Raw genomic sequence first — 54086 nt, 5'->3', positions numbered from 1 at the left:
GACCTGCAGACGGGCGGCCTTCTTCTCGAGGTAGGTCGAGTAGTTGCCCTCGTACGGGTAGAGCCGGCCGCGATCGACCTCGGCGATCCACTGGGCGACGTGGTCGAGGAAGTACCGGTCGTGCGTGATCGCGATGACGGCGCCCGGGTACTTCTGCAGGTGCTGCTCGAGCCAGAGCACGCTCTCGGCGTCGAGGTGGTTGGTGGGCTCGTCGAGCAGGAGCAGGTCGGGCTTCTCGAGCAGGAGCTTGCAGAGCGCGACGCGGCGCTTCTCGCCTCCGGAGAGGTGCGTGATCTTCTCGTCGCCCGGCGGGCAGCGCAGGGCGTCCATCGCCTGCTCGAGCTGCGAGTCCAGATCCCACCCGTTGGCGGCGTCGATGTCCTCCTGCAGGGCGCCCATCTCGGCCAGCAGCGCGTCGAAGTCGGCGTCGGGGTCGGCCATCGCCGCGGAGATCTCGTTGAAGCGCGTGATCTTGTCGTGCAGCTCGCGCACGCCGTCCTGGACGTTCTCCAGCACGGTCTTCGACTCGTCGAGCTCGGGCTCCTGCATGAGGATGCCCACCGAGTAGCCGGGGCTCAGGCGCGCCTCGCCGTTGGAGGGCTGGTCGAGGCCGGCCATGATCTTCAGGATCGTCGACTTGCCCGCGCCGTTGGGGCCGACCATGCCGATCTTGGCGCCGGGGAAGAACGACATCGTGACGTCATCGAGGATGAGCTTGTCGCCGACCGCCTTGCGGGCGCGGACCATGGAGTAGATGAATTCGGCCATGCCCTCAGTCTAGAGAGGCCGTCGCCCCCACCAGGCACGCGCCGGAGGCCAGCACCGGGGCCGTCGTCGTCATGAAGCCGTCGCCGTCGAACTGCCCGAGCACGCACGACTCGCCCGAGCGGACGGAGAACAGCAGCGAGTCGACCGGCAGACCGATCGAGGTGCGGTCCGCGGTGATCTGCAGCGCCTCGAGCGGGATGCCGGCCGCGGTGAGCGCGTCGACCACGCTGCGGCCCGCGGGGATCCCGCCCGCCGAGACCAGAGGCGCGAGCGAGCGCTCGACGAGGGGACGGTTCGCCTCCGCGTCACCCGCGGGGTCGAACGTCGGCTCGGGCGACGCGGTCGGCGCGGGCTCGGTCGGCGCGGGGGGCGTGCTCGCGGGCGGCGAGGTCGGTGCGCCGGAGGGGCCGGGCGACGGAGCGCAGCCGGCGAGAAGAGCCGCGATCGCGGCCGCGGCGGCGATGACGGCGGATGCCCGCCTCGCGCTCGACCGCATCCCGACCGCCCCTTCCGGCGGCCAGGGAGGCCGACCGCGACGAGTCTACGGGCGCTCGGCTCCCGGGGGCTCGGTCGGGCGATCCGGCGTCGCGTTCGGAATCCGAACACAGCGCGCCCGGCATGTTTGCGCCCGGCGCGGAGGCGGAGCACTATCAATGCAAGGACAGCGGTTGGGAGTCGGGGGACTCCCGGGGGGCCGCCTACCGCAACCGGTTCTTTCGCCCGTTCGGGTCGGGTGAGAGCGCCGAGAGACACTGCGGCCGTCCCCGGCTCATTCGGGTTGAGCTGGGGCGGCCGCTTCTCATTTCCGCAACTGGTGCAGGATTGGCCCTGTGCCCCCTGCGGTGAGTTCCCGACGAATCGGAGACGTGGTGACGCTGCGGCAGATTCTCGGCGGCCCGTGGTCGACCCACTGGATGCTCTGGCTCGCGTTCTTCCCCGGCACGGCCGCGATCGTGCTGATCAGAGAGTCCGCGACCGACTACCCGCAGTGGTGGTGGCCGCTCCTCGCGGCCGTCCTGGAGCACCTCCTCACGGGCGTGATCCTCGTGGGCGGCGGGTATCTCGCGAGGCGCCGGCACCCGACCCTCCCGCTGACCGTGGTCGCCGCCCTCTGGCTGCTCACCTGCGTCGTCCGCGCGACCGTCGGCAGCGCCCTCGCAGAGGTCGTCGCCGGCGTTCCGGGAGACTTCCTCTTCCGCGCCGTGTCCTGGATCATCATGACGGGCGCCTGGGGGCCCTCGATCGTGTACGGAATGGCCCAGATCGATCGGCGGCGCGTCCTGATCGGCGAGCTCGAGGCCGCGCAGGGGGCGCTCGCGGAGGCGAACGCCCGCGCGGAGGAATCGGGCGAGGAGATCCGGGCCCGGCTCGCGCGGACCGTCCGGCGCTCGGTCGCGCCGGTGCTCGACGACCTCCTCGCGCGGCTCGTCGCCGTGCGGCAGGATCTCGACCGCGCCGCCTTCGTGGAGATCAGCATGCGCCTGTCCGCCCTGCACGACGAGACGGCCAACCTCGTCGACTCGGCGAGCCCCGCACCGCGCGCCACCGACGCCCCGACCCGCCGGGCATCGCTCAGGGAGGCGTTCGACGTCCCCCTCGCCCGACCGTGGCTCACCGCCGGCGTCGTCGCGCTGCAGACCCTCGCGGTGGCGCTTCCCGATGGCACGCGGATCTTCGGGGCGCCGGCCGCGCGGGAGATCGTCCTGGCCGTCGCGCTGGGCGCTCTCGCCCTCGGAGTCACCCTCCGCTTCTGCCAGGCGCCGCTGGTCCGGCGTCAAGCGCGCGCGTCGACCGTGACGTTCGCGGCGGTCGGGGCCGCGATCCTCGTCTCCGCCTGGGCGATGCTCGACAGCGGCGTGGACGACATCACCTGGCACGGAGTGACGACCCTGCCGCTCATCGTCTTCGGGATCATCACGTCGTCCACGACCGTGATCGCCTCCCTCGTCCTCGCTCGCGCCAACGCGGAGGAGGAGCGGGCTCTCGACGACCTCCGCGACTCGCTCCTCCATTCGGAGGAGCAGCGCGAGGCGGATCTCGAGCGCGAGCGACACCGGCTGAGCGAGCTCATGCACGGACCCGTCCAGGGCCGCATCGCCGCGTGCGTGATGGCGCTGACGTTCTTCTCCGACGGCGACGCGGCGCCGGGCTCCCTCGCGACCATCACCGAGCAGGTGCTCGACCATCTCGCCGCGGCATCCCGCGATCTGTCCCTGCTGGCCGAGGGTGTCCCCCCGAATGGAGGGACCTAGGCGAGAGGGCCCCGCCATACACTGAGGGCATGGCCCCCCTGGGTGGTTCCCCCGCCACAGTCCTGGTCGCCGACGATGACCCGTTGGTGCGGACGGTGCTGCGAATGGCGCTCGCGGGCATGGGGGCGAGCGTGGTCGAGGCCCGGACGACCGGCGAGGTCGTCCGCTTCGACCCCGATCGGGCCGTCGACCTGGTCATCCTCGATCTGAATATGCCGGGCGGCCCCGTCGACGAGAGCCTCGACGCCCTCGCCGCGCGCCCCCACCGGCCGCGCGTCCTGCTTCTGAGCGGCGAGGATGCCCCCGCCGGGCTCGACCGCGTCGACGGATTCGCGCGGAAACCCATCGAGCTCGCCGACTTCACCCGCATCGTCCAGTCGCTGCTCGCCGAGCACCCCGATCCGCCGGCGCGACATGACGGCTGAGAACCTGGACCCGCGCGTCGGCGAGCTCGCGCGCGCGCTCGAGACGCTCGCCGAGGGGTTTCCCGACCCGATCCTCCTCGTCGCCGCGGACGGCACGATCGCCGGGGCGACCGCGGCCCTCGCCGTGCGCAGCCCGCTCACCCGCGAGCACGTCGTCGGCACCCACTTCACCGCCTGGGCGGCCGAGGCGGACCGCGAGCTCATCGCCGAGCGCTTCGCCGAGGCGCTCGCCGGCCGGACCGTCCGCTTCCGGACAGCGGGACGCGCCGGGGACGGCAGCGCCCGCGCGGAGGTGACGTACAGCCCCGTCCGGGCCGGCCACAGGGTCGTCGCCGTGCTGCAGTACGCCTTCTCGATCGACGAGCAGGAGGAGCGAGAGCGCACGCAGCGCGAGGCGGACGAGCTTCTCCGCATCGCCGGCGGCCTCGCCTCCTTCGGCGGCTGGTCCCTGCGTCGCGACACGGCGATGCTGGGGCTCACCGCCCAGTCGCAGCGCATCCTCGGCTTCGAGGGCCACCCGACCGTCTCGCTCGCCGATGCGATCGAGACATTCGCTCCGGAGAGCGCGGAGGCGATCTCGCTCGCCGTGACCCGATGCTTCGATGACGGCACCCTGCTCGATCTCGAGCTTCCGATCTCGACGCCGGACGGCCGCGCGCGGATCATCCGCGTCCTCGGAGAACCGGCGGAGCCCGAGGGCCGCCCGCCCTTCTCCTCGCTCCACGGGGCGATCTGGGACATCACGGAGACGACCGCGGCCCGCGAGCGCGAAGCCCTCCTGCAGCAGCGTCTGGACCTGACCCTCAACTCGCTCGGCGACGGTCTGATGTTCCTCGACGAGGCCTGGCGCATCTCGTTCGTCAACGACGAGGCCCTGCATCTGATCGGGAAGCAGTTCGCGGAGCTCGAGGGCCGCAGCCTCTGGGAGGCCTTCCCCGAGCTCGAGGACACCGAGCTCGAGGTGGCCTACCAGCGCGCGGTGCGCGAGCAGCTGCGGACGACGGTGCGCACCGCGGGCGATGCGGATCAGTGGTTCGACGTCACCGCCTACCCGACCGCGACCGGAGTCGCCCTGTACATCCGCGACGTCACGGAGGACGAGCGCACCCGTCGCCAGATGGCGCAGGCCCAGCGGCGCATCGCCGATCAGGCGGAGCTCATCGACGCGTCGCGCGACGCCATCGTGGTTCGCGGGATCGACGGGGTCGTGCACTACTGGAACCGCGCCGCGGCCGAGCTCTACGGCGTCTCCGCCGACCAGGCGATCGGCCGGTCGATCCGCGGTCTCGTGCGCGTGGAGGATGCGATCGCCGATGAGGCGCTCGCCGCCACCCTCCGGGACGGGTACTGGGCGGAGGAGATCCCCTGCACGACGCTCGACGGCCGCGCCCTCGTCATCGACTGCCGCTGGCAGCTCCTCCCGGGCGACGACGGGGTCCCCGACCGCATCTTCACCGTCAGCAGCGACGTGACGCAGTGGCGTCGCGAGGAGAATCTGCGGACGCGAGCGAAGCGGATGGAGAGTCTGGGAACCTTCGCCGGCGGGATCGCCCACGACCTCAACAACGTCCTCACGCCCATCCTCATGTCGATCCAGCTCCTGGAGAACTCGGAGACCGATGACGGGCGGCGCGAGCTGCTCTCGACGATGGAGTCGGCCGCCAAGCGCGGGGCGGACATGATCCGGCAGGTGCTCGCCTTCGCGCGCGGGGTCGAGGGCCGTCGGGAGCGGGTCTCGATCTCCTCGCTCATGGAGGAGCTCGATCGCTTCGCGCACGACGCGCTGCCCCGCGGAATCCGCTTCAGCATCGAGATCGACGACGACGTGCCCGACACCTTCGGCGACGAGACGCAGCTCATCCAGGTGCTCATGAACCTCGTGACGAACGCGCGCGACGCGATGCCCGACGGCGGCGAGCTCCGCGTCACCGCGACGCGCCTGGTTCTCGAGGACGGCTTCTCGTCCGAGGCGTTCCGCATGACGCCGGGGCAGCACGTCGTCATCGACGTCGTCGATACCGGGCACGGGATGCCCGCGGAGGTCGCCGAGAAGATCTTCGAGCCGTTCTACACGACGAAGTCGGTCGGCAAGGGCACCGGTCTCGGCCTCGCCAGCTCCCTCGCGATCGTGCGCAGCCACGGCGGCACCATGCAGGTCTACAGCGAGCCGGATCGGGGAACGCGCTTCTCGGTCATCCTGCCCGTGATCACGGGCGAGCCGACGCTCGAGCGCGACAGCGCCCTGCCCGCTCGGACCCTCCCGCGCGGGCGCGGCGAGTTCGTCCTCATTGTCGACGACGATCCGACCATCCGGCTGATCACCTCGCGGACCCTCGAGAGCTACGGGTATCGCACGCGCACGGCGGAGAACGGGCGCGTCGCGATCGACCTGCTGGAGGCGCCGGGCGCCCGAGTGGATCTCGTGCTGACCGACATGATGATGCCGGTCATGGACGGCGCCGCGACGACGGCGTACCTCGAGGAGCATCACCCGCGGATCCCGGTGATCGCCGCGAGCGGGCTGACCTCGGCCGGCGGCGCCGCGCGCAGCGCGGGTATGGGCGTGGCAGCGTTCCTGCCCAAGCCCTACACGACGAGCCTGCTTCTGACGACGCTCCGCGATGTGCTTGACGACGCCGCCGGACGGAGCGACGATGACCGGGATCGAGCCTTCCCCGAGATCGACGAGGTGCCGACGTGACCACCGAGAGCAAGTCGCTGCGCGTCGTCGTGGCCGATGACGACGCCTTCACGGTGTCCCTCGTCTCCGGCGGTCTCGGCGCTCGGGGCTTCGACGTGACGACCGCGTCCTCCGCCGCCGAGGCGCTCGCGGCCGTCGGAGAGACCGACCCGCACGCGCTCATCACCGACCTGAACTTCGGGTCGTCGGAGTCGGGCGCCGACCTGCTGAGCGCGGTCGCCGCCGACTACCCGTGGATCGGGCTCGTCGTGCTGACCTCGCACCGCTCGCCCGAGCTCGCGGTGCCGAATCCCGACCGCATCCCCTCCGGGGTCATCTACCTCGTCAAGTCGCGGCTCGGCGCGATCGACGACCTCATCGATGCCGTCCACCGGTCGATCAGCGGGCAGCTCGACGACGGGGTGCCGGTCGGCGACGACGACGTGCCGGTGGTCACGGCCGCGCAGGCCGATGTGCTCCGGCTCCTCGCGGAGGGCGCCTCGACGCGCGCTCTCGCCGAGCACCGCGGTACGACGGTGCGGGCGGTCGAGACGATGCTCGCGCGCCTGTTCACGGCTCTCGGCCTCGACACGAGCGAGAACGCCAACCCGCGCGTCGCCGCGGTCACCCTCTGGCAGCGCGGCGGCATCCGCGTCCGCTGAGCGGCCGCGCGACCCGCGGGGCGCCGGAGCGCTCCGTCGGGCCGCGGGGTGCCGCGGGGCGGTTCCCTCGTCAGAAGGGCGCGTCCGCCGGTTCGCGCGGCTCGAGCGACGAGGCGTCGTCGGGCACCTCGACGGGCTCGGGCTGCTCCGGCGGAGCATCCGTCGCCGCGTCGTCGCGGCCGCGACCGACGATCACGCTCCGCGTGAAGCTCGAGCGGCCCCACGTGAGGTCGTGGCCCACGGCCTCGGCGTCGATCTCGATCGTGGTGCCGTTCCTCTCGCCGCTCGTCCAGTCGCGGATGCGCACCCGGCCCGAGACGATGACGCGCTCGCCCTTGTGCACCGAGCTCGCGACGTGGGCGCCGAGCTGGCGGAAGCTCGTGATGGTGTACCAGTTCGTGTCGCCGTCCACCCACGCGTTCTGGGCGCGATCGAACCGGCGCTGATTGCTCGCGAGCCGGAACGAGGTGATCGCGAGACCCTCGCTCGTGACGATGTGGCGCGGGGTCGTGGCGACGAGCCCCGTGAGGGTGATGGTGTCGGTCATGGCGTCCTCCTGACGTCTTCGATGTCGGGTGGGCGCCGGCGGTTCGTGCCGGAGAGCGCCGGCGCCCGCAGCGAGAATGCCTGCCGGAGCGCGGGGTCGAGCGCCGACGGACTCGCCCCGTGGAGACCGTCGAGCCCGTGACCGGCTGGGGACGAGCGGTCAGCTCGACTGCCACCCCGCCTCGTGCAGCCGGGCGAAGGCCGCCAGCAGCAGGTCGAGCGTGAAGGAGAACTCGAACTGCTCGTCGCACCCGGCCGGGTGGCGCCGCTGCTGCTCGGCCGCGACGCCTGCGATGTGCGGGAAGGCTCGGGCGAGCGCCGCGAGCCGCTCGGGATCGGGGACCGGATCGGCCCCCTCGCCCGGCGCGGCAGGGGTCGAGAAGGCCTCGGGGCTGAACCCCCAGATGCGATGCCCGAGGGCGTGCATCGCGTGGTGCGCGAGGTCGTACGAGAGCCCACCCGAGACGAGGTCGCCGACGAGCGCATCCATGTGGGCGAGCACGACGGGACTGGGAGCGGTCGCCGACTCGATCGCGGGTCGGAGCCACGGGTGAGCGAGGTGCGCGGCGCGCGCGCCGAGGACGCGCGTGCGGACAGCCGACGACCAGGGCTCGCCGGATGCGGGCCGCGGGTAGCCGGCGACGACGCTGTCGATCATCCCGGCGACGAGATCGCGCTTGTCGGCGACGTGCTTGTAGAGCGCCATGGGAACGACCCCGAGCTCGTCGGCGAGGCGGCGCATGCTGACCGCGTCGAGGCCGTCGCGGTCGGCGAGCGCGACGGCGGCCCCGACCACTCGGGAGCGGTCGAGTCGTTCACGCCCCGGGGTGCTCCCCCGTCGTCCGCGCGACGTTCCGTCCATGGCATCCTCCTTGACCGGTGTACAGCGTACGCCTATGCTCGGGAGACGACAGGTGTACGCCGTACACCTCAGACCCGGAAGGCCCCCATGACCCCCGACCGCCGCCTCGCCCTGTGGGCCGGAGTCCTCTACCTGGCGACCTTCGCCACCTCTTTCCCCGCCCTCGCGCTCAAGACGCCGATCCTCGCGGGCGAGCCGCAGCTCGCGCAGGCCGCGGTCGGCACCGCGCTCGAGATCGCGCTCGCGTTCACGTGCATCGGCACCGCCGTGGCCCTGCACCCGATCGCGCGGCGCGTCAGCGAGCCGCTGGCGATCGGCTTCGTCGCCTCGCGCACGGTCGAGGCCGGCATGATCCTGTCGGGCGCGATCGCGCTCCTGGCCCTCATCGAGCTCGGCCCCGACTCGGAGGGCGCATCGGTGCTCATCGAGCTGCACGACGCCGCGTTCCTGCTCGGCCCTGCCTTCATGGCCTCGATCAACGCGGCGCTGCTCGGCACGGTCATGCTGCGCGGCCGCCTCGTGCCGCGCGTGATCCCGCTCATCGGTCTCATCGGAGCTCCGCTGCTGCTCGCGAGCTCCTTCGGCGTCGTGCTCGGCGCGTGGGATCAGCTCTCCGTCGTCGGAGCCCTCACGGCACTGCCGATCGCGGCCTGGGAGCTCTCGCTCGGTCTCTGGCTGACGATCAGGGGCGTGCGGATGCCCGCGCCCGCAACCGCAGACCCCGGCGTCGGCGACGCCCTCCCCGCGACCGCGGGAGGCGCTCGCGTCTGACGCGGTCGCCCGACCGCTCCCGCGGCCCTCCGCTCGACCCCGGGCGGAGGGCCCTGGCATGCTGGCTCGACAGGAGAAGTCATGACGAAGCCCGCCGCAGAGTGGCGACCGATCGTCGCCGCGCTCGCCGATGACGATGCGCGACCGATCGTCGGTGCGCTTCTCGCCGGCGGCGACGCGGCCGAGCAGCTCGCCGCGCTGTCGCCAACGAAGCGCGCACGGGTCGTCCGGGTGCTCACGGCCTCCGGACTCGCGCGTGAGCACGAGGGCCGCCTCGAGGCGCGCACCGAGGTCTTCCGGGAGCTGCTGCGCGCCGCTCCGGTCGACCGCCCGACGGGCATCGCGCGCTTCGTGCGCGACGGGCGCATCGAGCACGGGCCGTCCGGGGCGAGCGATCGCGCCGAGGTGATGGCGTGGGCGGCCGATCGGGCCGTCGGGGTCGCCGAGCTCGCTGACGAGGCGACGGTGACCGAGCGGCTCGCGGCGATCTTCGAGGACCCCGCCGCCCTGCGGCGCTACCTCGTCGACGCCGATCTGATCGAGTGGCGCCGCGACGGATCCCAGTACGCTCGCCCGGCGTGACCCGGCACCGCCGGTCGACCGGGCGGAGCGCTCGATCGACTAGTGCTCGCGGAAGTCGGGCCGCTCCGCGCCGGGCCCGAGCGTCGCGTGCAGCGCCCGCTTCGCGGCCTCCAGCGTGGGGTACGGCCCTCGAGCCTCGCTCTCCATCCGCACCCGGACGAGGAAGGCCTCCCCCTCGCGGTGGATCGACCCGACCGTGCCGGCGGGGCCGGCGGCGACCCAGGTCTGCGTTCCGGTGGTCATGCTCATCGTCGAGCTCCTTCCGAGCGGCGCGCTCGCGCCGTGCGCCGCCGACGCTACGCCTCCCCTGACCCCGTGTCGAGCCCTCTCGGGCGAGCGCTCAGGAGGCTCGGACGTACGGCGCGTAGGAGGAGCGGATCTTGTTGACCTTCGGCAGCGCGACGGCGAGGCAGTAGCCCTGGCCGGGGTTCTTGGCGAAGAAGTCCTGGTGGTAGTCCTCGGCGTCGTACCACTCGCCCAGCGGCGTGATCTCGGTGACGAGGCCGCCCTCCCAGTAGCCGTCGGCGCGGTCGCGCGCGGCCTCGAAGAGCGCCTTCTCCTCCTCGTCGGCGTAGTACATCGCCGAGCGGTACTGCGTGCCGACGTCGTTGCCCTGGCGGTTCAGCTGACGCGGATCGTGGAGGGTGAAGAAGACGTCGAGGATGACGTCGGCGGGGATCACCTCCGGGTCGAAGACGACCCTGACGGCCTCGGCGTGACCCGTCGTGCCCGTGCAGACCGCCTCATAGGACGGGTGCGGAACGGTGCCGCCGGTGTAGCCGGAGACGACATCGTGGACGCCGTCGAGGACGCGGTAGACGGCGTCGAGGCACCAGAAGCACCCGCCGGCGAGATGGAAGGTTCGCATGCCGCCATCGTAGGCGGGCGTGCGGGGCGCGAGCCGAGCATCCGCCCCGATCGAATCGGTTCGATGGTCGCGGGCCGGCCAGTAGAGTGACGGCATGCCGCACATCGCCGCCGACGACCGCTACGAGCAGCTCGAGTACGCCCGCGTCGGGCGCAGCGGCCTGAGGCTGCCGCGCATCTCGCTCGGCCTCTGGAACAACTTCGGCGACGACCGGCCGATCGAGACGCAGCGCGCCATTCTGCGCCGCGCCTTCGACCGCGGCGTGACCCACTTCGACCTCGCGAACAACTACGGCCCGCCGGATGGCAGCGCCGAGTCGAACTTCGGGCGCATCCTGCGCGACGACTTCCTGCCCTACCGCGACGAGCTCGTCATCTCCACGAAGGCCGGCTACTACATGTGGCCCGGCCCCTACGGCGAGTGGGGGTCGCGCAAGTACCTGCTGAGCTCGCTCGACCAGAGCCTGACGCGCATGCGCCTCGACTACGTCGACATCTTCTACAGCCACCGGCCCGACCCCGAGACGCCGCTCGAGGAGACCATGGGCGCCCTGGCGACCGCCGTGCAGAGCGGCAAGGCGCTCTACGCGGGCATCTCGAACTACGACGCGGCGCAGACGCGCGAGGCGCACCGGATCCTCGGCGAGCTCGGCGTGCCGCTGCTCATCCACCAGCCGCGCTACAACATGTTCGACCGGCGCATGGAGGAGGGGCTGCTGGACGCGATCGCCGAGACCGGGATCGGCAGCATCGTCTTCTCGCCGCTCGCGCAGGGACTGCTGACGAACCGGTACCTCGACGGCGTGCCCGCGGGCTCGCGCGCGTCGGAGGGCCGCTGGATCAGCGAGGACAACATCGACGACGCCTACCTCGAACGGGCCCGCGCGCTGAACGCGATCGCCGAGGCGCGCGGACAGTCGCTCGCGCAGCTCGCGCTGCTCTGGGTGCTGCGGCACCCGCAGGTGACGAGCGCCCTCATCGGCGCGAGCAGCGTGCGCCAGCTCGACAACAGCCTCGACGCGCTGCACGGCGACGCGCTCACGGTCGACGAGATCGCCGCGATCGAGCCCCACGCCGTGCACGGCACCGGTTCGAGGAGCTGAGTGGGCTACCTCCTCGCCCTCGCGGCCGCGGTGCTGTTCGGCGCGAACGGCAGCGTCACCAAGATCACCATGGAGGCCGGGCTGAGCCCCGCCCAGGTCACGCAGTTCCGGCTGCTGGGCACGGCCCTCGTGGCCGGCCTCGTGCTGCTGGCGATCGATCGCGCCGCCTTCCGGCTCCCCCGCCGGCAGTGGCCGATCATGATCGTGCTCGGCATCGTCGGTGTCGCGCTGCTGCAGGCGACCTACGCGGCGGCCGTGCAGCGCCTGCCCGTCGGCATCGCCCTGCTGCTGGAGTACACGGCCGTGCTCATGGTCGCGCTCGTGGCCTACTTCTTCTTCAAGGAGCAGGTGAAGACGCGGCTGTGGATCGCGATCGTGCTCGTGCTCGCCGGCCTCGCCGTCGTCGCGCGCGTCTGGGCCAGCACCCTCGACGCGCTCGGGGTGATCCTCGCGATCGCCGCCGCCGTCTGCCTCGCCCTGTACTTCCTCATCGGCGAGCGGCAGGTCGCGAAGACCTCGGCGCTCGCGGTGTCGTTCTGGACGATGCTCATCGCGACCGTGTTCTGGTCGTTCGTGAGCGGCTGGTGGGAGCTCGACCCGGGCGTCTTCGCGACCCCCGTCGACCTCGGCGGCGTGCACGGCTCGCTCGAGGTGCCGATGTGGCTGCCCCTGCTGTGGAACGTCATCCTCGGAACCTTCGCCCCGTTCCTGCTGAGCCTCGCCGCCCTCCGGCACCTGCCCGCCACGGCGGCGGGCATCGTCGCCTCCTCCGAGGTCATCTTCGCCTTCGCCGTGGCGTGGGCCTGGCTCGGCGAGACCCTCGACCTCGTGCAGATCATCGGAGCCGCGGTCGTGCTCGCGGGGATCATCCTCGCCCAGACCGCGCGCGTCGGGAAGGTCGTCGACGCCGACCTCGCGCTCACGACGGGACCCATCACGACCGTGCGGTGATCGGTCCGATGCTCGGCGCAGGTGTGGCGGACCCGAGGCCCGCACCGCCCCAGGGGTAGCCTGCGGCCATGGAATGGGTTAACGGCATCCTCGACTGGCTCGGCTCGCCGGAGGGTCGGCGCGTGACCGCGAGCACGATCATCCCCGCGATCGCGATCATCGTCTCCGGCATCATCGCCGGTCTCATCGGTCGCGGTTCGACCAAGCGCGTGATCGCGCAGTACAACCGCGACGCCCTCACCGCCGCGGTGCAGGCGCTCGTGCTCGCCGGCCGCAAGGCCGCCGGCTGGAACGCGATCGGCACGATCGAGCGCGTGCAGGTCGACCACCTCATCGGCGAGGCCGAGACGCGCATCCGCCTGCTCCCGGTGCCCGGCGCTGCGCTCGCCGCGAACTGGGCCGCCCACCAGCTGGAGGACATGAAGCGGAACTCCGCCGGCTTCTCCTTCCAGGCCCAGCAGACCCTCGCCGAGTACCGCGACCGCCTCATCGCGTGGAGCGAGAAGCCCCGCCAGGCGAAGAAGCTCTTCGGCGCCGACCTCGAGCGCTGGAAGTACGAGGCCGACCCGGCCGAGCAGCAGCTCGTCGCCGATCAGGCGCGCTGGGAGGCCGAGCGGACGCCCGAGCGCGAGACCGCCGCCGTGACACCGGTCGTCTCGACGACCGCGGCACCCCCGGCGAGCGACGCGGCGACCGCGGTGGGCCCCATGTCGCACGACGAGCCCCCCGTCACTCCCCCCAACGCCGGAACGCCCCTCGTCGTCTCGACGCCGTTCGCCCCGCGGCTCACCACCACGACCTCGAGCCCCGGCGGCGAGATCGACGCGCGCGAGAGCGACCCGGTGCCGACGCAGGCGTTCGTCGTCGAGCGTCGCAGCGGCGAGAGCCCGTCGGCTCCGGGGGACGACGGCGCGCCGCCGCCCATGCCCGCGCAGAACGTCCGCGACCGGATCGACCCGCAGGACGAGAACTAGCGCTCAGCGATTCCCCGAGGCGCCCGTCGGCTCAGCCGACGGGCGCCTCCTCGCTCGCGGGGGACGCGCCGTCGTGGGTCGCCGCGTAGGCGCGGCGCGACCACATCGACACGTGGTGGTGCATCTCGGCGATGAGCGGCTCGTGCTCGGGCTTCATGAGCACGCTGCGCATGATGCGGCCGGTCGGCGCGTCGACCTCGAGGTCGATGCCGCGGGCGCGCAGCTGCTCGGGCTTCACGACGTAGGTTGCGAGGTGCGTCTGCTGCGGGCGCGTCGTGTCGGCCGCCATCTCGAAGATCGCGTGGCTCGTGCGGTCGAGCTCGGCCATCGACCGGACGCGCGGCAGGTAGGTGATGATGTCGATCTCCGGCCGCTGGTACGGCTGCAGGATGTCCGACTCCTCGATGAGCGCGTGCCACTGCTGCGCCGCGCGGTAGCCGGGCAGCACGATGCCGCCGAGCCCCTCCTTCGTGAGCGGGAAGACCCGCAGCGTCGCCCACAGCGCCGCCGCGCTCGCCCCCGCGCGCGAGCACTCCAGCTGGATCTCGCCGAAGTGCCGCTCGGTGCTCGCGAAGTACGTGTAGGGCGACTCGTGGTGGTAGTACCGAAGGATCGACTGGTCGTTGAACAGCACCGCGCCGCAGCCGTAGGGCTGCAGGCCGTGCTTGTGCGGGTCGACGACGACCGAGTCCGCGTCCTTGATCGCGCGGAAGTGGCGCGCGGTCTCCGGGGCGAGCTCGTCGGCGATGATCGCGAAGAACCCGCCGTAGGCGGTGTCGACGTGGATGCGCGCGCCGTACCGCCGCGCGAGCGGGATGATGTCGGCGAGCGGGTCCACCGCGCCGAGGCCCGTCGTGCCGAGGGTCGCGACGACGACGCCGATGCGCCCGGTCGCGAGCTCGCGCTCGAGCGCCTCGAGCTCCATCCGGCCCGCGGCGTCGGTCGGGATGCCCACGGTGTCGATGCCGAGCACCTCGCCCATCCGGGAGTGCGTGTAGTGAGCATCCGCCGAATGGGCGATCGCCTTGCCCGGCGCGATCTCGCGGCTGATCCAGAGCGCCTCGAGGTTCGCGGTCGTGCCGCTCCAGGTGAGGTGGCCCATGTACTCGGCCGGGTAGTCGAACATCGCCGCGAGCTGGTCGAGCACCTCGTGCTCCATCGCGGTCGTCGCGCGGCTCGCGTCGATCGAGTGGTTGTTGGGGTTGAGCTGCATCGTCGCGAGGTACGCGGCGGTCGCGACGGGGTGCGGGGGCTTGAGCATCTGGCCCGCGTACTGCGGGTGGAAGTAGGGGAAGTTGTCGTCGAGGCGCTCGATGAGCTCGCCCAGGACGGCGTGCACCTTCTCCGGGTCGGCGTGGGTCGAGGGATGCTGGTCCCAGCTCCCGTAGGTCGCCTTCAGACCGTCGATGCCGGTCATCACCTGCGGCAGCAGCTCGTTCAGATCGACGGGACGCTTCGCGCTCACGACCGCACTCCTTCGTGTGGATGGGTTACCGGCTCGGCCTGGTGGGCCTGCCCGGTCGGTGCCCTCGAGTCTACGGAGGAACGGCGGCCGTTCGGTAGCGAACAATACGCCGCGCCCCCGGCAGGACTCGAACCTGCAACCACCGGATTAGAAGGCCGATGCTCTATCCATTGAGCTACGAGGGCTGATGGCCTCCAGGCTATCGGAGGCGCCCATCACCGGCGCCGAAGTGGCATGATGTGCTGTCGCTCCTCTCGTCCGTTCGGAGAACCGTGTCGCACCCGCAGCACCCGCAGCACCCCCCGCTCCCCGCCTCCGTCCCCACGGCCGACCGCCGCGCGGCACCCGCGACGCCGCTCGGCCGATGGCTGCTGCACGACACGGTGCAGCCCCCCGGCCCGGAGGCGCCGACGTCGACGAGCGAGACGCACTCGTGGTGGAAGGTCATGTGCCTGACGGGGGTGGACTACTTCTCCACGCTCTCCTACCTCCCCGGCATCGCGGCGCTCGCGGCCGGCGCGCTCTCGCCGCTCGCGACCCTGCTGATCGTGCTGCTGACCCTCCTGGGCATGCTCCCCATGTACCGCCGGGTCGCGGAGGAGAGCCCGAACGGGCAGGGCTCCGTCGCGATGCTCGAGAAGCTGCTCCCCTTCTGGCGCGGCAAGTTCTTCGTGCTCGCGCTGCTGGGGTTCGTCGCGACCTCCTGGATCATCACCATCACGCTCTCGTCGGCGGATGCGACGGTGCACCTCCTGGAGAACCCGGCCGTCCCCGAGGCGTGGCGCGGCGCCGCCGTGCCGATCACGATCGTGCTGCTGCTGATCCTCGGCGGAGTGTTCCTCCTGGGGTTCCGCGAGGCCGTGATCGTGGCCATCCCCGTCGTGGCCGTGTTCCTGCTCGTCAACGCCGTCGTCATCGCAGCGGGTCTGCAGCAGGTCGTCCTCGAGCCCCGCTTCGGGGAGCTCTGGGCGGCGTCGCTGGCGATCTCCGACGGCTGGAGCGACGTGGCCCTGCCCGCGCTGCTCGCCTTCCCTCTCCTCGTCCTCGGGCTGTCGGGGTTCGAGACGGGTGTGAGCATGATGCCGCTCGTCTCCGCCGAGGGCGCGAACGCCGATCACCGTCGTCGGGCGAGGATCCGCAACACCCGCAAGCTGCTCACGGCCGCGGCCGTCATCATGAGCGCCTACCTCATCACCTCGAGCATCGTCACGACCCTCCTGATCCCCGCCGAGGAGTTCCAGGCGGGCGGCGAGGCGAACGGCCGCGCTCTCGCCTACCTCGCCCACGACCTGCTCGGCGAGGGCTTCGGGACGGTCTACGACATCTCGAGCATCGTGATCCTCTGGTTCGCGGGCGCCTCGGCGATGGCGGGCCTGATCAACATCGTGCCGCGCTACCTGCCCGCCTACGGCATGGCTCCGGAGTGGAGCCGCGCCGTCCGGCCCGTCGTGATCATCTACACGCTGATCAGCATCGCGCTGACGATCGGATTCGGCGCGGACGTGGACGCGCAGGCCGGCGCCTACGCGACCGGGATCCTCGCGATGATGGTCTCCGGCGCGTTCGCGGTCACGGTCTCCGCCGTCCGTCAGCGTCAGAAGTGGCCGTCGATCGGGTTCGGCGCGCTCACCGCCATCATGTCCTTCGCCCTCGTCGACAACATCGTCGAGAAGCCCGACGGCATCGTGATCTCCGCGTTCTTCATCGGCGGGATCATCGTCGTCTCCCTCGTCTCCCGCGTGACGCGGACGACCGAGCTGCGCGCCGACGCGGTCGCCTTCGACGCGCGCGCGCGCGCGTACGTCGACGAGTCCATCTCCTCCGACGGCAGGCTGACGATCATCGCCAAGAGGCGCCGCAGCGACGTGGGCGACGACTACCGGGAGAAGATCTCCGACCAGCTCGAGCACGGCGCGCTGCCGAGCTCGGCGGACGTGCTCTTCCTCGTGATCGAGATCGTCGACCCCTCGGAGTTCGGCGATCAGCTGATCGTGCGGGGCGTGCAGGTGGACGGGCATCGGATCCTCCGCGCGCAGAGCCCGGCCGTGCCCAACGCGATCGCCGCGATCCTCCTCGCGCTCCGCGACGGGACGGGCGTCACCCCGCGCATCTACTTCGACTGGTCGGAGGGGAACCCGCTGCGCCACCTGCTGGAGTACCTCGTGCTCGGCCGCGGCGACACCGCCCCCGTGGTCCGGGAGATCCTCCGGGAGATCGAATCCGACCCCGCTCGCAGGCCCCGGGTCCACGTCGGCTGACGCGGGCCGCGCGAGGTCAGTCCGCGGCCTGCGCGAGCGCCGTCAGCAGCCGCGGGAGCGTCGGCACGCCGGCGGCGCGCACGACCTCGGTGCCGTCCGCGCGGCGGATGACCGTGGTCGGCGTGCTCGTGATGCCGAGCTCCTCGGCGCGCTCGGCGTGGGCCGCGACATCCCGCTCCTCCACGACGAGCGCGGGCACGAGCCGCTGCGCCTCGGCGACGACCTCGCGGGCACGGTGGCAGGGGTCGCAGAAGGCGGAGGTGTAGAGCTCGAGCAGCACCCGCCCAGCGTAGGCCGTCGGAGCTGACGGCTAGACTCCGGGGGTGAGCGCTGCGACTGACCGACTCGTCTGGATCGACTGCGAGATGACGGGTCTCGATCTGTCGAAGGACGAGCTCGTCGAGGTCGCCGTCGTCATCACCGACTACGAGCTGGAGCCCGTGCATCCGGGCTTCGCCGTCGTCATCAGGCCGTCGGAGACCGCGCTGGTCGGCATGGGCGACTTCGTGCGGCAGATGCACGAGTCGTCGGGCCTGCTGGCCGAGCTCGAGCACGGCGTGAGCCTCGAGGAGGCGGAGGCGGCCGTGCTCGCCTACATCGCCGAGCACGTGCCGACAGCCGGGCAGGCGCCGCTCGCCGGCAACACCATCGGCACCGACCGCGCGTTCCTCGCCCGCGACATGCCCCGCGTCGACGCGCACCTGCACTACCGCTCGGTCGACGTCTCGAGCATCAAGGAGCTCGTGCGCCGCTGGTTCCCGCGCGTGTACTTCAACGCTCCGGCGAAGAACGGCGGCCACCGCGCGCTCGCCGACATCCTGGAGTCGATCCGCGAGCTCGAGTACTACCGGCGCATCGGGTTCACCGCCGAGCCCGGCCCCACGAGCGAGGAGGCCCAGGCGGTCGCCGCGAGCGTCACCGAGCGGTGGGCGCCGCGCCTGGGCTGATCACCCGCCGCTGCGCTCGTCCGCATGGCGCGCGCAGGGCCCCGCCTGTATTAGCATTGACCGGTCGCGCCTCGGCGTCGACGCCTGGTGGGTATAGCTCAGTCGGTAGAGCACCTGGTTGTGGTCCAGGGGGCCGCGGGTTCAAGTCCCGTTACTCACCCCAGCTCGAGGCCCCGGTTCCGCAGTGCGGACCGGGGCCTCGTCTATTCGCGCCGAACGTCGCCGGGCGACTGGTCGGGCCGCCAGCCCCGCCAGACGGGGTGCCGAAGCCGCCCCCTGGATGTCCACTCCGTGAACGCGACCTCGCCGACGAGCTCCGGGCGCAGCCACACCGCATCGGCCGCATCCGCCTCCGGGATGCCCGTGAACGGGCACCGCGAGGTCTCGAGCGCCCGCAGGCGGTCCCGCAACGTCTCGAGCTCGCGCTCGCCGAACCCCGAGCCGACCTTCCCCGCGTACGCGAGGCCACGGCCCTGCGGCACCCCCACGAGCAGCGACCCGATGCCGTCGGCCCGCCGGCCGGACCCCGGCCGCCACCCGCCGACGACGACCGACTGCGTACGGACGTGCGTGAGCTTGATCCACGCGCTCGATCGGCGGCCGGGTCGGTACGGGCTGTCGCGCCGCTTGGCCATGACCCCTTCGAGGTCGAGCTCGCGGCTCGTGGTCAGGGCGTCGCCGAGGTCGCCGTCGAACGCGGGCGGGACGAGCACCGGGCCCTGCTCCGTGACGAGGGAGGCGAGCAGCTCGCGGCGGGCGTCGTAGTCGAGCCCCGTGGCATCCGCCCCGCCGGCGAGCAGGACGTCGAAGAGCATGATCCGCACGGGGACGGCGGAGGCGAGCGCGGCGATCTCACGCGGCCTCGAGAGGCCCATGCGGCGCTGCAGGAGCCCGAAGTCGGGGCGGCCGCGGTCGTCGAGGGCGACGATCTCGCCGTCGAGGACGACCGGGCCGGCGGCGCGCACGGAGCCCTCGACGAGATCGGCGAGCGCCGCGAGCTCGGGGTAGGCGGGGGTCAGGTCGACGCCGTTTCGGCTGCGCAGCCCGAGAGCTCCCTCGTCGAGGCCGGCGAGGGCGCGGATGCCGTCCCACTTCATCTCGAACGCCCACGCGGCGGGCTCGGCGATGTCGGAGACCTGCCCCGCGGTCGCGAGCATGGGGGCGAGGGAGGCACCCGCGGCGTCGCGTGCGGGGGCGGCTCGCGCGCTGCCGCGGAGGATGCGGCGGCCGGTGCGCTCGCTCAGCCGGGAGGACGCCGCCGGGGCCGACGGAGAGGACGTCGACGAGCGCCCGTCGTCCATGAGGTGCATGATCCACTGCGCGCGGCCCGGCCCCGCGACGCCCGCGGGCGCACGATCGCCCGTGCGGATGAGGGCGTACCGGTGCGAGCCGCGCTTCCCGTGGAGCGTCGCGATGACCTCCTCGCCATCGCGCCACTTCTCGAGCTCGTACGTCCCGGAGTCCCAGATCGTCATCTCCCCCGCGCCGTACTCACCGGCGGGGATGGTCCCCTCGAAGTCGAGGTACTCGATCGGGTGGTCCTCGGTCGGCACGGCAAGGCGGTTCACGGCCGGGTCGTCGGGCACGCCCTTCGGCACCGCCCAGCTGACGAGCACGCCGTCGCGCTCGAGCCGCACGTCGAAGTGGAGACGTCGGGCGCGGTGCTCCTGGATGACGAAGCGGCGCCCGTCGGTCGGCGGCGGAACCGGCTCGGGCACGGGCTCGGGCGTGCGCCGGGCATCCCGCATCGACCGATAGGCCGCGAGGCGGTCGTCCTCCTCGTCGTCGTCGGTGTACGCCTCCTCGAGCGGCGCGAGCAGGTCGCCGCGCTTCCGCACGCGCCGCATGACCTCCTGGTGGTCGAGGTGCGCGAGGGTCGGCGACGACAGCTCGCGCCACGTGCGCGGCACGGCGACCATGGGCCGCGAGCGCCCGCGCAGCGAGTACGGCGCGACGGTCGTCTTCGCTGCGCTGTTCTGGCTCCAGTCGACGAGCACGCGCCCCTCGCGCTTCGACTTCTTCATGTCGCTCACGATGAGCTCGGGGTGGTCGGCCTCGAGCGCCCGCGCCAGCTCATGCGCGACGGCCGAGATCTCGTCGGAGGACTGCGTGCCGTCGAGGGCGCTGTAGAGGTGGATGCCCTTGCTCCCGCTCGTCACGGGCAGCGGGTCGAGCCCGACGTCCTTCAGGATGCTCCGCGCGAGCCGCGCGACCTCGGCGCACTCGAGCAGGCCGACGCCGGGCCCCGGGTCGAGATCGAGCACGAGCCGGTCGGGGCGCTTGGGCTTCCCGGCCCGCCCGATGCGCCACTGCGGCACGTGGATCTCGAGCGACCCGATCTGCGCGAGCCACGCGAGCGTCGCGGCGTCGTTGACGAGCGGGTAGGTGTTGACGTGGTCGGCGTGCGGGATCTCGGCGCGCTCGACCCACTGCGGCGTCGAGGCGTCGAGATTCTTCTGGAAGAAGACCTGACCAGGGTGCTCGGCCGTGCCCACGCCGTCGACCCAGCGCTTGCGCGTCGCGGGTCGGTTCCGCACGTGCGGCAGCATCACGGGCGCGACTGCCGCGTAGTACGCGAGCACGTCGGCTTTGGTCGTGCCGGTCTCGGGGTACATGACCTTATCGAGGCTCGTGAGCCTCAGCTCGCGGCCCTCGATGGTCACGCGGGTGTCGGAGCTCGCCATGCGGACCAGCCTCCGGCGGGGCATCCGCGCCCGCCACCCCTTTGCGCAAGGGGGTTGGTATGTGCTCGCGGCGCGCGCACGCTGGGAGCATGCGATCGATCTGGAAGGGCGCGATCACGTTCGGGCTCGTCAACGTGCCCGTGAAGGTCTACAGCGCCACCGAGGACCACGACCTGCCGCTGCACCAGGTGCACGACGCCGACGGCGGGCGCATCCGCTACCAGCGGCGGTGCGAGGTGTGCAGCAAGGTCGTGAGCTACAGCGACATCGACAAGGCCTACGACGACGGCGAGCGCACGGTCGTGCTGACGGACGACGACCTCGCGACGCTCCCGAGCGAGCGCAGCAAGGAGATCGACGTCGTCGAGTTCGTGCCGACGAAGCAGATCGACCCGATCATGCTCGACCGCAGCTACTTCCTCGAGCCCGACGGCTCGTCGCCGAAGGCGTACGTGCTGCTGCGGCGCACGCTCGAGGAGGCCGATCGGACGGCGCTCGTGCTCTTCTCGCTCCGGCAGAAGACCCGTCTCGCGGCGCTGCGCGTGCGCGGCGACGTGCTGATGCTGCAGACGCTGCTGTGGGACGACGAGGTGCGCGAGGCCCGGTTCCCGTCGCTGGATGCGGCGGTGCGGATCAGCGCGAAGGAGCTGCAGATGAGCCGCTCGCTCGTCGAGTCGTTCGCCTCCGACTTCGCGCCCGAGCAGTTCAGCGACGCGTATCAGGACGAGCTGCGGACGCTCGTCGAGGCGAAGCTCGCGCAGGGCGACGCGCTGTCGACGGAGGAGACGTTCGGCGGGACCGCGGACGAGGAGGACCCCGGAGGCGAGGTGCTGAGTCTCATGGACGCGCTGACGCGCAGCATCGAGGCGAACCGGGCGAAGAAGAAGAACGGCGTGGCGGCGAAGAAGGCGGCGGCGCCCTCGACGAGCGCTGGGAGGGGCTCGTCCACGAGCGCGACGAAGAGCTCGGCGAAGAGCTCGACCAAGGCTCCACCGAAGAAGAAGGCCGCGCCTCGGAAGAAGTCGGCCTGACCTTCTCGCTATCGGCCTTCGGCCAGGTCTAGAGTGACGCTCATGATGCTCTGGCGCTCGTTCGACCCCGGCTTCGACCCGGGCGGCGATGGAGGGTTCCCCGACCCCGGCATGCCCGGCTTCCCGGTCGAACCGGGAGTCGTCGCGGTCTCCGGCGCGGCCGGTCTGTTCGGCGTGCTCTTCTCTCTCGCCTTCGTCGCCGCGATCGCATTCGGCATCTACCGCATGGTCATCGCGCACCAGGCCTCGCAGAGGCTCGGTCTCGGCGCCACCGGCACCTTCCTCGCGGTGACCGACGAGAACGCGGCGACCGCGTTCGTCGCGAGCGCCGCGGTGAAGGACGCGGTCGACCGACGCGGCGCATCCGGCACCCTCGAGTCGGACGAGACCGACGCGCCTCCGGCGACCGATGTCGCCTCCCGGCTGCGCGCGCTCGCCGTGGCGCGCGACGAGGGCCTGGTCTCCGATGAGGAGTACACGCGGGCTCGCGAGCAGATCCTCGCCGAGGCCTGAGCGGAGCATCCGCGCGGCGACGCCTGTCAGGGCGGTGCGGGAGAATGGCTGCATGGTCGCCCTCCCCGCCGTCCCGCTCGTCGACGAATCCGTCGACGTCGAGCGGCGCGAGCTCCACGCGAGCGAGGTGCCGTGGATCACGATCGTCTGGAACGACCCCGTCAACCTCATGAGCTACGTCGCGTGGGTCTTCCGCCGCCATTTCGGCATGGATGCCCCCACCGCCGAGCAGCGGATGATGCAGGTGCACACCGAGGGCCGCGCCGTCGTCGCCGAGGGCAATCGCGAGGCGATGGAGCGGCACGTCGAGGCCATGCACGAGTACGGGCTCTGGGCGACGCTCGAGCGGGCACCGCGATGAGGGGCTTCGTAGTCGTCGACGGCGGCGTCGAGGCCGCGCTCGAACCGGAGGAGGCGCGGATCCTCGCCTCGCTCGCCGCGCAGCTGTCGTCCCTCCTCGGCGAGGCCGCCGACGACGAAGCGCTGTCCGACGCCGACCCGGCGGTAGCCCGACTGCTGCCCGACGCCTACCGCGACGACGAGGAGGCCGCCGCAGAGTGGCGCCGACTCAGCCGTCGCGCCCTCGCCGAGCGCAAGGGCGCGTTCGCCTCGCGGTTCGCGGCCGACCTCGCCGACGCGGCGGCCGCGTCTCAGACGACGCGCATCCGCCTCGATGAAGCCGGCGCGATCGATTGGATGCGGGCGATCGGCGACCTGCGCCTCGTGCTCGCCGAGCGCATGGAGGTCGGTGACGACCGCGAGGGCATGAGCGACCTCTACGACTGGCTCGCGTGGATGCAGGACGACCTCGTGCGCGTGCTCGCCCTCGCCGAGGAGCGCGGCGCGTGACCGACGACGACGCCCGCCCGCCGCTCGACCGCCCGCCGCTCGACCGCCCGCCGCTCGACCTCGACGCCGAGACCTTCGAGGCCCTCGTCGTCGGCGAGCTCGACGACCTCCCGGACGACATGGTCGACGGCCTCGAGAACCTCGTCTTCGTGGTCGAGGACCGCCCGGAGGACGGCTCGCTCGATCTCCTCGGCGAGTACCAGGGCGTCGCGCTCACCGACCGCGGGCAGTACGGCTTCGGCGAGCTCCCCGACCGCATCGTGCTCTTCCGCGAGCCGCTGCTCGCGATCGCCGCGGGCGACCTGGAGGAGCTCAAGGAGCAGATCCACATCACGCTCGTGCACGAGATCGCGCACTTCTACGGGATCGACGACGACGAGCTGCACCGACTCGGCTGGGGCTGATCGCCGCGCCCGGCGCGCCCCCTCCCGGCACCCCATCGACCCGCCTACCCTGACCGCATGGAACCGGCGAGGCGCGTCGCGCGCACCATCAGCAGCCTCTTCGCGCTCCTGCTCGTGATCGCGACCGTGTACGCGGCGGGCGCGCTGCTGAGCCCCATCCCACCGCTCACGCCCGTCGAGCGGGAGTTCGACACGACCGCGCTCGACGAGGGCGCCGCCTCGATCGTGCTGCCCGAGACCGGCGCGACGGCGGTCGCGCTGCCCGAGGGCGAGCCGATCACGGGCGGCACCGCCGACCCCCTCCCGATCGCGGGCATCGCCAAGCTCGTGCTCGCCCTCATCGCGATCGAGGAGGCCGAGCTCGAGCCCGGGCGCACGGGGCCCGTCATCACCATCGACCAGGACGACCTGCAGCGGCAGCGGGGGCTGCAGGCCAGCGGCATCCGGGTCGTCCCCGTCGCCCTCGCCGAGAGCTGGACGGTGCGCGACCTGCTCATCGCGACCGTCATCGGATCGGGCAACAACACCGCCGAGCTGCTGGCCGAGGCCGTCTTCGGCAGCACGGACGCCTACGTCGAGAGGGCATCCGCCTGGCTGACCGAGAACGGGATGCCCGACACCGTGATCGTCGACGCGACGGGCCTGAACCGCGCCACCGTCGCCCCCGTGCGCGATCTCGGGGTGCTCGCGCAGCTCACGGCGGCCGACCCCGTGCTCGTGGACCTCCTGCGCGAGCGGCCGCTCACCGCCGGCGGCGCCCGCTTCGACGACAATGCCGCCGTCGCCCCCTCGCTCGGAGCTCTCGGAGCGACGAACAGCTACACCGACGCCGCGGGCGTGTGCGTCGTCATGCTCGTCCCGGTCGGCGAGGTGCTCGTCGGCGCCGTCATGATCGGCCAGCCCGGCTACGACGCCGCGAACGCGGCTCTGCAGACGCTCGTGCCGTCCATCCAGGCCGGCGTGCGGCCGCTCGCCGTCGTCGAGGTCGGCGACGTCGTCGGCGAGCTGACCTCCGACTGGGGGCGCACGGTCGACCTCCTCGCCGTCGAGCCGGCGACCGTGCTCGCGTTCGACGCGAGCGACGTCGAGACGCGCCTCGTGCTCGACGAGCGGCGCACGGTGCTGCGCGGCCAGAGCGTCGGCCGGCTCGAGATCGAGACGCCCGGCGGCACGCAGTCGGTGCGCGTCGAGACCACCGGGGCGATCGCCGAGCCGGGCATCGCGTGGCGCTTCGCCGACCCGCTCACGGTGCTCGACCGCTGGCTCGACTAGGAGCCGCCGCCGTCGACGACCTCGTCGGCGCAGCCGTGCGGGTCGTGCAGTCGCGCGTGCCACTCCTCCTGGCGCGCCCAGCGCTCCCACTCGCGCTCGAAGGTCTCGCCGTCGCGCGCGATCGCGCGGGCGCGCCGCTCGGGGTCGGGCAGCTGGATCCACACGCCGTGGTGGGCGAGCGATCGCGACGCGGGGCTCAGCGCACCGCAGCCCTCGACGACGAGCGGGAGGGCCGCATCCACCGCTCGCCACTCGCCCGGGCGCCCGAGCGCCCAGTCCCATGTGCGGTAGCGGCCGTCGCGGCCCTGGGCGAGCGGGGCGAGCACGTGGGCGATGACGTGCGCCTCCGCGGCCTCCAGGCCGTCCCACCCGGGGTAGACCTCGTCGAGGCTCAGCAGCCGCGCGCCGGAGCGCTCGGCGAGCGCCGTCGCCCAGGTCGTCTTGCCGGAGCCCGAGCGCCCGTCGACGAGCGTCACGCGCGGCCGGTCAGTCGACGATCGCATTGAACTCCCCCGTCTGGAGGGCGGCGACGAGCGCGGCGACGGAGACGAGCACGCCCACGAGCACGGCGGCGGAGTCGACGCCGCGCCAGGGCGAGGCGCGCAGCCAGGTGCGACGGATGCGCGCGCCGAAGCCGCGGGCCTCCATCGCGATCGCGAGGCTCGACCCGCGGCGGATCGCGAGGACGAGCAGCGACAGCACGAGCCCCGCCGCGCGGCGGATCGCCCCGCGGTCGCCGACCCCGCGCGCGCGGCGGGCCCGCTCGAGCATGCGCGCGTCGTCGCGGAGGAGGGTGACCAGGCGCAGGGCGGCGACGGCGCCGAGCACGAAGCGGGCGGGCAGACGCAGGTTCTGGCTGAGGGCGTCGCCGAGGCGCGTCGCGTCGGGCCGCGCGAACAGGGCGATGGCGGGGATGCCGATGGCGAGCACCCGCAGGAACGTGGCGGCCGCGAGCTCGATCGAGTTGTCGCTGATGCGCACGAGCAGGAGCTCCGCGTAGACGCGGCCGCCCTCCTCGCCGTAGAGCAGGAGCGTGAGCGCCGTGAGCGGCGCGGCGATCAGCACGGGTGCCAGGCGCAGCAGGAGCAGGCGCGGCGCGACGCCCAGCAGCGGCAGCAGGGCGAGCTGCAGGGCGAGCGCGACGCCCGCCGAGACGACGTCGAGGGTGACGATGAGCATGAGCGCCGGCAGAAGGGTCGCGGCGATCGCCGCGACGGGGTTGAGCCGCTCGACCAGCGGGGCGCGCGGTCGCCGCGGTGCCTCTCCGTCGTCTGTCGGTCGTTCGTTGCGGGAGCCGGTGGACTCGCCCGCAACGACTGACCGATAGACGCCGCCGGTGGCAGTGATGGCTGACGCGGCCGCGGGCGCGGGCAGCACGACCTCGCGCGCGGTGAGCGCCGCGACGAGCTCGCGGTCGTGCGTCGCCATGACGATCGCGCCGCCGGCGTCGCGGTGCGCCGCGAGCAGGGCCGCGAGCTCGGCCCACGTGCGCGAGTCCTGCCCGAAGCTCGGCTCGTCGAGCACGAGCACGGGCGGTGCGGTCGCGAGAGCCGTCGCGACCGAGAGCCGCCGCTGCTCGCCTCCGCTGAGCGTGAACGGGCTCGAGCCCGCGAGCGCCCGCAGCCGCAGCCGGTCGAGCAGCGGCTCGACGATCGCCGCGACCTCGCCCTCGGAGAGGCCGAGGGCGCGCGGGCCGACCCCGAGCTCCTCGCGCACGGTCGCCGCGATGAACTGGTGCTCGGGGTTCTGGAAGACGACGCCGAGGCGGGCGACGAGGGCGCGCGAGCTCCACGCGGCGGGCGAGCGCTCGTCGACGGGCGGATCGATGCCGCGCAGGGCATCCCCCGCCACGACCTCGCCCGCGGCCGGCTCGAGCAGGCCCGCGAGCGTGAGGGCGAGCGTGGTCTTGCCCGCGCCGTTGACCCCTGTGAGCGCGATGACCTCACCGGCGCGCACCTCGAGGTCGAGCCCCGACTGCACGACCTCGCCGCCGCGGGGCCGCACCGCCACGCCCCGCGCCCGCAGCAGGGTCTCCCCCGGCTCGCGCGACGCCGGCGACGGATGCTCCGGCGCGCGCCCGGGAACCCAGACCCCGCGCGCGGCGAGCCGCTCCCCCTGCGCGCGCATCACGTCGGCGACAGGGCCGTCGGCCACGACCCGCCCCTCCTCGAGCACGATGACGCGATCGACGAGCGGCGCCCACACGTCCACGCGGTGCTCGACGACGAGGAGCGTCATGGAGCGATCGGCGACGAGCTCGGCGACCGCGGCGGCGACCTCGCGGACCCCCGCGGGGTCGAGCTGCGCGGTCGGCTCGTCGAGCACGAGCGCGCCGGGGCGCAGCGCGAGCACGCCCGCGAGCGCGAGCCGCTGCTTCTGCCCGCCCGACAGGCGCGTCGTGTCGGCGTCGAGGGGCAGGTCGAGCCCCACCGCGGCGAGCGCGAGCGGCACGCGGCGGCGGATCTCCTCGACCGGCACGCCCAGGTTCTCGGGGCCGAAGGCGATGTCGTCGCCCGCGCGGGCGAGGACGAGCTGGGCGTCCGGATCCTGCAGGAGCAGCCCCACCCGGCCGCGTGCGTCGGCGGGGTCGCGGCCGTCGACCGTCAGCGCCCCCGCGCGCGTGCCCTCGTCGTCGGCTCCGAGCACGCCCGCGAAGGCCTGCAGCAGGGTCGACTTGCCGCTGCCGGAGGCGCCGAGCAGCAGCACGCGCTCGCCGGGCTCGATCGCGAGATCGAGGCCGTCGAGCACGGGGGCGGCGCGGCCCGCGGGGGTCCAGCTCCAGGCCTCGGCGGCGAGGGACGCCGCTCCCGCGCGCGACGCGAGAGCGGCATCCCCGCCCGGAGGTCGACCGGTGTCAGGAATCGGCACGCGCCGCGTGCTCGCGCCCCGCCGCGAACCGGCTGAGCGCGCCCGTGCGCGCGAGGGCGCGGGTCAGCAGCCACGAGCCGCCGCCCGCGAGGACGGCGCCCGAGATCATCGCGCTCACGGCGTAGAGGACGGCGAACTCGGGGCGCGAGTCGGGGTAGTAGAACGTGAGATCCATGACAGCCATGCCGACGCCCGCGCCGAGACCGGCGAGGAGGGCCGGGACGAGCCCCCACGCGCGGTAGAGCAGGATCGCGAAGACGAGCTCGGCGCCGAGGCCCTGCACGAGACCCCACTGGATCGCCGTCCAGCCCCAGAACCCGCCGAGCAGCGCCGAGGTCGCCGCGGCGACGAGCTCGCCGTAGAGCGCCGCGCCGGGCTTGCGCACGACGAGGCCGACGAGCACGGCCGGGAACAGCCAGACGCCGTACAGGAGCGCCTGCAGGCCCGGCAGGGCCGCCTCGATCGGGGCGGTGATCGGCTGGTAGGTGAGGTTCCAGACGACCATGACGAGGCCGCCGGCGACGCCGAGGACGCTCGCGACGACGATGTCGACGACGCGCCACCGCATCGAGGGGCGCGGTGCGCGCGCCGCGGGGGCGGTCGAGGATGCTGCGGTCGAGACCATGAGGATCGTGCCTTTCGAGAAGGGCGTCATGAGACGCCGAACGGTTCGGCACGGGTGCGAGAAGTCCTCCCTGCGCCGGCATGATCCGGATCAGGTTCGACGGTCGAAGCTTGGAGAAGCTTCCTCTCAGCCCGGCTCACCGGACTCCCGTGTACAGCGCTCAGTGTACGCCCCCGACCGCCCTAGGGTGGTGCGCATGCTCGACATCAGCGGCGTCCGCCGCGCGTTCTCCGCCTACCTCGACCGGCTCATCGACTCGCTCGAATCGCGGCCCGAGGTCACGGGCCTCGTCCTCGCCGGCTCGACCGCCGACCGCTCGCGCGTCGACGAGTGGAGCGACCACGACTTCCTCGTCGTCTGCTCGAGCCACCACGACGCGGAGGCGATGCGCACCGACCTGCGCTGGCTGCCCGACCACGACCAGCTCGTGATCGCCGCGCGCGAGACCGCGCACGGGCTCAAGTGCGTGTACCGCGACGGCCACGTGCTCGAGTTCGCCGTGTTCGGCCCCGGCGAGCTGAGCCTCGCGCACGCGAACGCCTTCGAGGTGCCCCTCGACCGCGGCGGCGTCTACGCGACGATGAAGGATGTCGCGGCGAAGCCCAAGCCGGGCTCCGAGCGCACGCCGCTCGAGCACGCCCAGCTGTTCCTCGCCCTCCTGCTCATCGGGGTCGGGCGCGCGCGGCGCGGGGAGACCCTGACGGCGGGGCAGTTCATCCGAACCCACGCCCTCGCGCACCTGCTCGCCCTGCACCGCCGCGTCGTGCCGGGCGCGGGCGACCCCCGGCTCGACGACCTCGACGTGTTCCGACGGCTCGAGCAGGTGCATCCCGACCTCGCCGCCGTGCTCGAGCGCGCCCTCGAGCGCGACCCGGAGACGGCCGCCCGCGGGCTCCTCTACGTCGCCGAGGCGACGGCCATCGCGCGATGGAGCGACTGGCCGACCGAGGCCGCCGCGGTCGTCAAGGCTCGCCTGGGGTGGGAGGGCGCGACGGGCTGAGCCCGCCCACCGACGGGCCTCAGTAGGATCCTGGGCATGGACATCGTCTTCACGCCCGAGCTCCTCGTCGCGTTCGCCACCCTTCTCGTCCTGGAGATCGTGCTGGGCATCGACAACGTCGTGTTCATCTCCATCCTCGCCGGCAAGCTGCCGCCCGAGCAGCAGAACAGGGCTCGCGTCCTCGGTCTCACCCTCGCGATGTTCCTGCGCATCGGTCTGCTGTTCGCCGCGTCGTGGGTGATCACGCTCACCGCCGACCTCTTCGAGCTGTTCGGCATGGGCTTCTCCGGCAAGGACCTGATCCTCATCGTCGGAGGCCTGTTCCTCGTCTACAAGGCCGTCACCGAGATCCACGAGCGGCTCGAGGGCGAGGAGGGCCACGCCTCCGGCGGCGGCAAGGCGGCGACGTTCGGCGCCGTGATCGTGCAGATCCTCCTCATCGACCTCGTCTTCTCCATCGACTCCGTCATCACCGCCGTCGGCATGGTCGACGAGCTCTGGGTCATGGTCGCCGCCGTCGTCATCGCCGTCGTCATCATGCTGTTCACCGCCAAGGCGGTGAGCGACTTCGTCAACCGCCACCCCACGGTCAAGATGCTCGCGCTCGCCTTCCTCGTGCTCATCGGCTCGATGCTCATCGCCGAGGGCTTCGACGTGAAGATCGACAAGGCCCTCATCTACGGCCCCATCGCCTTCGCGATCGGTGTCGAGGTGCTCAACCTCATCGCCCGCGGCCGGGCGGCCAAGAAGCGCCACCAGACGATCGAGCCCGTGCACCTGCGACCCGTCATGGTCAAGGAGACCGGCGAGACCGCCCCGGCCCCCGCCTCGACGAAGCCCTAGCGCGTGCAGCTCGAGGGGCACGACGACCTCACCGCGCTCGTCTCGCGGATCCTCGACCGCACCGACGATCCGACGGCCGGGCGCGAGCGCCTCGCCCTGCTCGTCTCGGCCGCGCAGACCGTCACGCGCGAGCTCGACCTCACCCACGCCCTGCAGCGCATCGTCGAGGTCGCCCGCGAGCTCGTGGGCGCCCACTACGGCGCGCTCGGCGTCATCGCCCCCGACGGCAGCCTCGAGCGCTTCCTGCACTCCGGGCTCACCCTCGACCAGGCCGAGCGCATCGGCAGCCTCCCGACCGGTCACGGCATCCTCGGCGCCGTCATCACCGNCCCGCCGATGGGGTCCTTCCTCGGCGTGCCCATCCGCGTCGGCGGGGCCGTGTTCGGCAACCTCTACCTCACCGAGCGCGCCGGCGACGAGCCCTTCGACGACGTCGACGAGGCCCTCATCACCACGCTCGCCGCGATGGCCGGAACCGCCATCGCCAACTCGCGCCTCTACGAGCGGGCGCAGGCCGAGCGCCGCTGGCTGGAGGCCTCCGAGCGCGTGATCCAGCGCCTCCTCGCCGGTCGACTGAGCCCCGACGACGCCGCGGAGGTCGCCGAGACCGTGCTGGCCGTCTCCGAGGCGCGCGGGGTCGTGCTGCGCATCGGCGAGGGCGACAGCGAGCTCGCCGCCACGGCGGGCGACGCCGGAGGGGACGGCCCGCGCCTCGCCGTGCCCCTGCTGGGAGCGGAGGAGCGCCGCCTCGGAACGCTCGAGATCGTCCGCGGGCCGGGCGGGCATCCGTTCGACGACGGCGATCGCGAGACGGCCGAGCGCTTCGCGCGCTCGGTCGCGATCGCGCGCGAGCTCGCGGTGTCGCGCATCGACGAGCAGCGGCTCGCCCTCGCCGACGAGCGCGAGCGCATCGCGCGCGACCTGCACGACCACGTCATCCAGAGCCTGTTCGCGATCGGGCTCACCCTGCAGAGCGCCGTCGGTGACCCCGCATCGCCCACCGGCGCCAAGATCGCCGCGCAGGTCGACGCCATCGACGCCACCATCCGGCAGATCCGGCAGGCGATCTACCGGCTCTCCGCCCCTCCGTCGGCCGAGACCTACAGCCTCCGCGCGCGCATCAACACGCTCGTGCGGCAGACCCTCGAGGGCGAGGGCCTCGACTCCCGCCTGGAGTTCAGCGGTCCCGTCGACACGCTCGTCGACACCTCGCTCGGAGACGAGGTCGCCGCGGTCGTCCGCGAGGCCCTCTCCAACGCGGTGCGTCACGCCAGCGCGCGCGCCGTCGCGGTCAGCATCGCCGTGCGCGGCGCCCAGGTGGTCATCACGATCACCGATGACGGCATCGGGATGCCCGCCTCGGGCAGGCGCAGCGGGCTCGAGAACCTCCGTGCCCGCGCCGTCGAGCGCGGCGGAACGTTCTCGATCGGCCCGGCCTCGCCGCGCGGCACGCAGCTGCGCTGGGTCGTACCCTGGAAGGCGTCATGAGCGACCCCGTGCGCGTCTTCCTGCTCGACGATCACGAGATCGTGCGTCGAGGCCTCGCCGACCTCCTCGCGGAGGAGGACGGCATCGTCGTCGTGGGCGAGGCGGGCGAGGTCGCCGGCGCCGCCGACGCCATCATCGCCGCGGGCACCACGGTCGCCGTGCTCGACGGGCGGCTGCCCGACGGCAGCGGCATCGACGTCTGCCGCGACGTGAAGTCGGCCGACCCGACGATCGGCTGCGTCATCCTCACCTCGTACGACGACGACGAGGCCGTTCTCGGCGCAGTGCTCGCCGGGGCCGACGGGTACCTCCTGAAGGAGGTGCGGGCGACCCGCCTGGTGGAGGGGATCCGCCGGGTCGCCCGGGGAGAGTCGCTGCTCGACCCCGAGGTCGTCGCGCGCGTGCGCTCGCGCATGACCGCGGCGAGCGCGGACTCCCGGGCGGGCTCCCCCCTGGCCGACCTCACCCCGCGCGAGCGCGAGATCATCGCCCTCATCGCCGAGGGACTCTCGAACCGCGAGATCGCGGGCCGGCTGTTCCTCGCCGAGAAGACGGTCAAGAACTACGTGAGCGGGATCCTCTCCAAGCTCGGGCTGCAGCGCCGCACCCAGGCGGCGGTGCTCGCGAGCGAGTGGATGCGCCGGGAGTAGAGCCGGGGCGTCGCCGACGGGGCGGCCGCCGTCGCCGTCAGCCGGGAACGGGCGCCGCGAGCAGCGCCACCACGACCGAGCCGCCCTTCGTCGCCTGCGTGCCGACCTGCGCGAAGCCGAGCCGGGAGTGGAACGCGAGACTCCCCGGGTTCGGCGGGACGAGGTTGACCTCGCACGTGACCTCCGGGTGCCGGAGTCGACGCGCCTCGGCGAACACGGCGTCGTAGAGCACCGGGCCGAGGCCCCGCCCGCGCTCGCTCTCGGCGACGACGATGCGGTCGACGTAGACGTGCCCCGTTCCGCGCGCCTCGAACCACCGGTAGTTCTCGCTCGCGTAGTCGGCACCGGGGTGCATCGCGATGACGAACCCGAGAAGGGCGCCATCGCGCTCCAGCCCCAGCGCGAGGGCGGCGAGGGCGAGGAGTCCGCGCATCTCCTCGGCGGTCGTGATGGGCACGGCCGGATGCGCCGCGTCGTTGAGCGCCACGAGAGCGGGCGCATCCTCGCCCGTGAGGGGTCGGAGGAGGGGGCGAGGGGTCATGCAGGGGTCTCCTCGGGAATCGTGGACCGGGCTCGGCGCCCGGCGGCTCAGGTGCGGGCGCATCGCGTCGGCGCGCGGGCGGGCGATCGTCCGCGCGCCCCGTCCCGGAGCATAACGCGCCGCCGCCGAAGTACCCTCGGGCCATGACTGCGATCGCCGACCTGCCCGCCGACATCGACCTCCTCGTGATCGGCGCCGGAACCGCGGGGCTCGTCGCCGCCAAGACCGCGGCCGGCTTCGGCGCTACGGCGCTGCTCGTCGAGGCGCACCGCATGGGCGGCGACTGCCTCTGGACCGGCTGCGTGCCCTCGAAGTCGCTCATCGCGGCGGCGGAGGCCGCGCATTCGGCGGGCGCCTCGCGCGCGCTGGGCGTCTCGGCGGGCGCCGTCGACGTCGACTTCGCGGCCGTCCTCGCCCACGTGCACGGCGCCATCCACGAGATCGAGCCCGTCGACTCGGTCGAGGCCACGGAGGCCGCGGGCGCCCTCGTCGCCCTGGGCCGCGCGCGCTTCACCGGCCCGCGCACCGCCGAGATCGACGGCCGCGCGATCGGCTTCCGCCAGGCCGTCATCGCGACCGGCTCCTCCCCCGAGCTGCCCGAGCTCCCCGGCCTCGACGGCCTCGACGTGCTCACGAGCGACTCGGTGTGGGAGCTGACCGAGCGTCCCGAGCGCCTCGTCGTGCTCGGCGGCGGCGCGATCGGCTGCGAGCTCGGGCAGGCCTTCGCGCGCCTCGGCTCGCACGTCACGCTCGTGCAGCGCAACGCGCGCCTGCTGCCGAAGGAGGATCCGGACGCGAGCGCGATCGTGGCCGAGGCGCTCGCCGCTGACGGCGTCGATGTGCGCGTGTCGACGACGGTCGAGCGGGTCGAGGGGGCGGATGACCGGCGCGCGGGCATCCTGCACCTGTCGACGGGAGACCGCGTGCCCTTCGATCGCCTCCTCATCGCCCTCGGACGACGCCCCCGCACGGCCGGCCTCGGGCTCGACGCCGCGGGCGTGCGCACCGACGAGCGCGGCCACGTCGTCGTCGACGACACGCTGCGGACGAGCAACCGGCGCATCCTCGCCGCGGGCGACGTGAGCGGGCTGCCGCAGTTCACCCACACCGCGGGCGTCAACGGCAGCATCGCGGCGACCAACGCGATCCTCGGCCTGCGCCGCACGATCGACCGCGACGCCGTGCCGCGCGTGACCTTCACGCACCCCGAGGTCGGCGCGGTCGGGCTCCTGCCCTCCGAGGCCGCGGAGCACGGCTGCACGGTGAGCGAGGTGCGCCACAGCCACACCGACCGCGCCATCGCCGACGGCCGCACCGCGGGCTTCACGCGACTCGTCGTCGACGGGAGGGGGCGCGTGCGCGGGGCGACGATCGTCGGGCCCCGCGCCGGGGAGTCGCTCGGCGAGGCGTCGCTCGCCGTGCGCCACGGCCTGCGCACGAGCCAGCTCGCCAGCACGACCCACGCCTACCCGACCTACAGCGACGCCCTCTGGAACGCGGCGGTGGCGGATGTCCGCGGCCGGCTGCGCACCGGCGCGCTCGCCGGCGTGATCGGCCTGCTCGCGCGGCTCACCGCCTGGCGCCTGCGCTAGCGGCCCGACCCGCGCCGCCGGCCGCTCGCCGTGGCCGCCGGGCGCTCGCCGCCGAGCATGCGCGGGTCTGATGACGATGCGCCACTTCGAACCCGCGCATGCTCATCGAACCGGCGCATCGTCGGGGTGCTGTCGCGGGCCGGACGGACGTGCGGGTGCCTGGCGCGCGCGGTGCGCGTCGCGCGTCGGCGCTCAGCGGAGGGCGCGGTAGCCGGCGACCACTCGTTGCACGGCGCTGATGCCGACGAAGACCGCCCACGCCGTCGCGAGCTGCCACGACCAGAACGGCACGATGAGCCACAGGCTGTGGACGACGATCGTCTCGGTGCCCTCGGCGAGCCGGCCGAGGAACGAGAGCGAGCGTCCGTCGTCGAGCTGCCGCCCGGTGCGCTCCGCGATCGAGCTGAACGCGAGGAACGCCGCGCCGTTGACGTAGTACGCGAGCAGCACCGCGGCGAAGGGCTGCCAGGGCGCGTCGAACGCCGCCGTCGCGCCGAGGGCGACGCCGAGCACGGTCGCGCCGTAGACGACGAAATCGCAGGTGATGTCGAGGAACCCGCCCGCCTGGCTGTCGCCCCCCGCCCGATCGTCGGCCGAGAAGCGATCGTCGGCGCGACGCCGGCGCGCGAGCGCCCCGTCGAGGCCGTCGACGACGCGCGAGACGAGCCAGAGCACGAGCGCGAGCGCCCACAGCTGGGTCGCCGCGGCGACGGCCGAGCCGAGTCCGAGCGCGAGGCCGACGAGGGTGAGGCCGTCCGGCGTGACGCCGGGGCGATCGAGGGCCGCGGCGAGGGCGCCGACGGGGCGCTCGAGCAGGGCGCGGAGGGGGCGGTCGAGCATCAGGGGCGCTCCTCGCGGGAGGCGGCACGGGCATCCGTCACCGAACGCGCGTGGTCGGTGCGCGCCGCGCGCGCATCGGGCCTGCGGCGGCGACCGCGCCACGCGACGACGGCACCGGCGAGCGTGAGGGCCCCGAGCACGCCGAGCGCGACCCAGACCGGCCAGCCGAGCTCGAGGCCGAACGCGCCGAGCGCGACGTAGGCGACGGTGCCCGGGATGATGCCGAGCACGGTGCCGACCGCGTAGTCGCGACGGCGCACCGCCGTGAGGCCCGCGACGTAGTTGATCGCGGTGAACGGCACGACGGGGACGAGCCGGACGCCGAGCACGGCGAGGAGGCCGCGGCGCGCGAGGAGGTCGTCGATCGCGGCGACGCGCGCGCCCGTGAAGCGCTCGACCGCGTCACGGCCGAGCGCACGACCCAGCACGAAGGCGACGGCCGCGCCGATCAGAGCGCCGAGGTAGACCCACAGCAGGGCGGTCCAGAACCCGAAGGCGAGGCCCGCGGCGATCGAGAGCACGTTCTTCGGCGCGGGCGTCAGAGTGACGGCAGCGTAGGCGAGAGCGAGAGCGACGCCGCCCCACGGGCCGAGGTCGGCGACCGCCGCCCGGACCTCGTCCACCGAGGGAAGAGGGACGAGCACCCCAACCGCGACGGCGACGGCGACGAACACTCCGAGAGCGGCGGCTCGCGCCACGGCACCCCGGGGGGCGAGCGGGGCTCGACCCGCGGGAGGGGACTCTGCGCCGGGTGTCATCGCGGTCAGTCTAGAGTCGGCCGTGGACGACGTCCGGGGAGGCCCGCCTCCCCGGGCTACCGCATCGCATCAGCAGCACCCGCAGCGCCACCATCAGCACCAGCACCAGCACCAGCACCAGCACCAGCACCAGCACCCGCAGCGCCACCATCAGCACCACCGGCACCAGCCACCGCACGACCGCACTGCGCGCCACAGCCACCAGCGCGCTCCGCACGATGACGACCCCGCCGCCGCGGTCGGGGTCCCGACCCTCCTGGAGTTCCCTTGCACAGCATCCCCCTGCGTCGAGGAGCCGTCGCCGGCGCCCTCGCGCTCGGCCTCGTCGCCTCCCTCGCCGCCTGCTCGGCCGAGACTGGCACCGGCGGCGCCTCCGACGACCAGCAGTACGGCTCGTGGGAGGAGGTGCTCGAGGCCGCCGACGGCCAGACCGTGAAGCTGTGGATGTACGGCGGCGACGAGCAGGGCAACGCCTACGTCAACGACGTGCTGGTCCCTGCGGCCGCCGAGGCCGGCGTGACGCTCGAGCAGGTGCCGATCGCCGACACGCCCGACGCGCTCAACCGCATCCTCAGCGAGGTGCAGGCCGGCGAGACCGACGGCGAGGTCGACCTCGTCTGGGTCAACGGCAACAACTTCGGCACCGGCAAGGAGGCCGGCGCGTGGGAGTGCGGCTGGACGGACATGCTGCCCAACATGGAGCTCACCGACCCCGAGGACCCGCTGCTGCTCGACGACTTCGGCACGCCCGTCGACGGCTGCGAGGTGCCCTGGCACAAGGCGCAGTTCACCTTCGTCTACAACAGCGACACCGTCACCGACGTGCCGAGCTCGCTCGATGAGCTGCTCGAGTGGGCGAAGGCCAACCCCGGCCGCTTCACCTACCCGGCGCCGCCGGACTTCACGGGCTCCGTCTTCGTCCGCGAGGTGCTCTACAGCGTGAACGGCGGCTACGAGAACGTGCCGCTCGCCTACAGCGAGGACGACTTCGCCGAGCTCACCCCGGCTCTCTTCGACGAGCTCCAGGCGCTCGAGCCGTTCCTGTGGCGCGAGGGCAGCACCTACCCGCAGAACTCGAACGAGCTGAACGAGCTCTTCGCGAACGGCGAGGTCGACTTCACGATGACCTACGGGCCCGCGACGCTCACGCAGCTCGTCGCCGACGGCACGTACCCCGCCGGCACGAAGGTGCTCACGCTCGACGAGGGCACGGTCGGCAACGCGAGCTTCCTCGGCCTCGCCTCGACCTCCGGAAGCAAGGCCGGCGCGATGGTCGTCGCGAACCTCGCCCTCTCGCCCGAGCAGCAGGCGGCGAAGGCCGAGCCCGACGTCTGGGGGCAGTTCACGGTGCTCGACCTCGACCGCCTCGAGGCCGACGACCGGGCGCTGTTCGACGCGCTGCCCGAGTCGCCGGTCGTGCCGGCCTACGACGTGCTGAGCGAGAACGCCAACCCCGAGCTCGCTTCGGCGTGGGTGACGCCGATCGACGAGGAGTGGCGCCGACTCGTGCTCGCGCAGTAGGCGAGCCGCGAAGAATGCTGCCGACCCCGGGGCCGGGCGCCGCGATCGCGCGCGCCCGGCCCCGGGCATCCGTCGCTCGCGACCGCTGGGTCGCGCTCGCCTCCGTCGCGCCCGCCCTGCTGATCGCGGGGCTCGTCGTCGTCGGCGGCATCGGGATGTCCGCGGCGCAGTCGGTCGGCCTGCTCCCGCTGGTCGGCGAGGCCGCGTTCACCCTCGACGCCTACGTCGCGAACGGCGACGAGCTGCTCACGGGCCTCGCGCTCTCGCTCGGCATCGCGACGGCCTCGACGGCGCTCTCGTGCGTCATCGGGCTCGCGGCCGCGATCATCATCACGCAGGGGCGCGTGACGGGCCGTGTGGTCGCGGCGCTGAGCGCGCTCACGATCCCCATCCCGCACCTCGTGGGGGCGGCGTCGGTGGGGCTGCTCATCGCCGACTCGGGGCTCATCCCGCGCGTGCTGGGCATCGCGCCGACAGCCTGGCCCGACCTCGTCGGCGGACCGTGGTGGGTCGCCGTCGTGCTCGAGTACACGTGGAAGGAGTCGGCCTTCGTCGCGCTCGTCGTCGCTGGGGTGCTCGCGACGCGCGTCGCCCGCTACGACGAGACCGCGGCGCTGCTCGGCGCATCCCGCGCCCGGCGTCTACGGCACGTCGTCATCCCGCTCGCGACGCCCGCCGTCATCGTGAGCGCGATCATCATCTTCGTCTACACGCTCGGCTCGTACGAGGTCGCGTGGCTGCTCGGCCGGCCCTACCCCGAGCCGCTGCCGGTGCTGGCGTTCCGGCTGTTCACGTCGATCACGCTGACCTCGCGCCCCGAGGCTGCCGCGGTCGCGGTCGTGACGACGCTCGTCTCGCTGCTCGCGGTCGCGATCGGCATGGCCCTGCTGCGGCGCACGCCGCTGTGGAAGTGAGCCCGCGATGGCGATGATGATCCCGTACGGGCAGCGGGTCACCCCCGACCCCCGAACGACGCGCTCGCGCGGGCTGATGCGCCCTCGCCCGGTGGGCCGGATCCTCCGTATCGCCGTCGCGGCGCTGCTCGCGCTGTGGTTCGCCCTCCCGGTCGTGCCGCTGCTCATCTGGTCGGTCGCGAACCGGTGGTCGTTCCCCGCACCGCTGCCGACCGAGTGGGGCCTCGACGGGCTGTCGCAGGCGCTCGCCCAGGGCGCCGTGCCCGCGTTCGGTCGGTCAATTCTGCTCGGGCTCGCGGTCGCGGCGATCGCGACGCCGCTCGGCGCTCTCGCCGCCCGCGCGCTGACGTTCGGCCGCGTGCCCGCCCCGCGGCTCGTGAGCGCCATCCTGCTCGCGCCCCTCGCCCTCCCCGCGTTCGTCGCCGTCATGGGCCTCACGATCGTGCTCCTGCGCGCTCGTGTGCCCGCGACGCTCGCGGTGCTGCTGCTGCTCGTCGCGGCCGCCCTGCCGTACACCGTCTACACGATGCGCGTCGCGTACGCCGCCCACGACATCGCGTTCGAGGAGGAGGCCCGCACGCTCGGCGCCTCGCGCGCGCACGTGCTCGCGCGCGTCCACCTGCCGCTCGTGGCGCCGGGGCTCGCGCGCGCGGCCTTCCTCGCCTTCCTCGTCGGCTGGAGCGACTACGTCGTGACCGTCCTCGTCGGCGGCGGCTCTCTCGTCACCCTGCCGCTGCTCGTGGGCTCCTTCGCGGCGGGCGTCGGCAACGACGCGGTCGTCGCGGTGCTGTCGGTGAGCGCGATCGTCCCGCCGCTGCTGCTCCTGCTCGCCCTCGGGCGCTTCGGCCGCCGCTACGCGGGCGGGCGCCTGACCGGTCCGACGCCCAGCCGATCACCGAAAGGCTCGCCATGAGCGCTTCCCTCGCCCTCGACGCCCTCACGAAGACCTTCGACGGGGCCGATCACGCCGCCGTCGACGCGGTGTCGTTCTCCGTCGCTCCCGGCGAGTGCCTCGCGATCCTCGGGCCGTCGGGCTCGGGCAAGTCGACCGTGCTGCGCTCGATCGCCGGGCTCGACGTGCCGAGCTCGGGGCGCATCCTCGTCGACGGCGCGGATGTCGCGGGCCTCGCCCCCGAGCGCCGCGGCATGGCGATGGTCTTCCAGCGCCCCCTGCTCTTCCCGCACCTGAGCGTGCTCGACAACGTCGCCTTCGCTGCGACCGTCGCCGGTCAGCCCAAACGCGAGGCGCGGGCGGATGCGACCCAGTTCCTCGAGCTCGTGCAGCTCGCGGGCTTCGGGTCGCGCCCCGTCACCGCACTCTCGGGCGGGCAGGAGCAGCGCGTCGCGCTCGCCCGGGCGCTCGCCGCCCGGCCTCGGGTGCTGCTGCTCGACGAGCCGTTCAGCGCCCTCGACCCGGAGCTGCGCTCCGACATGCACGCGCTCCTCGCCGCGATCCGCGCGCAGGTCGCCCCGACCGTCGTCATGGTGACGCACGATCGTGACGAGGCGGCGATCGTCGCCGACCGGGTCGCCCTGCTCAAGCGCGGGCGCCTGCTGCAGCACGACGCCGTCGAGCGGCTCTACACGCGGCCGGTGTCGCTCGACGTCTCCCGCCTCATGGGCGGGCGCATCGAGCTCGCGGGCGTCGTCCGCGACGGGGCGCACGTGTCGGCGATCGGCCGAGTGGCCGCTCCCGAGGGCGAGACGTGGGCCGAGGGGTCGGGCGTGCTCGTCGTCCGGCAGGAGGCGATCCAGGTGGCCGCGGCAGGGGCATCCGCCCCCGAGGGGTTCGTCGCGGTCGACATCGTCGTCGCCGATCGCCGGGCGCGCGGGCCGCGGGCCGAGCTCGCCCTCGCTGTCGCGACCGCCGGCTCCGTCGCCGACGCCCGCGCCGATCAGGCGACGGATGCTCGGGCCGACCCCTCGCCGCCCACCGAGCTCGTCGCCGAGGTCCCGGCGAGCCGCCCGCTCGCGATCGGCGAGCGCGCCACCGCGCTCATCCCGCGCTCGGCCTGCACGGTCGTCGCGGGCTGACTGCCGCATACCGACCCGCGCGATCGAGCCCGTCATTCACGATTGAGCCCGGAATTCTGAGCCCACGTGCGACCAACCGGCTCACCCGCCGCGCGCGAGGCGCCCCGAGGCGCCCCGAGGCGCCCCGAGAGGCGGTGGGCGCGGGCCGTCGACGCCGTCGCGAGCGCGGGCTTCGGAGGACGCCGAGCGCGCCCCCTACCAGCGCGAGCCGTCGGAGACGAGCTCGTCGACCTTGCCGTTGGAGATGCCCGTGCGGCGCTCACCCTTCGGCTCGAGCGGCAGCAGCGTGCGCAGACCGATGTTCTCGATCGGGTCGAGCACCGAGTGCTGGGCGCACGCCGGCACGAGCTCACCCGTCTCGGGGTGGCTCATCGCGTACATGCAGGCCCCGAGGCGCTCCTGGGTCTCCTTGAGCTTCGGGTCGTCGGAGACGATGCCCTTCTTCATCATGTCCCAGGCGGGCTTGACCTGCTCGGCGTCCATGAAGTTGTGCACGACGAAGGTCTTGAAGCTGACCTTGCCCTTCCGGGCGGCGCGGATGACCGCTCGCAGGCCGCCGCCGCGCTTGACGATGCGGCTCATGAGGCCGATGAGCGGCGGGAGGTCCTGCGGGTGGCTGAGGATGGCGCGGATGACCTTCACGGTGAGCGCCCAGCGCGGGATATCGCCGAAGATCATGCCGCCGTAGTGCTTCAGGAAGCGGTCGCGGGCGGCGATGTCCTTCGGCTCGTCGGCGTCGAGCACGGAGGCGAAGCGGCCGTCGACCATGACGCCGACGGTGTGGCGGTTGCAGCGCGGGTCGCCGAACTGGACGGCCTTGTGGGGCAGCTTCTGCCCGGCGCCGGCCTCGATGCGATCCCACACGGCATCGATCGTGACCTCCTCGAAGTTCTCCTTCCAGCGGCGGTCGTCGCCGATGAAGGCCGCGGGCTGGAACGACATCATGTCGTAGCGCATGCCGAGCACGTCGCGCGTGACCTGCTCGACCTCGTCGAGGTTGGTCGGGGTGACGGTCATGTTGTGCGCGAGGTACGACTTCACACCCGTCTGCTTCTTGAGGTCGATGAACATCTCAGCGAACTTCTCGCGGAAGGGGTTCAGCTCGGCCTCGCTACGGGGGCGAACGGCGCCGCGGCGGCCGCGCATGAGCGAGTCGAAGTGCGCGGCGAACGACACCTTCTCGAACGCGGGCTTGCCGTCGTCGTCGAGCACGACATCCAGCAGGTAGTCGTAGTCGAAGTCGCCGTGCGTCATCGACATGGGCTCGCGGCCGACGGCGCGCATGGCCTTGAGCGTGTCGCGGTGGGCCTTCGGCGGCAGGAGGCTGACCTCGCCGCCGATGAGCTGCGCGTGAGCGCGCGGGCCGCGGATCTGCCGCAGCAGCGCCATCTGCTTGGTGACCTCGGTCACCGTGTGGTCGCCGTCGATGCGCACCTTGTTGGCGTCGGCCGAGTGGTAGCAGGGCGAGCAGGTGAGGTTGCACTTCGGGAACACGCCGTGCGTTCCCTCGCAGCCGACGGCGCACTTGCCGAGCAGCTGCTCGGGCGTCCTCGCGTGCTCGGGGAGCTCGGCCCAGCGCTTCTGGAGCGCGGCCTCCGTCTCGGGGTGGATGGGCCGCGTCTGCAGCTCGATCCGTCGGGCGAAAGCGGCGATCGACACTGTTGTCTCCTCAGGGGGGTCCTGCTGGCGCGGGGCGCGGCGATGGCCGGCGTGGCGACAGTCTAAGCACCTCGGGTTCGGAGCCGATGACCGCTCGGTTCGGTCGGCGCGTCAGCGCGGCGCGGTGCGCACGTTCGCCACGAGCCACGGGACCGGATCGATCGGCGTTCCGCCGATGCGGACCTCGAAGTGGAGGTGCGCCCCGGTGCTCGCCCCCGTCGACCCGACCGCGCCGATGATCTGCCCGGTCTCGACCCGATCGCCGACCGAGAGCGGCACCGAGCCGTCCTGCAGGTGGGCGGAGAACGAGCGCACCGCCTGGCCCTCCACGACGTGCTCGATCTCGACCCTCATCCCGTACGTGCCGTCGAAGCCGACGGCGGTCACGACGCCGTCGGCGATGCTCGCGACGGGGGTGCCGGCGCCGGGCGTGAAGTCGACGCCCTTGTGGTCGTTCGAGCAGCCGGCGCACGGGGAGGCGCGGAAGCCGAAGCCGTCGGTCTGCGGGGCGCCCGCGCCGACGGGGTAGACCACGGGAGGCGACCACGTGACCGTGAAGTCGTCGCGATCGGCGGGCTCGATGGGAACGGTCGCGCTCACGGAGAACGACTGAGGTCGCGGCGCGGCCGAGGCGCGCTGCTCCTCATCGAGGGTCGATCCGATGGCGGCGACGCCGTTGCCGGCGAGCACCGTTGCGGCGACGACGGCGACGGCGATCGCGAGCACCCGCTCGCGGAGGTGCAGGGGGTCGACCGCGCGAGCGGGGAGGAAGGGCGAGGCGCCCACGGCGGAGCGCACGCGGGAGCGGTGGAGCGAAGAGGGCATGGAGCGTGGGGCTTTTCTCGTGGCAGCGCCCCGGTGAGGCGCTGGTCGAATACGGGCTGTGCACGTCGTTGCGCATTCGCACCAGATCGAGTGAGCCGGCGTCAGGAGGTCATCGCACCGCACCCGGTGGATGTCATCGCACCGGGGATGCTCTCCCCTACGGCTGTCGTAGCCGCTATCCCAGGGTGCGGGGCCGAACCTGACAAACCCCTGGGAGCCCGACACGGGGGGTCGCGCGAAGAACGGCTCTGATCAGGCCAGAGTCGTCCCGAACGCGAGCCCGAGCGCGTAGGTCGCGGCGGCCGCTCCGTACCCGATCGCGAGCTGACGGAGCGCCCGGCGCCAGGGCGAGGCGCCCGAGAGGACGCCCACGATCGTGCCCGTGACGAGCAGTGCGAGGCCGACGAGGATGGCCGCGGTGACGACGGCCGCGACGCCCGTGAGCCCGAGCAGGTACGGCACGACGGGGATGACCGCGCCGCTGGCGAAGAAGCAGAAGCTGGAGGTCGCGGCGCCCCACGCCGAGCCGATCTCCTCGTGCTCGTCGGTCACCGCGCCGAGGGCCCGCGACTCCGCCGCGCGGGCCGCGGCGACGGCGGGGTCGTACTCGGCCACGACCGCCCGCGCGTGCACGAGCGCCTCCTGCTCGCTCATCCCTCGAGCCCGGTAGACGAGGGCGAGCTCGTTGGCGTCGACGTCGAGGTGGGGCACGGCGGTGTGCACCTCGGGGTCGGGGGTCGAGGCGTCGAGCAGCTCTCGCTGCGATCGCACCGACACGTACTCCCCCGCGCCCATCGACAGCGCGCCGGCGAGGAGGCCCGCGATCCCCGTGAACAGGACGGTCGCGGCGGGGACGCCCGTCGCACCGATGCCGAGCACGAGGGCGAGGTTGGAGACGAGGCCGTCGTTCGCCCCGAACACCGCGGCCCGGAACGTGCCGGAGAGCCGGGCGCGACCGCGCGCGGCGAGCCCGCGGACGACCTCCTGATGGATGCGCTCGTCCGCGGCCATCGCGGCCGTCGCGTGCGCGTCCGTCTCGTACGGCGAGCGCGACTCGGCGCGCTGGGCGAGCGCGAGCACGAAGACGCTGCCGAAGCGTCGGGCGAAGAAGCCCAGGATGCGTGTGCGGAGCGAGACGGCGGGGACGCGCGCCGCGCGGTCGCCGAGGAGGGACATCCAGTGCGCCTCGTGGCGGCCCTCGGCGTCGGCGAGCGCGAGGAGGATCGCGCGCTCCTCGCCGGCGCGTCGACGGGCGAGGTCGCGGTACACGGCGGCCTCGGCGCGCTCGTCGGCGAGGTAGCGGCTCCAGCGCCGCAGGTCGGCGCGGCTCGGCTCGTCGGGTCGGGTCGCCTGGCTCACGCGGTCAGTGTGCCAGCGCGGATGCTCCTGCCGCAGTTCGGCCGCCCGAAACGCCGATCCGCCCGGGCCACCGGCCCGGGGTCACCAGCCCCAGGTGCCCTCCGCGCCCTTGAACGGGCCGACGATGCTCGAGGTGATCCACCCGCCGTAGAAGTCGCCCTCCTGCGGAGTGACGACCTCGCCGTCGACCGTGCAGCGGTCCATGCGGCCGGGGTAGACCGACACGAACCCGGCGATCTGCTCGAAGCCGCGGCTCGGCTCGGGGTAGTACCACGCGGCGCGCGGGGCGGCGCGGTCGCCGCCGAGAACGTCGGCGTACGCGGCGCGCCCTTTGAACTCGCAGAAGCTCGAGCCGTCCGCGGGGCGGAGGGCCCCGGGCGCGAAGTCCTCCGGAGGCAGGTAGTAGGCCGGCGGGTGGCTCGTCTCGAGGACGCGCATCGCGCGCGTCGAGTCGGCGATGAGCACGCCGCCGAGCTCGATCGTCACTCGCGCCCGGACGGGCTCGACGCGGGGAGGTCGGGGGTAGTCCCACACCGACTCCTGACCGGGGCCCGGCTCGATCCGGCCGGAGCGGGGGTCGCGGCGGGCCATCTCAGAACCCGAAATCGCCGAAGCCGCCGCCGTCGAAGCCGCCGCCTCCGTCGAAGCCGCCGCCGTCGAAGAAGCCCCCGCCGTCGCCGGCGCCCGCGTCCGCGCCGGAGTCGGCCGCGCCCGCATCCGTCGCAGCGGCGTCGCCGGCATCGCCCGCGCCGGCGGCGTCCCCTCCCGCCTCGGCGCCGCCGGGATCCAGGGGCGGCAGGAAGGCGCTCACGAGAGCGGAGGCGACGACGTAGCCGGCGACCGTTCCGAGGAGGGAGGCGCCCATCATGCTGCCGAAGGAGGGCCGCGCGAATGACCGCTCCATCGTGCCCGGCTGGCGCAGCTCCGACCGGGTCGCAGCCTGCGCGAGGGTGGCCGGCTGATCGTCGCGCGGCGCCTCGCCCTCCGGCGCCGAGGCCGTGAGCTTCTCGAACACCATGCGCCGCTGCTCGGGGGTCAGCTTCGCGAAGGCCTCGGCGTGCACGCGCTCGATGGTCTCGGGCGGCGCGGTCTCGAGCAGATAGCGGTAGCGCTCGACGGCGCGCTCGTCGTCGCCGCGCGGCGCGCGGGGCGGCGGGGCGCTCTCCGGCTCGGGGGTGCGGCTGCCGAAGAGTCGGTCGAGGAAGCTCATGATGTCACTCCAGAGATCGGGAGCGCGCGACGCGCCAGCGCGACCGTATCGCCGTCCTCTTGCCGCCGGCTGTGCGCAATATCGGTAACAACTCGGTGACGATGGTGCCGGAGGCCGGGGTGTGCACTACTGTGGGCAGCGAAGTTGATACGCCTCGCTGCGCCGGGCGTCCTGGAACACCAAGCAGGTCGCTACTCCCCGATGGATACGGTTCACGAGTTGGTTCGACTGGTGGTTTCGACAGTCGAAACTCCGTGAAGTAGGAAACAAGGGAGTCAGAAATGACGACAGGCACCGTTAAGTGGTTCAACGCCGAAAAGGGCTTCGGATTCATCACCCCCGATGACGGAAGCGCCGACGTGTTCGCGCACTTCTCGGCCATCCAGAGCAACGGCTACCGTTCGCTCGATGAGAACCAGAAGGTCGAGTTCGACGTGGCCCAGGGCCCCAAGGGCCTCCAGGCCGAGAACATCCGCCCGCTCTAGTCCTCACCGACTGAAGCGCTTCGCGTGAGAGATCACGCGAACCTCACGAGAGCCGCCCCCCGATGATGTGGGGCGGCTTTCGTCATGCCGGGGCGGATGCGCCCGGGCGCCGCGCGGCTCAGCCCTCGGCGGTGACGAAATCGATGAGCTCCTCCACCCGGCCGAGCAGCACCGGGTCGAGGTCGGCGTAGCTGCGCACCGAGCCGCGGATCCTCCGCCACCCCGCGGCCGTGGCCGCCTGCGAGCCGTGCGGCCAGCCGAGGCGGCGCAGGGTCCCGGTCTTCCAGTCCTCCCCGCGCGGCACGTCGGGCCACGCCGCGATGCCGACGCGCGCGGGCTTCACCGCCTGCCAGATGTCGATGTAGGGGTGGCCGACGACGAGCACGTGCCGGGCATCCGCGCCCCGCAGCGCCTCGCGCGCGATGCGCTCCTCCTTGGAGCCGGCCACGAGGTGATCGACCAGGACGCCGACGCGGCGGCCGGGCCCGGGCCCGAACTCGCGCAGCCGCTCGGCGAGGTCGTCGACGCCCTCGAGGTACTCGACCACCACCCCCTCGACGCGCAGGTCGTCGCCCCACACCTGCTCGACGAGCTCGGCGTCGTGGCGGCCCTCGACCCAGATGCGGCTGCCGCGGGCGACGCGCGCGCGCTGCTGCTCGACGGCGAACGAGCCGCTCGCGGTGCGCTGACGGCCCGTCGGCTTCGCCGCGGCGGGGGCGGTGAGGATGACCGGGGCCCCCTCGACGAGGAACCCCGCTCCCAGCGGGAACACACGCACCCGCCCGTGGCGATCCTCCAGGTGCACCGTGCCGAGCTCGACGCGCACGACCGCCCCGACGTAGCCGGAGTCGGGCAGCTCGACGACGAGGTCCTTCTCGGCCGGCACCTCGGGGACGACGACGCGGCCGCGCGCCCGCCAGTCGTCGCCGAGCACGTCGCCGCCGTACGGGTCGCGGTAGGAGTCGGAGGAGCCGGAGCCGAGGGGTGAGGCGGTCACGCGGCGACGGTACCGGTCAGAGCCGGCGCGCCCGCTGCTCCACGCCGAGCTCGCCGTACGGGTAGTCCGGCACGCGCGGAGCGCTCGCGGCGTCGAGACGGTCGAGCTGCTCGGCGGTCAGCTCGACGTCGGCCGCGGCGAGGTTGTCGCGCAGCTGCTCGACGGTGCGCGCGCCGAGGATGACGCTCGTCATCCCGGGTCGCGACTGCAGCCAGGCGAGCGCGATGCGCGAGGGCGGCACGCCGTGGTCGTCGGCGATCGCGTGGAGGGCCTCCAGCACCTCCCACGTCCGATCCTCCGCCGAGCGGCGGGCGTACGCCTCCACGCCGCGGTTCGGGTCCTCGCCGAGCCGCGTCGCGCCTGTCGGGGCGGCGTCGCGTCGGTACTTGCCCGTGAGCCAGCCGCCCGCGAGCGGCCCCCATGGGAGCAGGCCGAGACCCGCGTCGAGCGCCGCCGGCACGATCTCGAACTCGATCTCGCGCGACAGGAGGCTGTACTGCGGCTGCAGCGTCACGGGCGCCGGCATGCCGAGCGCGGCGGCGCGGTGGACGGCCTTGGTGAGCTGCCAGCCGGTGAAGTTCGATAGCCCCCAGTACGAGATGAGCCCCGAGCGCACGGCGTCGTCGAGGAACCCGAGCGTCTCGTCGAGCGGCGTGATCGGATCCCACGCGTGCAGCTGGTAGAGGTCGACGTGCTCGACGCCGAGCCGTCGCAGCGAGGCGTCGAGCGCGCGACGCAGGTGCCGGCGCGAGGTGCCGAGATCGTTGGCGTCACTCCCCATGGGGAATCGGCCCTTGGTCGCGATGACCATGCGGTCGGCGACGTCGGGGTTGGCGGCCATCCAGCGCCCGATGATCTCCTCGCTGAGCCCGCCGGCGTAGACGTCGGCCGCGTCGATGAGAGTTCCGCCGGCCTCGGCGAAGGCGTCGAGCATTGCGTGGCTGGAGGCCTCGTCGGCCTCAGCGCCGAAGGTCATCGTGCCGAGCGCGACATCGCTTACGGCGGTTCCGGAGTTCCCCAGGGTGCGCAGCTTCATGCGCGCCACTGTAACCGCGCGGCGCACTCGTCGTCGAATCGATTCGACCTGCTTCTCGTCGGCCGGACGCCGCGCGCTTCGAGCCCTTCCGGGCACTTCACGTGCCCCCTGTCACCCCAGTCGCCCGGAACAGCGTGAGTTACTCCGTAGGCGAACCCCGCCGCCGCGCCCTGCCCGGACCGGAGCGCCCTCGCTAGGGTGGCCGCAACCGATCACCCGAGGAGTCACATGCGGGCCACCGCTCTCGTCCGCTGGGGCATCACCTGCCTCATGCTCGCGCCGCTCGCGTTCCTGTCGTGGCTGCTCTCCGCCGATGGCCGGTCGATGCAGGCGACGACCCCCGAGCCCATCGTCGCGCTCGCGACCACGTGGGGCGTGCTCGCTCCGCTCGTCGCCGTGCTGCTCGTGGTCGCGGGCGCCGTTCTCAATGCGCTCGCGATACGTCGCGGAGTGCGGGGCGTCGAGCGCGTGGCGAGCGGCGAATGGGATGCCTCCGTCCCGCCGCGCGGTCCGCGCCTCATCTTCCCCGGAGGGTGGGAGGAGACGCACCCCGTTCCCGCCGACCCGCAGCGTCTCTCGCGCCGGGCGCTCTCGTGGGTCATCGCGGCCGGGCTCCTCGCGTGGGTCGCGTTCGTCGCCTGGGTGCTCATCGTCAGTCATCCGCTCGCGATCGCGGGCGGGCAACGAGATCTCGGCGCGGTCTACGATGCGTGGGGACCGGTGAGCCGATCGGGGTTCGTCGTCGCCGTGGTCGTGTGGATGATCCTGGCGGCCGTCGGCATACTCGTCGTGATCCTCGCCGGTCGATCGGCACGCGGCGGACTGGAGCGCATCCTCGCGCCGCGCCGCTTCGTCGCATTCGCCGCCGTCCTCGCGAGCGCCCTCACGGTCGCCGCGATGCCGGCCTATCTCACTCTCGGGGTGAGCCTCGTGGACGACGCCAACGCGGCCTTCGGCACTCGCGCCGGAGGAGGGCCGAGCGCGGGCTCCTGGTTCGTCCTGCAGGGCGGGGTCGCGCTCAGCGCTCTCGCGATCCTGCTGACGGTGCCCTCCTGGCGTCGTCGGCCGCGCGCGGGCTCGGTCGACGAGGCGATCACTCGAGGCTGAGGAACCCGACGACCAGTAGCTCGCGCACGCGCGGGAGCAGGTCGTCGGCGAGGGCGACCTCGTCGACCTCGAGCAGCTGCGCGAGCGCCCCGATCAGCTGACCGACAGATAGCTCGCCGTCGCTCGCGCCGACGAGGCCGGCGAGCGCGGCATCCGCATCGATCGTGCGCGCGAAGCCGCCGCCCTGCCGCAGCCGCATGACGGTGGGGCCGTCGGCGCCCGGCCACTGGTGGCGCTCCTCGGTGACGTCGGGCGCGACGCGCAGGTGCAACGCGGCGAGCGCGGAGTCGTCGAGCGGCGCGATCGCGTCGTGGGCCGCGAACCCGGCCATGAGGTGGTCGCCGATGCCGGTGGGCGTCGCGCCGAGCGCGTCGAGCAGACGCTCGGTGCGCACGAGCCGGGGCGCGGCGGGGTCGACGGGGCGCCGCAGCACGACGTAGCCGAAGCCGACGCCCGTGACGCCGCGGGCCTCGAAGTCGGCGAGCCACTCCTCGGCGAGCGCCTCGAACTCGGGCGAGCCGACGCGCGTGCCGCCGTCGCGGATCCACGTCTCGGCGTACTGCGCGGGGGTCTGCCGCTCGCGCTCGACGATCCACGCATCGAGCCCCGCCTCCTCGACCCAGCGGCGCACGCGCGCGAGGCCGTCGCCGCCCATCGCGTCGCGGTACTCCCAGTTGCCGAGCAGGTGGGCGGTGCCGCCCGGCTCGAGGTGGTCGGCGGCGCCGCGCACGACCTCCTCGACGATGCCGTCGCCGACTCGCCCGCCGTCGCGGTACTCGTACAGCGGCACGCCCTCGCGGCGCGGGGTGATGACGAACGGCGGGTTCGAGACGATGCGGTCGAAGTGCTCCCCCGCCACGGGCGCGAAGAGGTCGCCGACCCGGAGGTCGACGCCGTGGGCCCCGAGCTCGAGCCCGTTGAGCCGGAGGGTGAGCGCGGCGAGGTCGAGCGCGCGACGCGAGATGTCGGTCGCGACGATCGCGCCCGCGTGGCGGGAGGCGTGCAGGGACTGGATGCCGCATCCCGTGCCGAGATCGAGGACGCGGCGCGCCGCGCTCGTGGGGATGAGCGAGGAGAGGGTCGTGGATGCTCCGCCGACGCCCAGCACATGGCCGGCGTCGAGCGGCCCCCCGGTCGCGAGCTCGCCGAGGTCGGACACGACCCACCACGACACCGCTCCGGTCGCGTCGATCGCCGAGTAGGGCCGCACATCGAGGCTCGCGAGCCAGGCATCGGACGCCGTCGTCGGCGCGGCGAGGCCCAGCTCGCGCGCCCCGTCGAGCCCGAGAGAGGGCAGCGCGCCCGCGAGCTCGTCGGCGGCCACGGGATCGGCGAGGAGGAACAGCCGGGCGAGCGCGGTGAGCGGTGCGGAGGGGGCGGAGCGCAGCGCGCGTCGGGCGACGACGCGGTCGCCGCGACGCAGGGCCGCGTCGGCCTCGTCGCCCCAGAGCCGGCGCACCGCGTCGACCGTGTAGTCGGCGGCGGTCAGGTCGTCGCGCAGAGCGCCGACGAGTCGGTCGCGGGAGGCATCGTGCACCGCCCTATTCGAGCACGCGGAGCGGGTTTGCGAAGAATTCACCAGGCTCGGGAATAGACCGACAACTCTATTCAGTTGCATTGACCTGTGCGCCACCGCGCTCACCATGCAGAACTGAGGAGACATACATGACCATCACCGCTGAGACCGTTCCCGGCTACGTCGCCGGCACCTGGGTCGTCGACCCCACCCACACCGTCATCGGATTCTCGGTGCGCCACCTCGCCATCAGCAAGGTCCGCGGCACCTTCGAGACCTTCGACGCCACCGTGCACGCCGCCGAGAACCCGCTCGAGTCGAGCATCGAGGTCTCGGTCGACGTCGCTTCGATCAACACCAACAACGCCGACCGCGACGCGCACCTGCGCACCAACGACTTCTTCGCCCCCGAGCAGTTCCCGACGATGACCTTCCGGTCGACCGGGATCCGCATGGAGGGCGACACCGTCCTCCTCGACGGCGACCTCACCCTCCGCGGCGTCACCAAGCCCGTCACCATCTCGGGCGAGTTCGGCGGCATCGCGAAGGACCCGTGGGGCAACCTCAAGGCCGCCGCGAGCGGCTCGACCGTCATCAACCGCCACGACTTCGGCGTCAGCTGGAACGCGCCCCTCGAGGCGGGCGGCTTCCTGCTCGGAGACCAGGTGACGATCACCATCGACGCGCAGTTCGCGCTGCAGGCGTAACCCGCCGCGCGTCCACCCACGCAGAGAGGGGCGGCCCCGATGATCTCGGGGCCGCCCCTTCGTCGTCTCCGTCGGGCTACGGCAGCAGCACCGCGTCGATGACGTGGATGACGCCGTTGTCGCAGACGATGTCGGCCGTGACGACCTTCGCACCGTTGACGGTCACGCCGTCGGCGGTCGAGAAGTGCAGCTCCTTACCGTTGACGGTCGCCGCGGCGAGGCCGTCGGTGACGTCGGCGGCGTGCACGGCCCCGGCGACGACGTGGAAGGTCAGGATCTCGGTGAGCTTCGGGATGTCGGCGAGCAGCGCGTCGACCGTGCCCTCCGGCAGCGCGGCGAACGCCTCGTCGGTCGGAGCGAAGACCGTGAACGGGCCGTCGCCGTTCAGGGTGTCGACGAGGTCGGCCGCCGTGACGGCGGCGACGAGGGTGGTGAACGAACCGGCCGAGACGGCGGTTTCGACGATGGTGGCCATGAGAGGTCTCCTTGTACGTGGGGGACGGCGCCGGAGCGCCCGCGACGGCCGAGCGGCCGGGCGATCCCGACGCTAGGGCGCTCGGGCGGGCGTGTCGCTGTGCCGACGCCGCGCATCCCCCGACCGTTGACCGCGCAAGCGCCCGGCACCGGACGATTCACAGCCGGAGTTCGCCGGGAGGACGCCGGAGGGGTCGATGATGCGCCTCCGCGCGGCCGCGCTCCAGTCGACTGTCGTACGCTGGCGATGATGAAGCCGATGACCGCCGACCAGATCGTCGCCTCGATCATCAACGCCGAGCCGGCGGAGATCGAGCGCATGGAGCTCCCGGGCCTGCACGAGGTCGTCTGGGACGACCGCGAGTTCCTCGGCTGGCGCGACCCGCAGGGGTCGCTGCGCGGCTACCTCGTGCACTGGGTCGACGATCGCCCCGTCGGCATCGTGCTGCGGGCCGCCTCGAGCTCGCTGCGCCCCGGGATCGGCGCGATGTGCTCGCTGTGCCACACCCCGCAGCCGGCGACGCAGGTGCTCATGTTCAGCGCCCGCCGCGGAGGCCGGTCCGGCCGCGACGGCAACTCCATCGGCACGTACATCTGCGCCGATCTCGCCTGCTCGATCATGATCCGCATCTTCCCCGGCATGAGCGAGATGCGCCTCATGCGCGACGAGCTCATCGCCCGCCGGAGCGCCGGTCTCACCCAGCGCGTCGAGGCGTTCACCGCCCGCATCCTCGAGACCGTCTGAGCCTGCGCGAACATGACAACGACCCCGTCGTCGGCGACGGGGTCGTTGTCAGCGCTGTTCAGTCGCGGCGGCCAAGCAGGTTGAACGGGATCGCGAGGGCGAGAGTCGCCGACATGATGCCGAGGAAGAACGTCAGCGCCGCCCACTCCTCCGGCACCCAGAAGGCGTAGGCGAAGAGCGGGAACGCGGCGAGGAACAGTGCGAGCGCGATGACGACGGCGAAGATCTTCATGGTGCTCCTATTGTGCCAGGTCGAGACCGAATCCCCCGCTCAGGGTTGACGGAACGTTCCGATCTGTCTCCTAAGTGCAATAAAGCCTGTCTACCCCCCACACAGGGGCCGGAGATCGTTACCCTTGCGAACGAGCGGCGGCAGGTTTTCACTTCTTGCGCACGACCCCCCCGCGCAGTGGAAGGAGCACCATCATGGGTGCACTCATTTACGGATCCCCTTCGATGGAGATCCAGTTCGACGATCGTGTGCTGGCGCACGTGCAGATCGTCATGTCAGCCAAGCTTCGCCGCGGGGAGAACTTCTTCTTCAGCTGGCGCGACTCCCCCTCCGTCGGCGACGGCCGCAGCGCCATCTGGATCGACGCGTCGATCCCGATGTACTTCCGCTACAGCGGCAGCCGCCACCCCGAGATCGACCGCGAGTGGCTCGAGCAGATGGCGATCGCCGCGGCGAGCACGCACGGTCTCGACCTCACCGAGGACTCGCGTCTCGCGGGCATGCACCACGCCCGCCACTCGAGCGTGAAGCGCAAGGACCGCCCGCTCGACGACTGATAGTCGGATGGTGCGACACGAAGGGCCCCGCCGCGGCGGGGCCCTTCGTCATTCGCGGGGCACGGGTCCTCGACTGCTAGAGCATGCTCGGGCGGTCGTCGAAGCCGGTGTCGTGAGCCGGGCCGCTGTCGCGATCGGCGACGCTGCCGCCGTGGACCTCGCCGCGCCAGGCGCCGTCGGGCGTCCCGCGCTCCTCGATCAGTCGCTTGAAGTCGCGCAGGTCGCTCTTCACCTGCGCCTCGTCGATGTTGAGCGCCGCGCCGACCTTCTCGACGAGGCCGTGGGGCTCCCAGCCCATCTCGACGTCGATGCGCGTGGTCTCCGCGCTCTCGGCCGTGAAGACGACGCGGCCCGAGTGGATCTCGCCCTCGGTGCTGCGCCAGGCGATGACCTCGTCCGGGCGCTGCTCGGTGATGGTCGCATCGAACTCGCGCTCGACGCCGCCGACGGAGACGACCCAGTGGAGCTTCGTGTCGTCGATCTGGCGAACGCTGTCGACGCCGCTCAGGAAGTCCGGGAAGGACTCGAACTGGGTCCACTGGTCGTACGCGACGCCGACGGGAACGTCGACAACGACATCTGCATGGATGGTGCTCGTCATGATGACCTCCCTCTGACCCGGGTGACGCGGGTGCGC

58 protein-coding genes, 2 tRNA genes, 1 pseudogene and 1 riboswitch (1 of these 62 cut by a window edge) are annotated in these 54086 nt (G+C 72.8%); of the genes and pseudogenes, 33 read left to right on the top strand and 28 right to left on the bottom strand.

The window, feature by feature from the left end:
• Positions 1 to 768 carry the beginning of an energy-dependent translational throttle protein EttA gene (gene ettA / locus ASG83_RS08925; protein ID WP_055860174.1) on the bottom strand. The gene continues 915 nt to the left of window position 1, outside the view, so only the first 768 of its 1683 coding nucleotides appear in the window; its start codon is at positions 766 to 768; its stop codon lies beyond the left edge, outside the window.
• Between the two features lie 4 nt (positions 769 to 772).
• Positions 773 to 1264 (bottom strand): hypothetical protein, encoded by a 492-nt coding sequence (locus tag ASG83_RS08920; RefSeq protein WP_055860170.1) that lies wholly within the window; start codon positions 1262 to 1264, stop codon positions 773 to 775.
• Positions 1265 to 1634: 370 nt separating this feature from the next.
• Here ASG83_RS08920 and ASG83_RS08915 point away from each other — a divergent pair, with 370 nt between their 5' ends.
• The 4 genes from ASG83_RS08915 to ASG83_RS08900 are packed head-to-tail and all read left to right on the top strand — an operon-like array spanning position 1635 to position 6787.
• Positions 1635 to 3020 carry a hypothetical protein gene (locus tag ASG83_RS08915; protein WP_055860160.1) on the top strand — a complete coding sequence of 462 codons (1386 nt, stop codon included), beginning with the start codon at positions 1635 to 1637 and terminating at the stop codon, positions 3018 to 3020.
• Between the two features lie 29 nt (positions 3021 to 3049).
• On the top strand, positions 3050 to 3445 hold the full coding sequence (locus ASG83_RS08910) for a response regulator (protein ID WP_082599186.1): 396 nt from the start codon (positions 3050 to 3052) through the stop codon (positions 3443 to 3445).
• Positions 3435 to 6146 carry a PAS domain-containing protein gene (locus ASG83_RS08905; protein WP_055860154.1) on the top strand — a complete coding sequence of 904 codons (2712 nt, stop codon included), beginning with the start codon at positions 3435 to 3437 and terminating at the stop codon, positions 6144 to 6146. The genes ASG83_RS08910 and ASG83_RS08905 overlap by 11 nt, the downstream gene beginning before the upstream one ends.
• The gene (locus ASG83_RS08900) at positions 6143 to 6787 is read left to right on the top strand and encodes a response regulator (RefSeq protein ID WP_055860152.1); all 645 of its coding nucleotides are present in this window, start codon (positions 6143 to 6145) and stop codon (positions 6785 to 6787) included. Before ASG83_RS08905 ends, ASG83_RS08900 begins: the two co-directional genes overlap by 4 nt.
• 70 nt (positions 6788 to 6857) lie before the next feature.
• Here ASG83_RS08900 and ASG83_RS08895 read toward each other — a convergent pair whose 3' ends face one another.
• Positions 6858 to 7334: a single-stranded DNA-binding protein gene (locus tag ASG83_RS08895; RefSeq protein ID WP_055860149.1), complete on the bottom strand. Its 477-nt coding sequence runs from the start codon at positions 7332 to 7334 to the stop codon at positions 6858 to 6860.
• Between the two features lie 159 nt (positions 7335 to 7493).
• Complete coding sequence (locus tag ASG83_RS08890) at positions 7494 to 8195, bottom strand: TetR/AcrR family transcriptional regulator C-terminal domain-containing protein (protein ID WP_055860146.1); 702 nt, start codon at positions 8193 to 8195, stop codon at positions 7494 to 7496.
• 87 nt (positions 8196 to 8282) lie between these two features.
• Between ASG83_RS08890 and ASG83_RS08885 the strand changes: the two genes are divergently transcribed.
• Positions 8283 to 8966: a DUF4386 domain-containing protein gene (locus ASG83_RS08885; protein ID WP_055860144.1), complete on the top strand. Its 684-nt coding sequence runs from the start codon at positions 8283 to 8285 to the stop codon at positions 8964 to 8966.
• 81 nt (positions 8967 to 9047) lie between these two features.
• On the top strand, positions 9048 to 9548 hold the full coding sequence (locus tag ASG83_RS08880) for a DUF2087 domain-containing protein (RefSeq protein WP_055860142.1): 501 nt from the start codon (positions 9048 to 9050) through the stop codon (positions 9546 to 9548).
• Between the two features lie 39 nt (positions 9549 to 9587).
• Here the strand turns inward: ASG83_RS08880 and ASG83_RS08875 are convergent, their stop codons facing one another.
• Together ASG83_RS08875 and msrA are read right to left on the bottom strand one after the other, a co-directional pair.
• Positions 9588 to 9797 (bottom strand): methyltransferase, encoded by a 210-nt coding sequence (locus ASG83_RS08875; protein WP_235451438.1) that lies wholly within the window; start codon positions 9795 to 9797, stop codon positions 9588 to 9590.
• A gap of 91 nt (positions 9798 to 9888) precedes the next feature.
• A complete protein-coding gene (gene msrA / locus ASG83_RS08870; RefSeq protein WP_055860140.1) occupies positions 9889 to 10416 on the bottom strand; it encodes a peptide-methionine (S)-S-oxide reductase MsrA in 528 nt (175 codons plus the stop codon).
• A 94-nt stretch (positions 10417 to 10510) separates the two neighbouring features.
• Between msrA and ASG83_RS08865 the strand changes: the two genes are divergently transcribed.
• From ASG83_RS08865 to ASG83_RS08855, 3 genes are all read left to right on the top strand, one after another.
• Positions 10511 to 11518: an aldo/keto reductase gene (locus ASG83_RS08865; protein ID WP_055860138.1), complete on the top strand. Its 1008-nt coding sequence runs from the start codon at positions 10511 to 10513 to the stop codon at positions 11516 to 11518.
• Positions 11519 to 12469, top strand: coding sequence for a DMT family transporter (locus tag ASG83_RS08860; protein WP_055860135.1), 951 nt, complete (start codon positions 11519 to 11521; stop codon positions 12467 to 12469).
• A 68-nt stretch (positions 12470 to 12537) separates the two neighbouring features.
• Complete coding sequence (locus ASG83_RS08855) at positions 12538 to 13443, top strand: hypothetical protein (RefSeq protein ID WP_055860132.1); 906 nt, start codon at positions 12538 to 12540, stop codon at positions 13441 to 13443.
• Positions 13444 to 13474: 31 nt separating this feature from the next.
• Here ASG83_RS08855 and ASG83_RS08850 read toward each other — a convergent pair whose 3' ends face one another.
• Complete coding sequence (locus ASG83_RS08850; RefSeq protein ID WP_235460144.1) at positions 13475 to 14908, bottom strand: aminotransferase class V-fold PLP-dependent enzyme; 1434 nt, start codon at positions 14906 to 14908, stop codon at positions 13475 to 13477.
• Between the two features lie 112 nt (positions 14909 to 15020).
• Positions 15021 to 15093: transfer RNA gene (locus tag ASG83_RS08845), tRNA-Arg, on the bottom strand.
• 87 nt (positions 15094 to 15180) lie between these two features.
• On the opposite strand from ASG83_RS08845, the gene ASG83_RS08840 reads away from it, so the two are divergent.
• On the top strand, positions 15181 to 17166 hold the full coding sequence (locus tag ASG83_RS08840) for a hypothetical protein (protein WP_055860130.1): 1986 nt from the start codon (positions 15181 to 15183) through the stop codon (positions 17164 to 17166).
• A gap of 16 nt (positions 17167 to 17182) precedes the next feature.
• On the opposite strand, the gene ASG83_RS08835 is transcribed toward ASG83_RS08840, so the two are convergent.
• Positions 17183 to 17446, bottom strand: coding sequence for a thioredoxin family protein (locus ASG83_RS08835; RefSeq protein WP_055860127.1), 264 nt, complete (start codon positions 17444 to 17446; stop codon positions 17183 to 17185).
• Between the two features lie 43 nt (positions 17447 to 17489).
• Here ASG83_RS08835 and orn point away from each other — a divergent pair, with 43 nt between their 5' ends.
• On the top strand, positions 17490 to 18113 hold the full coding sequence (orn, locus tag ASG83_RS08830) for an oligoribonuclease (protein WP_082515013.1): 624 nt from the start codon (positions 17490 to 17492) through the stop codon (positions 18111 to 18113).
• Positions 18114 to 18200: 87 nt separating this feature from the next.
• Positions 18201 to 18276 (top strand) — tRNA-His (locus ASG83_RS08825).
• A 40-nt stretch (positions 18277 to 18316) separates the two neighbouring features.
• On the opposite strand, the gene ASG83_RS08820 is transcribed toward ASG83_RS08825, so the two are convergent.
• Entirely contained in the window at positions 18317 to 20797 is a 2481-nt protein-coding gene (locus ASG83_RS08820; RefSeq protein ID WP_055860125.1) for an ATP-dependent DNA ligase, read from the bottom strand.
• Between the two features lie 89 nt (positions 20798 to 20886).
• Between ASG83_RS08820 and ASG83_RS08815 the strand changes: the two genes are divergently transcribed.
• Genes ASG83_RS08815 through ASG83_RS08790 form a run of 6 tightly spaced genes read left to right on the top strand, consistent with a single transcriptional unit; the run spans position 20887 to position 24866 of the window.
• Positions 20887 to 21828, top strand: a complete 942-nt coding sequence (locus tag ASG83_RS08815) for a Ku protein (RefSeq protein ID WP_055860123.1) — start codon at positions 20887 to 20889, stop codon at positions 21826 to 21828.
• Positions 21829 to 21870: 42 nt separating this feature from the next.
• Positions 21871 to 22341, top strand: coding sequence for an SHOCT domain-containing protein (locus tag ASG83_RS08810; RefSeq protein WP_055860121.1), 471 nt, complete (start codon positions 21871 to 21873; stop codon positions 22339 to 22341).
• A 52-nt stretch (positions 22342 to 22393) separates the two neighbouring features.
• Positions 22394 to 22702 (top strand): ATP-dependent Clp protease adapter ClpS, encoded by a 309-nt coding sequence (clpS, locus tag ASG83_RS08805; RefSeq protein ID WP_055860119.1) that lies wholly within the window; start codon positions 22394 to 22396, stop codon positions 22700 to 22702.
• Positions 22699 to 23190, top strand: a complete 492-nt coding sequence (locus tag ASG83_RS08800) for a DUF2017 family protein (protein ID WP_055860117.1) — start codon at positions 22699 to 22701, stop codon at positions 23188 to 23190. The genes clpS and ASG83_RS08800 overlap by 4 nt, the downstream gene beginning before the upstream one ends.
• Positions 23187 to 23594 carry a metallopeptidase family protein gene (locus ASG83_RS08795; protein ID WP_055860114.1) on the top strand — a complete coding sequence of 136 codons (408 nt, stop codon included), beginning with the start codon at positions 23187 to 23189 and terminating at the stop codon, positions 23592 to 23594. Before ASG83_RS08800 ends, ASG83_RS08795 begins: the two co-directional genes overlap by 4 nt.
• Positions 23595 to 23651: 57 nt before the next feature.
• The gene (locus tag ASG83_RS08790) at positions 23652 to 24866 is read left to right on the top strand and encodes a hypothetical protein (RefSeq protein WP_055860103.1); all 1215 of its coding nucleotides are present in this window, start codon (positions 23652 to 23654) and stop codon (positions 24864 to 24866) included.
• On the opposite strand, the gene ASG83_RS08785 is transcribed toward ASG83_RS08790, so the two are convergent.
• Genes ASG83_RS08785 through ASG83_RS08775 form a run of 3 tightly spaced genes read right to left on the bottom strand, consistent with a single transcriptional unit; the run spans position 24863 to position 28389 of the window.
• Positions 24863 to 25369 carry an AAA family ATPase gene (locus tag ASG83_RS08785; protein WP_055860102.1) on the bottom strand — a complete coding sequence of 169 codons (507 nt, stop codon included), beginning with the start codon at positions 25367 to 25369 and terminating at the stop codon, positions 24863 to 24865. The two genes, ASG83_RS08790 and ASG83_RS08785, sit on opposite strands and share 4 nt — an antisense overlap.
• Positions 25353 to 27734 carry an ATP-binding cassette domain-containing protein gene (locus ASG83_RS13355; RefSeq protein ID WP_055860099.1) on the bottom strand — a complete coding sequence of 794 codons (2382 nt, stop codon included), beginning with the start codon at positions 27732 to 27734 and terminating at the stop codon, positions 25353 to 25355. The genes ASG83_RS08785 and ASG83_RS13355 overlap by 17 nt, the downstream gene beginning before the upstream one ends.
• The gene (locus ASG83_RS08775) at positions 27721 to 28389 is read right to left on the bottom strand and encodes an ECF transporter S component (protein WP_235451436.1); all 669 of its coding nucleotides are present in this window, start codon (positions 28387 to 28389) and stop codon (positions 27721 to 27723) included. Before ASG83_RS08775 ends, ASG83_RS13355 begins: the two co-directional genes overlap by 14 nt.
• Before the next feature lie 20 nt (positions 28390 to 28409).
• Positions 28410 to 28520: riboswitch (TPP riboswitch) on the bottom strand.
• A 35-nt stretch (positions 28521 to 28555) separates the two neighbouring features.
• On the opposite strand from ASG83_RS08775, the gene ASG83_RS08770 reads away from it, so the two are divergent.
• The 5 genes and pseudogenes from ASG83_RS08770 (at position 28556) to ASG83_RS08755 (ending at position 32340) form a co-directional block, all read left to right on the top strand.
• On the top strand, positions 28556 to 29359 hold the full coding sequence (locus tag ASG83_RS08770; protein WP_055860088.1) for a hypothetical protein: 804 nt from the start codon (positions 28556 to 28558) through the stop codon (positions 29357 to 29359).
• 36 nt (positions 29360 to 29395) lie between these two features.
• Entirely contained in the window at positions 29396 to 30202 is an 807-nt protein-coding gene (locus ASG83_RS08765; protein WP_055860085.1) for a TerC family protein, read from the top strand.
• Positions 30203 to 30205: 3 nt separating this feature from the next.
• Positions 30206 to 30530, top strand: a pseudogene (locus ASG83_RS13455) (hypothetical protein); the annotation flags it as partial.
• A 1-nt stretch (position 30531) separates the two neighbouring features.
• Positions 30532 to 31690: GAF domain-containing sensor histidine kinase (locus ASG83_RS13450; RefSeq protein ID WP_369813392.1), on the top strand; the 1159-nt coding region annotated here is incomplete at its 5' end.
• Entirely contained in the window at positions 31687 to 32340 is a 654-nt protein-coding gene (locus ASG83_RS08755; protein WP_055860079.1) for a response regulator transcription factor, read from the top strand. The genes ASG83_RS13450 and ASG83_RS08755, both read left to right, overlap by 4 nt.
• Before the next feature lie 37 nt (positions 32341 to 32377).
• On the opposite strand, the gene ASG83_RS08750 is transcribed toward ASG83_RS08755, so the two are convergent.
• Positions 32378 to 32881, bottom strand: coding sequence for a GNAT family N-acetyltransferase (locus tag ASG83_RS08750; RefSeq protein ID WP_055860076.1), 504 nt, complete (start codon positions 32879 to 32881; stop codon positions 32378 to 32380).
• A gap of 143 nt (positions 32882 to 33024) precedes the next feature.
• On the opposite strand from ASG83_RS08750, the gene ASG83_RS08745 reads away from it, so the two are divergent.
• On the top strand, positions 33025 to 34473 hold the full coding sequence (locus ASG83_RS08745; protein ID WP_055860073.1) for an NAD(P)/FAD-dependent oxidoreductase: 1449 nt from the start codon (positions 33025 to 33027) through the stop codon (positions 34471 to 34473).
• A gap of 192 nt (positions 34474 to 34665) precedes the next feature.
• Here the strand turns inward: ASG83_RS08745 and ASG83_RS08740 are convergent, their stop codons facing one another.
• The 3 genes from ASG83_RS08740 to ASG83_RS08730 are packed head-to-tail and all read right to left on the bottom strand — an operon-like array spanning position 34666 to position 36273.
• Positions 34666 to 35313, bottom strand: a complete 648-nt coding sequence (locus ASG83_RS08740; RefSeq protein WP_055860070.1) for a CDP-alcohol phosphatidyltransferase family protein — start codon at positions 35311 to 35313, stop codon at positions 34666 to 34668.
• Positions 35313 to 36071, bottom strand: coding sequence for a TVP38/TMEM64 family protein (locus ASG83_RS08735; protein WP_082599185.1), 759 nt, complete (start codon positions 36069 to 36071; stop codon positions 35313 to 35315). The genes ASG83_RS08740 and ASG83_RS08735 overlap by 1 nt, the downstream gene beginning before the upstream one ends.
• 10 nt (positions 36072 to 36081) lie before the next feature.
• Complete coding sequence (locus ASG83_RS08730) at positions 36082 to 36273, bottom strand: hypothetical protein (RefSeq protein WP_156711063.1); 192 nt, start codon at positions 36271 to 36273, stop codon at positions 36082 to 36084.
• Positions 36274 to 36338: 65 nt separating this feature from the next.
• On the opposite strand from ASG83_RS08730, the gene ASG83_RS08725 reads away from it, so the two are divergent.
• Genes ASG83_RS08725 through ASG83_RS08710 form a run of 4 tightly spaced genes read left to right on the top strand, consistent with a single transcriptional unit; the run spans position 36339 to position 40540 of the window.
• Positions 36339 to 37592, top strand: coding sequence for an ABC transporter substrate-binding protein (locus tag ASG83_RS08725; protein WP_200932307.1), 1254 nt, complete (start codon positions 36339 to 36341; stop codon positions 37590 to 37592).
• A 14-nt stretch (positions 37593 to 37606) separates the two neighbouring features.
• Positions 37607 to 38506: an ABC transporter permease gene (locus ASG83_RS08720; protein WP_082599183.1), complete on the top strand. Its 900-nt coding sequence runs from the start codon at positions 37607 to 37609 to the stop codon at positions 38504 to 38506.
• Between the two features lie 7 nt (positions 38507 to 38513).
• Positions 38514 to 39419, top strand: a complete 906-nt coding sequence (locus ASG83_RS08715) for an ABC transporter permease (protein WP_200959280.1) — start codon at positions 38514 to 38516, stop codon at positions 39417 to 39419.
• On the top strand, positions 39416 to 40540 hold the full coding sequence (locus ASG83_RS08710; protein ID WP_055860062.1) for an ABC transporter ATP-binding protein: 1125 nt from the start codon (positions 39416 to 39418) through the stop codon (positions 40538 to 40540). Before ASG83_RS08715 ends, ASG83_RS08710 begins: the two co-directional genes overlap by 4 nt.
• Positions 40541 to 40735: 195 nt before the next feature.
• On the opposite strand, the gene ASG83_RS08705 is transcribed toward ASG83_RS08710, so the two are convergent.
• The 5 genes from ASG83_RS08705 to ASG83_RS08685 form a co-directional block, all read right to left on the bottom strand.
• Complete coding sequence (locus ASG83_RS08705) at positions 40736 to 42199, bottom strand: hypothetical protein (RefSeq protein WP_200959279.1); 1464 nt, start codon at positions 42197 to 42199, stop codon at positions 40736 to 40738.
• A gap of 111 nt (positions 42200 to 42310) precedes the next feature.
• Positions 42311 to 43024 carry a M23 family metallopeptidase gene (locus ASG83_RS08700; protein WP_055860059.1) on the bottom strand — a complete coding sequence of 238 codons (714 nt, stop codon included), beginning with the start codon at positions 43022 to 43024 and terminating at the stop codon, positions 42311 to 42313.
• 252 nt (positions 43025 to 43276) lie between these two features.
• Positions 43277 to 44383 (bottom strand): VIT1/CCC1 family protein, encoded by a 1107-nt coding sequence (locus ASG83_RS08695; protein WP_055860056.1) that lies wholly within the window; start codon positions 44381 to 44383, stop codon positions 43277 to 43279.
• A gap of 81 nt (positions 44384 to 44464) precedes the next feature.
• On the bottom strand, positions 44465 to 44974 hold the full coding sequence (locus ASG83_RS08690; protein WP_055860051.1) for a DUF427 domain-containing protein: 510 nt from the start codon (positions 44972 to 44974) through the stop codon (positions 44465 to 44467).
• 1 nt (position 44975) lies between these two features.
• Positions 44976 to 45593 carry a hypothetical protein gene (locus ASG83_RS08685; protein WP_055860050.1) on the bottom strand — a complete coding sequence of 206 codons (618 nt, stop codon included), beginning with the start codon at positions 45591 to 45593 and terminating at the stop codon, positions 44976 to 44978.
• A 281-nt stretch (positions 45594 to 45874) separates the two neighbouring features.
• Between ASG83_RS08685 and ASG83_RS08680 the strand changes: the two genes are divergently transcribed.
• Positions 45875 to 46078, top strand: coding sequence for a cold-shock protein (locus ASG83_RS08680; protein WP_055860048.1), 204 nt, complete (start codon positions 45875 to 45877; stop codon positions 46076 to 46078).
• 118 nt (positions 46079 to 46196) lie between these two features.
• Here the strand turns inward: ASG83_RS08680 and ASG83_RS08675 are convergent, their stop codons facing one another.
• Entirely contained in the window at positions 46197 to 47075 is an 879-nt protein-coding gene (locus ASG83_RS08675; RefSeq protein WP_055860045.1) for a DUF3097 domain-containing protein, read from the bottom strand.
• 16 nt (positions 47076 to 47091) lie between these two features.
• Complete coding sequence (locus ASG83_RS08670; RefSeq protein ID WP_055860042.1) at positions 47092 to 48111, bottom strand: aldo/keto reductase; 1020 nt, start codon at positions 48109 to 48111, stop codon at positions 47092 to 47094.
• Positions 48112 to 48339: 228 nt separating this feature from the next.
• Here ASG83_RS08670 and ASG83_RS08665 point away from each other — a divergent pair, with 228 nt between their 5' ends.
• Positions 48340 to 49218, top strand: coding sequence for a hypothetical protein (locus ASG83_RS08665; RefSeq protein ID WP_055860039.1), 879 nt, complete (start codon positions 48340 to 48342; stop codon positions 49216 to 49218).
• On the opposite strand, the gene ASG83_RS08660 is transcribed toward ASG83_RS08665, so the two are convergent.
• Positions 49205 to 50755, bottom strand: a complete 1551-nt coding sequence (locus ASG83_RS08660) for a methyltransferase (protein ID WP_055860036.1) — start codon at positions 50753 to 50755, stop codon at positions 49205 to 49207. The two genes, ASG83_RS08665 and ASG83_RS08660, sit on opposite strands and share 14 nt — an antisense overlap.
• 128 nt (positions 50756 to 50883) lie before the next feature.
• On the opposite strand from ASG83_RS08660, the gene ASG83_RS08655 reads away from it, so the two are divergent.
• Positions 50884 to 51441, top strand: coding sequence for a YceI family protein (locus tag ASG83_RS08655; RefSeq protein ID WP_055860034.1), 558 nt, complete (start codon positions 50884 to 50886; stop codon positions 51439 to 51441).
• Between the two features lie 76 nt (positions 51442 to 51517).
• On the opposite strand, the gene ASG83_RS08650 is transcribed toward ASG83_RS08655, so the two are convergent.
• Complete coding sequence (locus ASG83_RS08650; RefSeq protein ID WP_055860031.1) at positions 51518 to 51916, bottom strand: fasciclin domain-containing protein; 399 nt, start codon at positions 51914 to 51916, stop codon at positions 51518 to 51520.
• Positions 51917 to 52165: 249 nt separating this feature from the next.
• On the opposite strand from ASG83_RS08650, the gene ASG83_RS08645 reads away from it, so the two are divergent.
• Positions 52166 to 52660: an FBP domain-containing protein gene (locus ASG83_RS08645; RefSeq protein WP_055860027.1), complete on the top strand. Its 495-nt coding sequence runs from the start codon at positions 52166 to 52168 to the stop codon at positions 52658 to 52660.
• A gap of 58 nt (positions 52661 to 52718) precedes the next feature.
• On the opposite strand, the gene ASG83_RS12680 is transcribed toward ASG83_RS08645, so the two are convergent.
• Positions 52719 to 52892: a hypothetical protein gene (locus ASG83_RS12680; protein ID WP_156376804.1), complete on the bottom strand. Its 174-nt coding sequence runs from the start codon at positions 52890 to 52892 to the stop codon at positions 52719 to 52721.
• A 194-nt stretch (positions 52893 to 53086) separates the two neighbouring features.
• Here ASG83_RS12680 and ASG83_RS08640 point away from each other — a divergent pair, with 194 nt between their 5' ends.
• Positions 53087 to 53449, top strand: coding sequence for a hypothetical protein (locus ASG83_RS08640; protein WP_055860023.1), 363 nt, complete (start codon positions 53087 to 53089; stop codon positions 53447 to 53449).
• Between the two features lie 76 nt (positions 53450 to 53525).
• Here the strand turns inward: ASG83_RS08640 and ASG83_RS08635 are convergent, their stop codons facing one another.
• A complete protein-coding gene (locus tag ASG83_RS08635; protein ID WP_055860019.1) occupies positions 53526 to 54050 on the bottom strand; it encodes an SRPBCC family protein in 525 nt (174 codons plus the stop codon).
• Positions 54051 to 54086: the final 36 nt, after the last annotated feature.

This window comes from Yonghaparkia sp. Soil809 (genome assembly GCF_001429705.1).
Classification (GTDB): domain Bacteria; phylum Actinomycetota; class Actinomycetes; order Actinomycetales; family Microbacteriaceae; genus Microcella.
The sequence above is the reverse complement of the archived record's forward strand: the minus strand, read 5'-3'. Positions and strand labels throughout refer to the sequence as shown.

Bases quoted from the DNA above. Each gene is read 5' to 3' on its own strand.
- ASG83_RS08920 (WP_055860170.1), bottom strand. From the start codon at position 1,264: ATGCGGTCGAGCGCGAGGCGGGCATCCGCCGTCATCGCCGCCGCGGCC.
- ASG83_RS08910 (WP_082599186.1), top strand. From the start codon at position 3,050: ATGGCCCCCCTGGGTGGTTCCCCCGCCACAGTCCTGGTCGCCGACGAT.
- ASG83_RS08905 (WP_055860154.1), top strand. From the start codon at position 3,435: ATGACGGCTGAGAACCTGGACCCGCGCGTCGGCGAGCTCGCGCGCGCG.
- ASG83_RS08895 (WP_055860149.1), bottom strand. From the start codon at position 7,334: ATGACCGACACCATCACCCTCACGGGGCTCGTCGCCACGACCCCGCGC.
- ASG83_RS08890 (WP_055860146.1), bottom strand. From the start codon at position 8,195: ATGGACGGAACGTCGCGCGGACGACGGGGGAGCACCCCGGGGCGTGAA.
- ASG83_RS08885 (WP_055860144.1), top strand. From the start codon at position 8,283: ATGACCCCCGACCGCCGCCTCGCCCTGTGGGCCGGAGTCCTCTACCTG.
- ASG83_RS08880 (WP_055860142.1), top strand. From the start codon at position 9,048: ATGACGAAGCCCGCCGCAGAGTGGCGACCGATCGTCGCCGCGCTCGCC.
- ASG83_RS08875 (WP_235451438.1), bottom strand. From the start codon at position 9,797: ATGAGCATGACCACCGGAACGCAGACCTGGGTCGCCGCCGGCCCCGCC.
- msrA (WP_055860140.1), bottom strand. From the start codon at position 10,416: ATGCGAACCTTCCATCTCGCCGGCGGGTGCTTCTGGTGCCTCGACGCC.
- ASG83_RS08865 (WP_055860138.1), top strand. From the start codon at position 10,511: ATGCCGCACATCGCCGCCGACGACCGCTACGAGCAGCTCGAGTACGCC.
- ASG83_RS08855 (WP_055860132.1), top strand. From the start codon at position 12,538: ATGGAATGGGTTAACGGCATCCTCGACTGGCTCGGCTCGCCGGAGGGT.
- ASG83_RS08820 (WP_055860125.1), bottom strand. From the start codon at position 20,797: ATGGCGAGCTCCGACACCCGCGTGACCATCGAGGGCCGCGAGCTGAGG.
- ASG83_RS08815 (WP_055860123.1), top strand. From the start codon at position 20,887: ATGCGATCGATCTGGAAGGGCGCGATCACGTTCGGGCTCGTCAACGTG.
- ASG83_RS08810 (WP_055860121.1), top strand. From the start codon at position 21,871: ATGATGCTCTGGCGCTCGTTCGACCCCGGCTTCGACCCGGGCGGCGAT.
- clpS (WP_055860119.1), top strand. From the start codon at position 22,394: ATGGTCGCCCTCCCCGCCGTCCCGCTCGTCGACGAATCCGTCGACGTC.
- ASG83_RS08800 (WP_055860117.1), top strand. From the start codon at position 22,699: ATGAGGGGCTTCGTAGTCGTCGACGGCGGCGTCGAGGCCGCGCTCGAA.
- ASG83_RS08790 (WP_055860103.1), top strand. From the start codon at position 23,652: ATGGAACCGGCGAGGCGCGTCGCGCGCACCATCAGCAGCCTCTTCGCG.
- ASG83_RS08785 (WP_055860102.1), bottom strand. From the start codon at position 25,369: ATGCGATCGTCGACTGACCGGCCGCGCGTGACGCTCGTCGACGGGCGC.
- ASG83_RS08775 (WP_235451436.1), bottom strand. From the start codon at position 28,389: ATGACGCCCTTCTCGAAAGGCACGATCCTCATGGTCTCGACCGCAGCA.
- ASG83_RS08770 (WP_055860088.1), top strand. From the start codon at position 28,556: ATGCTCGACATCAGCGGCGTCCGCCGCGCGTTCTCCGCCTACCTCGAC.
- ASG83_RS08765 (WP_055860085.1), top strand. From the start codon at position 29,396: ATGGACATCGTCTTCACGCCCGAGCTCCTCGTCGCGTTCGCCACCCTT.
- ASG83_RS08755 (WP_055860079.1), top strand. From the start codon at position 31,687: ATGAGCGACCCCGTGCGCGTCTTCCTGCTCGACGATCACGAGATCGTG.
- ASG83_RS08750 (WP_055860076.1), bottom strand. From the start codon at position 32,881: ATGACCCCTCGCCCCCTCCTCCGACCCCTCACGGGCGAGGATGCGCCC.
- ASG83_RS08745 (WP_055860073.1), top strand. From the start codon at position 33,025: ATGACTGCGATCGCCGACCTGCCCGCCGACATCGACCTCCTCGTGATC.
- ASG83_RS08740 (WP_055860070.1), bottom strand. From the start codon at position 35,313: ATGCTCGACCGCCCCCTCCGCGCCCTGCTCGAGCGCCCCGTCGGCGCC.
- ASG83_RS08735 (WP_082599185.1), bottom strand. From the start codon at position 36,071: ATGACACCCGGCGCAGAGTCCCCTCCCGCGGGTCGAGCCCCGCTCGCC.
- ASG83_RS08720 (WP_082599183.1), top strand. From the start codon at position 37,607: ATGCTGCCGACCCCGGGGCCGGGCGCCGCGATCGCGCGCGCCCGGCCC.
- ASG83_RS08715 (WP_200959280.1), top strand. From the start codon at position 38,514: ATGGCGATGATGATCCCGTACGGGCAGCGGGTCACCCCCGACCCCCGA.
- ASG83_RS08710 (WP_055860062.1), top strand. From the start codon at position 39,416: ATGAGCGCTTCCCTCGCCCTCGACGCCCTCACGAAGACCTTCGACGGG.
- ASG83_RS08700 (WP_055860059.1), bottom strand. From the start codon at position 43,024: ATGCCCTCTTCGCTCCACCGCTCCCGCGTGCGCTCCGCCGTGGGCGCC.
- ASG83_RS08690 (WP_055860051.1), bottom strand. From the start codon at position 44,974: ATGGCCCGCCGCGACCCCCGCTCCGGCCGGATCGAGCCGGGCCCCGGT.
- ASG83_RS08685 (WP_055860050.1), bottom strand. From the start codon at position 45,593: ATGAGCTTCCTCGACCGACTCTTCGGCAGCCGCACCCCCGAGCCGGAG.
- ASG83_RS08680 (WP_055860048.1), top strand. From the start codon at position 45,875: ATGACGACAGGCACCGTTAAGTGGTTCAACGCCGAAAAGGGCTTCGGA.
- ASG83_RS08670 (WP_055860042.1), bottom strand. From the start codon at position 48,111: ATGAAGCTGCGCACCCTGGGGAACTCCGGAACCGCCGTAAGCGATGTC.
- ASG83_RS08665 (WP_055860039.1), top strand. From the start codon at position 48,340: ATGCGGGCCACCGCTCTCGTCCGCTGGGGCATCACCTGCCTCATGCTC.
- ASG83_RS08655 (WP_055860034.1), top strand. From the start codon at position 50,884: ATGACCATCACCGCTGAGACCGTTCCCGGCTACGTCGCCGGCACCTGG.
- ASG83_RS08650 (WP_055860031.1), bottom strand. From the start codon at position 51,916: ATGGCCACCATCGTCGAAACCGCCGTCTCGGCCGGTTCGTTCACCACC.
- ASG83_RS08645 (WP_055860027.1), top strand. From the start codon at position 52,166: ATGAAGCCGATGACCGCCGACCAGATCGTCGCCTCGATCATCAACGCC.
- ASG83_RS12680 (WP_156376804.1), bottom strand. From the start codon at position 52,892: ATGAAGATCTTCGCCGTCGTCATCGCGCTCGCACTGTTCCTCGCCGCG.
- ASG83_RS08640 (WP_055860023.1), top strand. From the start codon at position 53,087: ATGGGTGCACTCATTTACGGATCCCCTTCGATGGAGATCCAGTTCGAC.
- ASG83_RS08635 (WP_055860019.1), bottom strand. From the start codon at position 54,050: ATGACGAGCACCATCCATGCAGATGTCGTTGTCGACGTTCCCGTCGGC.